47 protein-coding genes (2 of these 47 cut by a window edge) are annotated in these 57,671 nt (G+C 60.3%); 19 read left to right on the forward strand and 28 right to left on the reverse strand.

Annotation, left to right across the window (positions count from 1 at the left end):
- On the forward strand, nt 1–634 hold the 3' portion of the coding sequence (locus tag IH404_RS17625; RefSeq protein WP_005789174.1) for a YiiX/YebB-like N1pC/P60 family cysteine hydrolase. Its footprint begins 374 nt before the window's first position; 634 of the gene's 1,008 nt are visible here — the last part of the coding sequence; its start codon lies off the left edge, out of view; it ends in the stop codon at nt 632–634.
- A gap of 103 nt (nt 635–737) precedes the next feature.
- On the opposite strand, the gene cysS is transcribed toward IH404_RS17625, so the two are convergent.
- Both cysS and IH404_RS17635 read right to left on the reverse strand, forming a co-directional pair.
- Nucleotides 738–2,120, reverse strand: a complete 1,383-nt coding sequence (gene cysS, locus IH404_RS17630) for a cysteine--tRNA ligase (RefSeq protein ID WP_005789176.1) — start codon at nt 2,118–2,120, stop codon at nt 738–740.
- A gap of 19 nt (nt 2,121–2,139) precedes the next feature.
- Nucleotides 2,140–3,840: a glutamine--tRNA ligase/YqeY domain fusion protein gene (locus IH404_RS17635; RefSeq protein ID WP_005789177.1), complete on the reverse strand. Its 1,701-nt coding sequence runs from the start codon at nt 3,838–3,840 to the stop codon at nt 2,140–2,142.
- Nucleotides 3,841–4,101: 261 nt separating this feature from the next.
- On the opposite strand from IH404_RS17635, the gene IH404_RS17640 reads away from it, so the two are divergent.
- Together IH404_RS17640 and lpxH are read left to right on the forward strand one after the other, a co-directional pair.
- Nucleotides 4,102–4,605 carry a peptidylprolyl isomerase gene (locus IH404_RS17640; protein WP_005789179.1) on the forward strand — a complete coding sequence of 168 codons (504 nt, stop codon included), beginning with the start codon at nt 4,102–4,104 and terminating at the stop codon, nt 4,603–4,605.
- Nucleotides 4,602–5,351, forward strand: a complete 750-nt coding sequence (gene lpxH / locus IH404_RS17645) for a UDP-2,3-diacylglucosamine diphosphatase (RefSeq protein WP_005789181.1) — start codon at nt 4,602–4,604, stop codon at nt 5,349–5,351. The genes IH404_RS17640 and lpxH overlap by 4 nt, the downstream gene beginning before the upstream one ends.
- Before the next feature lie 133 nt (nt 5,352–5,484).
- Here lpxH and IH404_RS17650 read toward each other — a convergent pair whose 3' ends face one another.
- The 7 genes from IH404_RS17650 to IH404_RS17680 form a co-directional block, all read right to left on the reverse strand.
- Nucleotides 5,485–7,014 carry a DHA2 family efflux MFS transporter permease subunit gene (locus tag IH404_RS17650; RefSeq protein WP_194438609.1) on the reverse strand — a complete coding sequence of 510 codons (1,530 nt, stop codon included), beginning with the start codon at nt 7,012–7,014 and terminating at the stop codon, nt 5,485–5,487.
- Nucleotides 7,014–8,213 carry an HlyD family efflux transporter periplasmic adaptor subunit gene (locus IH404_RS17655; protein WP_005789185.1) on the reverse strand — a complete coding sequence of 400 codons (1,200 nt, stop codon included), beginning with the start codon at nt 8,211–8,213 and terminating at the stop codon, nt 7,014–7,016. The genes IH404_RS17650 and IH404_RS17655 overlap by 1 nt, the downstream gene beginning before the upstream one ends.
- 15 nt (nt 8,214–8,228) lie before the next feature.
- Nucleotides 8,229–9,680, reverse strand: coding sequence for an efflux transporter outer membrane subunit (locus tag IH404_RS17660; RefSeq protein ID WP_005789187.1), 1,452 nt, complete (start codon nt 9,678–9,680; stop codon nt 8,229–8,231).
- Nucleotides 9,677–10,150 (reverse strand): MarR family transcriptional regulator, encoded by a 474-nt coding sequence (locus IH404_RS17665; RefSeq protein WP_005789189.1) that lies wholly within the window; start codon nt 10,148–10,150, stop codon nt 9,677–9,679. The genes IH404_RS17660 and IH404_RS17665 overlap by 4 nt, the downstream gene beginning before the upstream one ends.
- 171 nt (nt 10,151–10,321) lie before the next feature.
- Entirely contained in the window at nt 10,322–14,008 is a 3,687-nt protein-coding gene (locus IH404_RS17670; RefSeq protein ID WP_032803608.1) for a translocation/assembly module TamB domain-containing protein, read from the reverse strand.
- A complete protein-coding gene (locus tag IH404_RS17675; RefSeq protein ID WP_005789193.1) occupies nt 14,008–15,735 on the reverse strand; it encodes an autotransporter assembly complex family protein in 1,728 nt (575 codons plus the stop codon). The genes IH404_RS17670 and IH404_RS17675 overlap by 1 nt, the downstream gene beginning before the upstream one ends.
- Nucleotides 15,736–15,799: 64 nt before the next feature.
- The gene (locus IH404_RS17680) at nt 15,800–16,450 is read right to left on the reverse strand and encodes a GNAT family N-acetyltransferase (protein WP_005789194.1); all 651 of its coding nucleotides are present in this window, start codon (nt 16,448–16,450) and stop codon (nt 15,800–15,802) included.
- Nucleotides 16,451–16,618: 168 nt separating this feature from the next.
- On the opposite strand from IH404_RS17680, the gene xthA reads away from it, so the two are divergent.
- Together xthA and IH404_RS17690 are read left to right on the forward strand one after the other, a co-directional pair.
- A complete protein-coding gene (gene xthA / locus IH404_RS17685) occupies nt 16,619–17,431 on the forward strand; it encodes an exodeoxyribonuclease III (RefSeq protein ID WP_005789196.1) in 813 nt (270 codons plus the stop codon).
- A gap of 116 nt (nt 17,432–17,547) precedes the next feature.
- On the forward strand, nt 17,548–18,879 hold the full coding sequence (locus IH404_RS17690) for a phosphate ABC transporter substrate-binding/OmpA family protein (protein ID WP_005789198.1): 1,332 nt from the start codon (nt 17,548–17,550) through the stop codon (nt 18,877–18,879).
- Between the two features lie 119 nt (nt 18,880–18,998).
- On the opposite strand, the gene IH404_RS17695 is transcribed toward IH404_RS17690, so the two are convergent.
- The gene (locus IH404_RS17695; RefSeq protein WP_005789200.1) at nt 18,999–20,228 is read right to left on the reverse strand and encodes an acyl-CoA dehydrogenase; all 1,230 of its coding nucleotides are present in this window, start codon (nt 20,226–20,228) and stop codon (nt 18,999–19,001) included.
- A gap of 150 nt (nt 20,229–20,378) precedes the next feature.
- On the opposite strand from IH404_RS17695, the gene IH404_RS17700 reads away from it, so the two are divergent.
- The 3 genes from IH404_RS17700 (at nt 20,379) to IH404_RS17710 (ending at nt 22,738) form a co-directional block, all read left to right on the forward strand.
- Complete coding sequence (locus IH404_RS17700) at nt 20,379–21,314, forward strand: LysR family transcriptional regulator (RefSeq protein ID WP_032880570.1); 936 nt, start codon at nt 20,379–20,381, stop codon at nt 21,312–21,314.
- A 115-nt stretch (nt 21,315–21,429) separates the two neighbouring features.
- The gene (locus tag IH404_RS17705) at nt 21,430–21,822 is read left to right on the forward strand and encodes a MerR family DNA-binding transcriptional regulator (protein WP_005789203.1); all 393 of its coding nucleotides are present in this window, start codon (nt 21,430–21,432) and stop codon (nt 21,820–21,822) included.
- A gap of 16 nt (nt 21,823–21,838) precedes the next feature.
- Nucleotides 21,839–22,738, forward strand: a complete 900-nt coding sequence (locus IH404_RS17710) for a hydroxymethylglutaryl-CoA lyase (protein ID WP_005789205.1) — start codon at nt 21,839–21,841, stop codon at nt 22,736–22,738.
- A gap of 549 nt (nt 22,739–23,287) precedes the next feature.
- On the opposite strand, the gene IH404_RS17715 is transcribed toward IH404_RS17710, so the two are convergent.
- Nucleotides 23,288–27,994: an NEL-type E3 ubiquitin ligase domain-containing protein gene (locus tag IH404_RS17715; RefSeq protein WP_242462614.1), complete on the reverse strand. Its 4,707-nt coding sequence runs from the start codon at nt 27,992–27,994 to the stop codon at nt 23,288–23,290.
- A 98-nt stretch (nt 27,995–28,092) separates the two neighbouring features.
- Complete coding sequence (locus IH404_RS17720) at nt 28,093–29,730, reverse strand: AMP-binding protein (RefSeq protein ID WP_194438611.1); 1,638 nt, start codon at nt 29,728–29,730, stop codon at nt 28,093–28,095.
- A gap of 151 nt (nt 29,731–29,881) precedes the next feature.
- Between IH404_RS17720 and IH404_RS17725 the strand changes: the two genes are divergently transcribed.
- The 4 genes from IH404_RS17725 to IH404_RS17740 are packed head-to-tail and all read left to right on the forward strand — an operon-like array spanning nt 29,882 to nt 35,408.
- On the forward strand, nt 29,882–31,045 hold the full coding sequence (locus IH404_RS17725) for an isovaleryl-CoA dehydrogenase (RefSeq protein WP_005789212.1): 1,164 nt from the start codon (nt 29,882–29,884) through the stop codon (nt 31,043–31,045).
- Nucleotides 31,046–31,056: 11 nt separating this feature from the next.
- Entirely contained in the window at nt 31,057–32,664 is a 1,608-nt protein-coding gene (locus tag IH404_RS17730) for a carboxyl transferase domain-containing protein (protein ID WP_194438613.1), read from the forward strand.
- Between the two features lie 15 nt (nt 32,665–32,679).
- Nucleotides 32,680–33,486 carry a gamma-carboxygeranoyl-CoA hydratase gene (locus tag IH404_RS17735; protein WP_005789216.1) on the forward strand — a complete coding sequence of 269 codons (807 nt, stop codon included), beginning with the start codon at nt 32,680–32,682 and terminating at the stop codon, nt 33,484–33,486.
- Nucleotides 33,483–35,408, forward strand: a complete 1,926-nt coding sequence (locus IH404_RS17740) for an acetyl/propionyl/methylcrotonyl-CoA carboxylase subunit alpha (protein ID WP_194438615.1) — start codon at nt 33,483–33,485, stop codon at nt 35,406–35,408. Before IH404_RS17735 ends, IH404_RS17740 begins: the two co-directional genes overlap by 4 nt.
- Here IH404_RS17740 and IH404_RS17745 read toward each other — a convergent pair.
- Nucleotides 35,405–36,040 (reverse strand): S24 family peptidase, encoded by a 636-nt coding sequence (locus IH404_RS17745; RefSeq protein ID WP_194438617.1) that lies wholly within the window; start codon nt 36,038–36,040, stop codon nt 35,405–35,407. The two genes, IH404_RS17740 and IH404_RS17745, sit on opposite strands and share 4 nt — an antisense overlap.
- Nucleotides 36,041–36,170: 130 nt before the next feature.
- Between IH404_RS17745 and IH404_RS17750 the strand changes: the two genes are divergently transcribed.
- Nucleotides 36,171–36,521, forward strand: a complete 351-nt coding sequence (locus IH404_RS17750; RefSeq protein WP_177464476.1) for a DUF3077 domain-containing protein — start codon at nt 36,171–36,173, stop codon at nt 36,519–36,521.
- 464 nt (nt 36,522–36,985) lie between these two features.
- Nucleotides 36,986–38,137, forward strand: coding sequence for a M14-type cytosolic carboxypeptidase (locus tag IH404_RS17755; protein WP_005789223.1), 1,152 nt, complete (start codon nt 36,986–36,988; stop codon nt 38,135–38,137).
- 51 nt (nt 38,138–38,188) lie between these two features.
- Here IH404_RS17755 and IH404_RS17760 read toward each other — a convergent pair whose 3' ends face one another.
- The 5 genes from IH404_RS17760 to IH404_RS17780 all read right to left on the reverse strand — a co-directional run bounded on the left by IH404_RS17760 (nt 38,189) and on the right by IH404_RS17780 (nt 43,619).
- Nucleotides 38,189–38,728 (reverse strand): cytochrome b, encoded by a 540-nt coding sequence (locus tag IH404_RS17760; protein ID WP_005789225.1) that lies wholly within the window; start codon nt 38,726–38,728, stop codon nt 38,189–38,191.
- Nucleotides 38,725–39,807 carry a catalase family peroxidase gene (locus tag IH404_RS17765; protein WP_194438619.1) on the reverse strand — a complete coding sequence of 361 codons (1,083 nt, stop codon included), beginning with the start codon at nt 39,805–39,807 and terminating at the stop codon, nt 38,725–38,727. The genes IH404_RS17760 and IH404_RS17765 overlap by 4 nt, the downstream gene beginning before the upstream one ends.
- A gap of 118 nt (nt 39,808–39,925) precedes the next feature.
- The gene (locus tag IH404_RS17770) at nt 39,926–40,690 is read right to left on the reverse strand and encodes an enoyl-CoA hydratase-related protein (RefSeq protein WP_005789228.1); all 765 of its coding nucleotides are present in this window, start codon (nt 40,688–40,690) and stop codon (nt 39,926–39,928) included.
- 42 nt (nt 40,691–40,732) lie between these two features.
- Nucleotides 40,733–42,019, reverse strand: coding sequence for a hypothetical protein (locus IH404_RS17775; protein WP_005789229.1), 1,287 nt, complete (start codon nt 42,017–42,019; stop codon nt 40,733–40,735).
- Entirely contained in the window at nt 42,012–43,619 is a 1,608-nt protein-coding gene (locus IH404_RS17780; protein ID WP_005789230.1) for an amino acid adenylation domain-containing protein, read from the reverse strand. Before IH404_RS17780 ends, IH404_RS17775 begins: the two co-directional genes overlap by 8 nt.
- Before the next feature lie 197 nt (nt 43,620–43,816).
- Between IH404_RS17780 and IH404_RS17785 the strand changes: the two genes are divergently transcribed.
- Both IH404_RS17785 and IH404_RS17790 read left to right on the forward strand, forming a co-directional pair.
- Nucleotides 43,817–44,323 (forward strand): sigma-70 family RNA polymerase sigma factor, encoded by a 507-nt coding sequence (locus tag IH404_RS17785; protein ID WP_005789231.1) that lies wholly within the window; start codon nt 43,817–43,819, stop codon nt 44,321–44,323.
- Nucleotides 44,320–45,057 (forward strand): anti-sigma factor, encoded by a 738-nt coding sequence (locus IH404_RS17790; protein WP_005789233.1) that lies wholly within the window; start codon nt 44,320–44,322, stop codon nt 45,055–45,057. The genes IH404_RS17785 and IH404_RS17790 overlap by 4 nt, the downstream gene beginning before the upstream one ends.
- On the opposite strand, the gene IH404_RS17795 is transcribed toward IH404_RS17790, so the two are convergent.
- The 7 genes from IH404_RS17795 to IH404_RS17825 all read right to left on the reverse strand — a co-directional run bounded on the left by IH404_RS17795 (nt 45,054) and on the right by IH404_RS17825 (nt 51,370).
- A complete protein-coding gene (locus IH404_RS17795; RefSeq protein ID WP_194440690.1) occupies nt 45,054–46,010 on the reverse strand; it encodes a spore coat U domain-containing protein in 957 nt (318 codons plus the stop codon). The genes IH404_RS17790 and IH404_RS17795 overlap by 4 nt on opposite strands.
- Before the next feature lie 41 nt (nt 46,011–46,051).
- On the reverse strand, nt 46,052–48,400 hold the full coding sequence (locus IH404_RS17800) for a fimbria/pilus outer membrane usher protein (RefSeq protein WP_194440691.1): 2,349 nt from the start codon (nt 48,398–48,400) through the stop codon (nt 46,052–46,054).
- A 72-nt stretch (nt 48,401–48,472) separates the two neighbouring features.
- Entirely contained in the window at nt 48,473–49,261 is a 789-nt protein-coding gene (locus tag IH404_RS17805; RefSeq protein ID WP_005789238.1) for a molecular chaperone, read from the reverse strand.
- 26 nt (nt 49,262–49,287) lie between these two features.
- The gene (locus IH404_RS17810) at nt 49,288–49,776 is read right to left on the reverse strand and encodes a spore coat U domain-containing protein (RefSeq protein ID WP_194440692.1); all 489 of its coding nucleotides are present in this window, start codon (nt 49,774–49,776) and stop codon (nt 49,288–49,290) included.
- A gap of 2 nt (nt 49,777–49,778) precedes the next feature.
- Complete coding sequence (locus IH404_RS17815; RefSeq protein WP_032803922.1) at nt 49,779–50,321, reverse strand: spore coat protein U domain-containing protein; 543 nt, start codon at nt 50,319–50,321, stop codon at nt 49,779–49,781.
- 18 nt (nt 50,322–50,339) lie between these two features.
- Nucleotides 50,340–50,885: a spore coat protein U domain-containing protein gene (locus IH404_RS17820; protein WP_005789247.1), complete on the reverse strand. Its 546-nt coding sequence runs from the start codon at nt 50,883–50,885 to the stop codon at nt 50,340–50,342.
- On the reverse strand, nt 50,879–51,370 hold the full coding sequence (locus tag IH404_RS17825; RefSeq protein WP_194440693.1) for a spore coat U domain-containing protein: 492 nt from the start codon (nt 51,368–51,370) through the stop codon (nt 50,879–50,881). The genes IH404_RS17820 and IH404_RS17825 overlap by 7 nt, the downstream gene beginning before the upstream one ends.
- A 190-nt stretch (nt 51,371–51,560) precedes the next feature.
- On the opposite strand from IH404_RS17825, the gene zapE reads away from it, so the two are divergent.
- Nucleotides 51,561–52,655 carry a cell division protein ZapE gene (gene zapE, locus IH404_RS17830; RefSeq protein WP_005789251.1) on the forward strand — a complete coding sequence of 365 codons (1,095 nt, stop codon included), beginning with the start codon at nt 51,561–51,563 and terminating at the stop codon, nt 52,653–52,655.
- Nucleotides 52,656–52,692: 37 nt separating this feature from the next.
- Nucleotides 52,693–53,985 carry a protein kinase gene (locus IH404_RS17835; RefSeq protein ID WP_194438621.1) on the forward strand — a complete coding sequence of 431 codons (1,293 nt, stop codon included), beginning with the start codon at nt 52,693–52,695 and terminating at the stop codon, nt 53,983–53,985.
- 54 nt (nt 53,986–54,039) lie between these two features.
- Here the strand turns inward: IH404_RS17835 and IH404_RS17840 are convergent, their stop codons facing one another.
- Both IH404_RS17840 and IH404_RS17845 read right to left on the reverse strand, forming a co-directional pair.
- Nucleotides 54,040–54,747 carry a YebC/PmpR family DNA-binding transcriptional regulator gene (locus IH404_RS17840; protein ID WP_005789254.1) on the reverse strand — a complete coding sequence of 236 codons (708 nt, stop codon included), beginning with the start codon at nt 54,745–54,747 and terminating at the stop codon, nt 54,040–54,042.
- A gap of 109 nt (nt 54,748–54,856) precedes the next feature.
- Nucleotides 54,857–56,182, reverse strand: coding sequence for an MFS transporter (locus tag IH404_RS17845; RefSeq protein ID WP_005789256.1), 1,326 nt, complete (start codon nt 56,180–56,182; stop codon nt 54,857–54,859).
- Nucleotides 56,183–56,440: 258 nt separating this feature from the next.
- On the opposite strand from IH404_RS17845, the gene IH404_RS17850 reads away from it, so the two are divergent.
- Nucleotides 56,441–57,331, forward strand: coding sequence for a LysR substrate-binding domain-containing protein (locus IH404_RS17850; RefSeq protein WP_005789257.1), 891 nt, complete (start codon nt 56,441–56,443; stop codon nt 57,329–57,331).
- Here IH404_RS17850 and IH404_RS17855 read toward each other — a convergent pair.
- Nucleotides 57,307–57,671 carry the 3' end of a LysR substrate-binding domain-containing protein gene (locus IH404_RS17855; RefSeq protein WP_005789259.1) on the reverse strand. It continues 490 nt past the right edge of the window, so 365 of the gene's 855 nt are visible here — the last part of the coding sequence; its start codon lies beyond the right edge, outside the window; it ends in the stop codon at nt 57,307–57,309. The genes IH404_RS17850 and IH404_RS17855 overlap by 25 nt on opposite strands.

Below are 57,671 nucleotides of genomic sequence, written 5' to 3' on the forward strand. Positions count from 1 at the left end.
TGAAAAGCCTTCAAGCCTTCAATTTTGCTCAAGGCTGGTAGCGCAAGCCTACAGCCATGCGGGCCTGAAGTTATCGGCCACTCCATTCAGCTGCACTCCAGTCGAAATTTTCAACTCTCCAACGCTCGAACTGGTTGAAAAGGCAGTTATCCGCGTCCCTGAAGAGCTGGTAGCGCTTATAAACGACGATTCAAAGAACAAAATTAAAATACATACTGACACAATCAAAAAGCTACTCGAAAGCGTTAGAAAACTATACGGAGACTCCATCCAGACTTTGCACGACCTCGAAGCCTTAGCCATTACCACTGAGGGTGCGGACGATATCATTGCCAATTTAACAATCAAATCTGGTTACTTGGAACTATGGAAAATTGATATCGAAGAAAGTCCCTGGCGGTACAGCCAAGTTGAATTTGAAAAGTGGGCGACCGATAAACAGAAGAGAGCAGAGATCGCCCAAAACGAGTTAAGCATGGCACAGCATCAGCTAAGCCGCCACTTAGAATCTCTTTATATAACGCGCGAGAACTATAAAAATTACCCAAACAAAACATTCGGACAATTAATAGTACTATACGAAACCCTAGTAATGCTCGCAGAGAAGAAGACAGAATTATTCTCTCACTATTGACCGCATGCATCACGCCTACAACAAGCCAAGTCTCCAATATTCATATTCAAAAACGCCCCAAACCAGTCGGGGCGTTTTTCATTCTGCGTGTTGCTACCAACGGTTAGTCAGCCAACCGCCACGTCGTCCCGCCCTTCCCGTCTTCCAACACCACACCCATCGCGGTCAGTTGGTCACGGATACGGTCGGATTCCGCCCAGTCCTTGTTAGCCCGAGCAGCCAGACGCGCCTGGATCAGTGCATCTACTTCTGCGGCATCCACACGCCCTTCAGCGCCCGCTTGCAGGAAGTCATCGGCTTCCATCTGCAACACACCCAGCACGCTCGCCAGTTCTTTCAGGCGCGCCGCCAGACCGGCCGCTGCGTCGAGGTCGCTCTCACGCAAGCGGTTGATCTCACGCACCATCTCGAACAGCACGGCGCAGGCTTCGGGGGTGCCGAAGTCGTCGTTCATGACTTCAGTAAAGCGTGCCACGAAGGCTTCGCCGCCGGCCGGAGCCACGCAAGGCAAGCCTTTCAACGCGTGGTAGAACCGCTCCAGGGCGCCCTTGGCGTCCTTGAGGTTGTCTTCCGAGTAGTTGATGGCGCTGCGGTAGTGGCTGGACACCAGCAGGTAGCGCACCACTTCCGGGTGGTACTTTTCCAGCACGTCGCGGATGGTGAAGAAGTTGTTCAAGGACTTGGACATCTTCTCGCCATTGATGCGGATCATGCCGCAGTGCATCCAGGCATTGGCGTAGGTCTTGCCGGTGGCGGCTTCGCTCTGGGCGATTTCGTTTTCGTGGTGCGGAAACTCCAGGTCGCTGCCGCCGCCATGAATGTCGAAGGTCTCGCCCAGGCAGCAGGTGGACATCACCGAGCATTCGATGTGCCAGCCCGGACGCCCAGGGCCCCACGGCGATTCCCAGCTTGGCTCGCCGGGCTTGGTACCTTTCCACAGGACGAAGTCGAGCGGGTCCTGCTTGGCTTCGTCGACTTCGATACGCGCGCCGATGCGCAGGTCTTCGATCTTCTTGCGCGACAGCTTGCCGTAGCCCATGAACTTGGCGACGCGGTAGTACACGTCACCATTGCCTGGAGCGTAGGCGTAACCCTTGTCGATCAGGGTCTGGATCATCGCATGCATGCCAGGGATGTGGTCCGTGGCACGCGGCTCCATGTCCGGCTTGAGGATGTTGAGGCGCGCCTCGTCCTCGTGCATGGCAGCGATCATGCGCTCGGTCAGCGCGTCGAACGACTCGCCGTTTTCGTTGGCGCGGTTGATGATCTTGTCGTCGATGTCGGTGATGTTGCGCACATAGGTCAGGTCATAGCCGCTGAAACGCAACCAGCGGGTCACCAGGTCGAAGGCAACCATGCTGCGGCCGTGGCCGATGTGGCAGTAGTCGTACACGGTCATGCCGCACACGTACATGCGCACCTTGTTGCCATCCAGCGGCTTGAAGACTTCTTTGGTCTTGCTGAGTGTGTTGTAGATCGTTAGCACGACAGTTCCTTAAACAGAATCACTGGCCCCACGAATCTCGCAAGGTCACGGTACGGTTGAATACCGGAGCACCAGGTTTGGAGTCCTTGATATCTGCGCAGAAGTAACCTTCGCGCTCGAACTGGAAACGGTCTTCCGGCTGTGCGTCGCCAAGCGATGGCTCGGCACGACAACCTGTGAGCACTTGCAGTGAGTCAGGGTTGATGTTGTCGAGGAAACTCGCGCTGTCTTCGGCCTTCTCAGGGTTCGGCGAGCGGAACAGACGATCGTACAAACGCACTTCGCACTCGATGCTGGCGGCTGCCGGCACCCAGTGGACCACGCCCTTGACCTTGCGGCCTTCAGGGTTCTTGCCCAGGGTGTCCGGATCGTACGAGCAGCGCAGTTCGACGATGTTGCCATCGGCGTCCTTGATCGCTTCGTCCGCACGGATCACGTAGCTGCCGCGCAGGCGCACTTCGCCGTTCGGCTCCAGGCGCTTGTAGCCCTTGGGCGGCTCTTCCATGAAGTCATCGCGGTCGATGTAGATTTCGCGGGCGAACGGCAATTTGCGCACGCCCAGCTCTTCTTTCTGCGGATGACGCGGCAGCTCGAGGTTCTCGACCTGGCCTTCAGGGTAGTTGGTGATCACCACCTTCAACGGCCGCAGCACGCACATGGCGCGCGGGGCGTTGGCGTCGAGGTCCTGGCGGATGCTGAATTCCAGCATCCCGAAGTCGACCACACCGTCGGAACGGTTGGTGCCGACCATGTCGCAGAAGTTGCGGATCGACGCCGGGGTGTAGCCACGTCGACGGAAGCCCGACAGCGTGGACATGCGCGGGTCATCCCAGCCATGCACGTGCTTTTCATCCACCAGTTGCTTGAGCTTGCGCTTGCTGGTGATGGTGTAGTTCAGGTTCAGGCGGCTGAACTCGTACTGACGCGGGTGCGCCGGCACCGGCAGGCTGTCCAGGAACCACTCGTACAGCGGGCGATGGCTTTCGAACTCCAGGGTGCAGATGGAGTGGGTGATGCCTTCGATGGCGTCCGACTGACCGTGGGTGAAGTCGTAGTTGGGGTAGATGCACCACTTGTCACCGGTCTGGTGGTGGTGGGCATGGCGGATGCGGTACATGATCGGGTCGCGCAGGTTCATGTTCGGCGAGGCCATGTCGATCTTGGCACGCAGCACGCGGGCGCCGTCCGGGAACTCACCGGCGCGCATACGGTTGAACCAGTCCAGGTTCTCTTCCACCGAACGGTCGCGGAACGGGCTGTTCTTGCCCGGCTCGGTCAGCGTGCCACGGTACTCCTTGGCCTGCTCCGGGGTCAGGTCGTCCACATAGGCCTTGCCGGCCTTGATCAGCTCGACAGCCCAGTCGAACAACTGGTCGAAATACTTGGAGGCGTAGCGCACTTCACCGGACCATTCGAAGCCCAGCCACTTGATGTCGCTTTCAATGGCGTCGATGTATTCCTGGTCTTCCTTGGCCGGGTTGGTGTCGTCGAAACGCAGGTGCGTGACGCCACCGAACTCCTGGGCCAGGCCGAAGTTCACACAGATCGACTTGGCGTGACCGATGTGCAGGTAGCCGTTGGGCTCTGGCGGGAAGCGGGTGACGATCTGCGTATGCTTGCCCGAATCCAGGTCCGCCTGGATGATCGGGCGCAGGAAATTGACCGGGACGGCAGGTCCGGCCTTGGCATTCGAGGTAGGGTCGACAGTGGGCTTGCTCATAGGATCCTTGAACAGACAGGTTCGTGGCCGGGTCAGGCCAGATAAAACAAAGGGCTTATCATAGCCGAAGCTGTCAACCACCTGACAGAGCGCGGTCGAAAACTGCTGCTTTAATTGCTGCTTTAATGACAGGCGCGGTAAAAAACCACCTCGAAATTCCTGCAAGGCACGCTAAACTGCGCGTCTTGGCCCAAGCTTCGCCAAACCGGTCGTGGCGCCCAGGCGCCCAAACCCACGAATTCCCTGAAAAGAGTAGTGAACATGACTCAAGTCAAACTGACCACCAACCACGGTGACATCGTCATCGAGCTGAACGCCGACAAGGCGCCGATCACCGTCGCCAACTTCATCGAATACGTGAAAGCCGGCCACTACGAAAACACCGTTTTCCACCGTGTCATCGGCAACTTCATGATCCAGGGCGGCGGTTTCGAGCCTGGCATGAAAGAGAAGAAAGACAAGCGTCCAAGCATCCAGAACGAAGCGGACAACGGCCTTTCCAACGACAAGTACACCGTCGCCATGGCCCGTACCATGGAGCCGCATTCGGCCTCCGCGCAGTTCTTCATCAACGTCGCCGACAACGCCTTCCTCAACCACAGCGGCAAGAACGTGCAGGGTTGGGGCTACGCGGTGTTCGGTAAAGTCACCGAAGGCCAGGACGTTGTCGACAAGATCAAAGGCGTGTCCACCACCTCCAAGGCCGGTCACCAGGACGTTCCAGCCGAAGACGTGATCGTCGAGAAAGCCGAGATCGTTGGGTGATATTACTGATTTCAGATTTGCATCTGGAAGAGGAGCGCCCGGACATTACCCGGGCGTTTCTGGATCTGCTCCACGGCCGCGCCCGTGGCGCCCAGGCGTTGTACATTCTGGGGGACTTCTTCGAAGCCTGGATTGGCGACGATGGCATGACTGCCTTCCAGCGTTCCATCTGTGCGGCGTTGCGTGAACTGAGCGACAGCGGCACCCCGATTTTCATCATGCATGGCAACCGCGATTTCCTGATCGGCAAGGCGTTCTGCAAAGCGGCAGGCGCTACCTTGCTCAAGGACCCGAGTGTCGTGCAATTGTATGGCGAGCCTGTGCTGCTGATGCACGGCGACAGCCTCTGCACCCGCGACCTTGGCTATATGAAGCTGCGGCGCATCCTGCGTAACCCGATTGTGTTGTTTATCCTGCGCCACCTGCCCCTGGGCACGCGCCACAAACTGGCGCGCAAACTACGCAACGAAAGCTCTGCTCAAGTGCGCATGAAGGCCAACGACATTGTCGATGTCACGCCTGAAGAAGTGCCGCGAGTAATGCAGCAGTTCGGCGTGCGCACCCTGGTCCACGGCCATACGCACCGCCCTGCGATCCATAAGTTGCAGATCGGCGACCAGGCGGCCAAGCGCATTGTGCTGGGGGACTGGGACAAGCAAGGGTGGGCGCTGCAGGTGGATGAGCAAGGCTTTCAACTGGCGGCGTTTGATTTCGTCAACCCGCAGTTGGCGTTGCCTGGCGCCTAAACCTCTGACACAACACCGATCAACCTGTGGGAGCTGGCTTGCCTGCGATAGCATCACCTCGGTGCATCTGATACACCGAGGTGTCGGCATCGCAGGCAAGCCAGCTCCCACAGGGACCGCGCTGACCTTATGATCAGTGCCCCGCAGCCGCCGGCCCTGCCTTTGCCGTGAACGGTGGCTTGGCCAGCCACACCAGCAACATCAAGCCCATGAACATCCACCCCAGCAACGTGAAGTAATCCACGGTGGACATCATGTACGCCTGGCTGGTGAGAATCTGGTCCAGCTGCGTGTACGCCTTCTGCCCTGCCCCGCCCAGCGCCTGCAACGCATCCCGGGTGGCCGAGTCGTAGGTGGTCATGTTCTCGCTCATGTAGGCATGGTGCTGATCCGCCCGGCGAATCCAGATCCAGGTGGTCAGCGAGGCCGCGAAGCTGCCGCCCAGGGTACGTAGAAAGGTCGCCAGCCCCGCGCCGTCGGCAATCTGGTGCGGCGGCAGGTCGGACATCAGGATGCTCAAGGTCGGCATGAAGAACAGCGCCACGCCGATGCCCATGAACAGCTGCACCATGGCGATATGGGTAAAGTCCACTTCGTTGGTGAAACCGGCGCGCATAAAGCAGCTCAGGCCAATCGCCAGGAACGCCAGGCCTGCCAGCAAGCGCAGGTCGAACTTGTGCGCGTACTTGCCCACGAATGGCGACATCAGCACCGGCAAAATGCCGATGGGCGCCACCGCCAGCCCGGCCCAGGTGGCGGTATAGCCCATCTGGGTTTGCAGCCACTGCGGCAGGATCAGGTTGATGCCGAAAAAGCCCGCATACCCCAGGATCAACACGATGGTGCCGATACGGAAATTACGGTATGCGAACAGCCGCAGGTTGACCACCGGGTGCTTGTCGGTCATCTCCCAAATGATGAACACCGCCAGGGCGATCACCGAAATGGCCGCACCGATGATGATGAAGTTGGATTCGAACCAGTCCAGGTCATTGCCCTTGTCGAGGATGATCTGCAAGGCACCGACCCCGACGATCAGGCTCAACAACCCGACGTAATCCATAGGCTGGTAGCTGGTGACCACCGGGCGTTTCTTCAACTGCGAGCGCACCACCATCACCGCGAAGATACCGATGGGCACGTTGATGAAAAAGATCCACGGCCAGCTGTAGCTGTCAGTGATCCAGCCGCCAAGGATAGGGCCTGCAATCGGTGCCACCACCGTGACCATCGCCAATAACGCCAGGGCCATGCCGCGCCTGGCCGGGGGATAAACCGCAATCAGCAGCGTCTGGGTCATTGGGTACAACGGCCCGGCGACCAAACCTTGCAGCACCCGAAAGCCGATCAACTCGGGCATCGAGGTGGAGATACCGCACAGGAACGAGGCCAGCACAAACAGGATGGTCGCCCACAGAAACAGCTTCACCTCGCCAAAGCGCCGGCTCAACCAGCCGGTGAGCGGCAACGCGATGGCGTTGCTTACGGCAAACGAAGTGATCACCCAGGTGCCCTGCTCCGAACTCACGCCCAGGTTGCCGGAAATGGTCGGCAAGGCCACGTTGGCGATGGTGGTGTCGAGCACCTGCATAAAGGTCGCCAGCGACAGGCCAATAGTGGCCATCAACAGGCTGGGTGGCGTGAACGAGGCGTTATTGCTCATCAGCGTTGCGCAGCCTTGGGAGCGGCGACGCTGTTGTCATGAATCAACTGATTGATCATGGCATCCGCTTCGGCCAATTGACGGTCATACACGTTGGTGGTGAACGAGGCTTTTTGCGGCGCCTGTTGCGCCAGCACCGGGCCGCTCTGGTCGTGCAGGTCTACGTTGACCACGGTACTCAACCCCACCCGCAGCGGGTGCTTGGCCAGCTCTTCGGCGTTGATATGGATGCGCACCGGTACCCGCTGCACGATCTTGATCCAGTTGCCGGTGGCGTTCTGTGCCGGTAGCAAAGCGAACGCGCTGCCGGTGCCGGCGCCGAGGCTGTCGACGGTGCCGCTGTACTTCACGTCGCTGCCGTAGATGTCCGACTCGATATCCACCGGCTGGCCGATGCGCATATCCCGCAGTTGGGTTTCCTTGAAGTTGGCGTCGATCCACAGCTGGTCCAGCGGGATCACCGCCATCAGCGCGGTGCCCGGTTGAACACGCTGGCCCAGTTGTACGGTGCGCTTGGCTACATAGCCGGTGACCGGCGCAATCAGGGTGCTGCGCGCATTGGTCAGGTAGGCCTGACGCAGTTGTGCAGCGGCGGCTTGCACGTCGGGGTGGGACGAAATCACCGTGTCATCCACCAGGGCATTGGTGGTTTTGAGTTGTTGCTCAAGGTTGGTCAAGGCGTTCCTGGCGGCGGTCAGGCTGTCGCGAGCGTGGGACAGTTCTTCCTGGGAGATCGCGCCGCCCTGGGCCAGGGTCTTACGCCGGTTGTAGTTGTCCTGAGCCGTTTGCACATCGGCCTTCTGCGCATTGACCTGGGCTTTCATGCCGTCGACATTGCTGTACAACCCGCGCACCTGGCGCACAGTGCGAGCCAGGTTGGCCTGGGCACTTTGCAGGCCAACGGCAGCATCGTTGGGGTCGAAATTGATCAGCACCTGGCCTTCATGCACCAGGTCGCCATCGTCGGCGCCGATGCTGACCACGGTGCCGGTGACCAGTGGGGTGATTTCCACCACGTTGCCGTTCACGTAGGCATCGTCGGTGCTCTCATTGAAGCGCCCGTAGAACTCATACCAGGCCCACACGCCGACCACACCGAGGATGACGATCAGCGCCAGGCCGATGAGCATGACTTTGCGTTTGCGTGGGTTGTTGTCTTTAGGTTGTTCAGTTGCGTTGTTGCTGTCGGCAGTGGCCATGACAAATACCTCAAATTATTCCGTGCGTGTGGCGGGGGTGGTCGCGGCCACGTTGCTGGCGTTGTATCCGCCACCCAGGGCCTGCATCAGTTGAATCGACAGATCGATCTGCGCCGCCTTCAGGGTCGCCAGCTGACGCTGGGCCTGCAGCAGTTGCTGCTCGATACTGAGCACATCCAGGTAGTTTCCGATGCCTGAGCTGTAGCGTTGCACCCCGGTGTCGTAGGACTGCTGGGCAATGTCGGCGGCATGTTGCTGGGCCTGGATCTGGCGGCCGGTGTCGCGCAGCTGCGAAAGGCTGTTGCCGATATCACCCAGGGCTTGCACCAGGGTTTTGTTGTACTGGGCCACGGCCAGGTCGTAGTCGGCGTCGCGGGCGTCAAGGTCGGCGCGCAGGCGGCCACCATCAAAAATCGGCAGCGAAATCGTCGGCGCAATATTGAAGAAGCGGCTGGCCGAACCGAACATCGCATCGCCCAGCAACGACTCGGCGCCTGCGCTCGCGCTCAGGTTGAGGTTGGGGTAGAAGCGGGTTTTGCTCGCATCGATGTTCTTGCTCGCCGCCTCCACTCGCCAGCGTGCGGCCACCAGGTCGGGACGACGGCCGAGCAGCTCGGCGGGCAATACCGAAGGCACGGCGATAGCGCTGGGTTTGAGCACCGTCGGGCGCGCCAACTCGTCGCCACGGTCCGGGCCTTTGCCGAGCAATACGGCGAGGGCGATCTTGGCGCTTTGCAGTTGTTTTTCCGCGTCGATCAGTTGCGACTGGGAGCTGGCTTCCAGGCTCTCGGTCTGCTGGTACTGGTATTCGCTGTCGATGCCGGAACTCAGGCGGCGCTTGCTCAGGTCGAGCATCTGGCGGGTGCGCTTGAGGTCATCGACGGCCAGGTCACGCACGATATGCGCCTGGCCCAGGTCGCTGTAGGCTTTGGCCACGTTGGCCGCCAGGGTCAGGCGCGCGGCCTGCTGGTCGACTTCGGCGGCGCGGGCCTGGCCCAACGCGGCTTCCCAGGCGGCGCGCTGGCCGCCCCACAAGTCAAAGTTGTAGTTGAAGCTGGCGCCGATGTTGCGCACCGTCGAATAGGCATCGCCCTGGCCACGTGGGTCCTGGTCCTTGGCCAAGCGCGAGCGGCTTACACCGGCGCTGGCATCCACGGTCGGCATACGCGCGGCGTTGGCGGCATAGGCCGCTGCTTCGGCCTGGTGGGCACGGGCGTCGGCGACTTGCATGTCGGGGCTGTTTTGCAGGGCTTCCTGGATCAGGCCGTCAAGCTGTGGGTCGCCCAGGCTTTTCCACCAGTCGGCGGCCGGCCAGGCGGCGCTCGACAGCGTCACGCCGCTGAGGGATTTGCCGGTTTGCAGGGTGTTGGCGTCCAGTCGCTGACCCTGGGTGTCGAGGCCGCTGTAGTTGGCGCAACCGGCCAACGTCATCGCCGCCAGCACCAGGCTGAATGCGCGTGTGTTCATGATCTACCTACCCGCTGGATCGTGATGGGGTCACCCGCAGCGATCAGTATCTTCTTCAGGATCCGCTCCAGGGTTTCCAACTCGCCCGGTTCAAGCGCGCCGGCCAGTTGGTTGAGGGCCTGGGCGCCGATGTGCGGGAGCATGTCCGCCAGGCGCTGGCCCTCGGCAGTCAGCACCAGCTGCACCTGGCGTCGGTCCAGCTCGGAGCGCTTGCGGCTGAGCAGGTCTTTTTGCTCCAGCCGGTCGAGCATCCGCGTCATCGAACCGCTATCGAGTGACAGGTTGCGGCACAGCTCGGCCGGGGTGTCTACACCGAACTGGGCCATGATGATCAACACCTTGAACTGCGCGGCGGTGATGCCGTGGGGTTCCATATGGGTGTCGATGATGCGGTCCTTGAGGATCGCGGCGCGGCCCAGCAACAGGCCGAGATGGCAGTTGTGGAAGTTGTCAGGGGTGAAGTGAGGCATCGAAAGTCACCTTATTACTGCCTAGGCAGTGAATGTGTGACGAGATATTACTGCTTAGGCAGCGAATGTCAAATGGAATAATTAGGTTGCTTGGTAGTTGACCGAAGGCTGGAGTGAAATGAAAACCAATGTGGGAGCAAGCCCCCTCCCACATTTTTTACCGCGTACCGATCAGAAATCGCGCTTGTAGAAGATATCCAGAGAACTGGCTACGCCCGTAGCGACTTCCAGGTACACCTTCTTGCTCAACAAGTAGCGCAAGGCAATGGTGTTGGCCGGTTCAAACACCCCGACCCCATAACGCAGGCTGAGTTTCTCGTTGATCTTGCCGCTGGCTACCACGGCGGTGCTGTTACCGGTGCCCTGGGTGTCGAGGTCGAAGTCCTGGATACCCAGCTTGTTGGCGATATCCGAGGTCACGCCGGCACTGCCCATCAAGCCCAGGCCGAGAGCGGCTTCGGCGAGCATGTTGTTGTCTTCGCCGGTGTTGGTGCGCGAACGGCCCAACACCAGATACGACAGCGCATCCTCTTGAGCCATGGCCGGCTCGGAGAAAATCTGCGTGGCCGGCTGCTCGGCGCTGCCGCTCAGGCGAATACCGGCAGTCACGGTGCGGGACGATTCGACCACTACGCGCACGGCTTCGATATCCAGAAACGGTTGATCCAGCGGCCCGGCAAACAACAGCCGTGCGCGGCGCACGTTGAGGCGCTGGCCGTAGGCACGGTAACGGCCGTCGTTGAGCCACAGCTCGCCACGGGTGTCCATGTTGTCGCCAATATGCACATGGCCCTGGACCTTGGCGGTGAGACCGAAGCCGGCGAAGTTGAGCTGCTCTTCACCCACCTCCACGTCGATATCCATGGCCATCGCCATCGGCGCTTTGCCCTCTTCGGTCTGGCTGCCGATGATCACCGTGTCGTCAGAGACCTTGACCGTCGAAGGCGGCAGCTCGCGCACGGTGATATCACCACGGGGAATGTGAACCTTGCCGGCAATCGCCAGTTTGTCGTCCTTGAGGCTGATCTTCAGGTCGGGCGCCACTTCCAGCTTGGCGTAGGGTTCTACGGTGACCGGCAGTTGCGAGCCCTTGAGGCTGAGGTCGACCACCAGGGCGCGGCCCCAGTCGATCTGGCCCGTGAGGCTCCCCTGCCCGGCCTTGCCGCTGCGCCAGCCACCGTTGAGCTGCACGCTTTCGCCGGCGATCTGCGCCTGCAGGTTCAAGCCCTCAAGGCTGATGGGCAACTCGGGCCCGGAGACTTCACCGTCCACCAGGTTCAGGTTGCCGTTGACCAGCGGCGCCAGCAAACCGCCGGAGATACGCCCGCTGCCGTTGAGCTTGCCGGTGAGTTTTTCCACCATCGGCACAAAGGGCCGCGCCACGGCGAGGTCCAGGCCCGTGAGGCTGAAATTGCCGGTGATCGGCTTGTTGTTCGGCAGCGGATTTATCTGCGCCTGCAACAACAACTCGCCAAGCTTGCCGCCACGGAAATTCAGCTGGGTGTCGATACGCTTGGGGTTGAGGGTGGTTTCCAGCTTCAGGGTGTCGTAGGGGAAATCCAGCCACTGGCCCTTGTCGCGCACGCGCAAGGTGCCGCCGCTGGCATCTACCGCCACTACGCCCTTGGGCCCGCTTTCCGGCAAATCGAGCTGTACGTCAGCATTGAGCTTGCCCTGCCAGGCGAAGTCTTTGGGCAAAAAGGCCGCAAGGCTGTCGATGGGGAATTGCTTGAGGTGGTAACGCAGCTTCGGTTCGGGCATCAGGCGCTGGTCTTCGCCGCACAGGCTGGCGGGCCCGGAAACCCAGCAGTGCGCACCGAAGGTCAGCTTGCCATCGGCCAGGCGCTCGATTTTCGCCGGGGCTTGCAGCCGCCAGTCCTGGCCGCCGGCTTGTACATCACCGCTGGCCAGGCGCCCGCGCCAGTTGTTTTTATCGAGGTTGCCATCCAATGCCAGGGCCAGTTTGACCAGGGGGCCGGCCAGGTCCAGTTGGACCTTTTGGTTCTTTATATCGCCCTGGGCGCTGGCGGTCAGGTTGCCGACCTGGGTTTCGCCGGCGTAGATGCCGCTGGCCTTGAGGTCGAGCTTGGCGCGTTGGGCGCTATCGAGGCTGGCGTCGAGGTTGAGGGCTTGCAGGCGATTGTCAGCAAATGCGAGTTGCTGGCCCTTGAGGTCGAGTTTGCCTTGCGGCGCCTTCAAGGTGCCGGCCACATCGACACGCCCATTGATTTGCCCGCGCAGTTGCGGCCAGAGCTGGGCCAGGCGCGTCAGCTTGATGTCGATCTGCCCGGCCAGGCGTTGTTGCAGGCTGCCACTGCCGTTGATGCGGTTGTCACCCAGGCGGATGTCCAGGTTGGCGAGGGTCCATTGTTCGCCTGCACCTTCGGCCTTGGCCGCCAGCACAGCGGTTTGCCCGCGCAGGCGGCCCTTGAGGTCAAGGTCGGCGTTGAGCTTGAGTTGTTCATTTTTGAACTCGCCTTTGCTGCGCAGCGGTCCGGCCAGGGTGCCGGGTAACTCGGCCACCCAGTACGCCGGGTTCAACGCCGACAGGTCCAGCGCGGTGTCCCAGGCAATACCGTCGGCAAATTGCAGGTTCAGGTGGCCTTCGGCCTTGCCCTGACCGGCCGTCAGTTTCAACTCGGGCAGGAAGACCTGCTTGAGGTCGCCACTGAAGGGGGTGACCACATTGAACTTACCCGCCGGGCCGTCGAGGTCGGCCTTGAGGTTGCCCAGGTAATTGCCGTCCTTATAGGAGATTTCACCATTGAAGGTACGCAATGCCACTTGTGGCTCGTCGATCACGGGATAGAGGCGATGCCAGGGGAAGTCCAGCCAGTCGATTTTGGCGTCAGCACTGAAGCCTTGTTGCCAATCCAGGTTGGCACTGAGCTTGAGGCTTTGCTGGTCACCGGCATTCAGGTCCAGGCCGGCAATCTGCGCGCCCTTGGCATCGACCTTGCCTTGCAGGAGTAAATCCACCGGGCCTTTTTCCGCTGGCAGCACGGCCTTGCCCAGCAACTGGTAGCCATCTTTCAGGTTGCCCTTGGCGCTCAAGTCCAACTGGTTGAGTTGCAAGGTGTCAGGCAGGTCGGCGCTGGGCTTGAACGCCTCGGAGGTGATGTGCAACTGCGCCGGCAGATTTTCGGCCAGGGGTTGCAGCTCGCCTTTGAGCTTGGCCGGCAGGTAGCCGCTGCTGTCGGCGTCGAGATTGAGGGTCTTGAGCAGGTCGCCGTCGAGCTTGAGCGCGACGCTCCAGGGTGCACCGCCTGGGGCGTAGGGCAGGCTCAGGTTGCCGGTGGCATTCAGCGGCCAATCGCCGGTAGGTTGCAGCAGGCCGGCAAGGTCGAGCACCAGGTCATCGCGCTGCAAATGTACCGAGTCAATCTGCATGCCAGCGGTGGTCCAGTGCGCCGCCAGTTGCAGGCCCTTGAGTTCTTCGCTGCCGTTGAACAGCAGGCTACCGATGCGAACGTCGCCCAGTTGGATGGCAACCGGCAGTTTCAGGTCGGGGAGTTGAATCGGCCCGCTGCTGCTCTCTTCGGCACTGGGGGCAAATTCCAGGCTGACCTGTTCCACGTCCAGTCGGTTGATACACAGGGTCATGCGCAACAGACAGCCGGGCGACCAGTCAAACGTCGGCGCATTCAGCTCGACGCGGCTGCCGTCCTGCCGCCACAGCAGATGATCGGCACTCCACTGCCCGCCCAGGCGGCCCTGGAAATTCTCCACGCTCAACCCTGGCACCTGGCCCAAGGCCCAGCGACTGCCCGCCTGGGTGCCAAGCACTGACCACAGCGCCAACAACAGCAACACGAGGATGGCGACCAGCACCAGCCCCGCTATCTTAAAACCACGCATCACAGCTCAGGCCCCATGGAAAAGTGCAAGCGAACGCCGCCCGGATCTTCGAGGGCATGGGCCAGGTCGAGGCGGATCGGCCCCACCGGCGAAACCCAGCGCACGCCGACGCCGACGCCGGTTTTCAGGCTCGGCAGGTCCAGGTTGTTGAACGAGTTACCCTGGTCGATGAAGGTCGCGATCCGCCATTTATCGGTGATGGAGTATTGATACTCGGCACTCAAGGCCACCATGTAGCGACCACCGATACGGTCGCCACGATCGTTCTCGGGCGACAGGGTCTGGTACTCGTAGCCGCGCACGCTCTGGTCGCCACCGGCAAAGAAGCGCAACGACGGCGGCACGGATTTGTAGCCGTTGGTGGCACTGCCGCCAAATTGTGCGCGCCCCAGAAAACGGTGGTTGTCCCACAAGGTGGTCAGGCCCTTGATCGTGGCCGTGCCGTAAAGCAGGTTGGTGTCAGACCCCAGGCCCTCTTTGGCGACCTTGGTGTCGAACATCAGGCGATAGCCATGGTGCGGGTCGATACGGTTGTCGCTGCGCAGGTAGGAATAACTGACCCCCGGCATCAACAGGTTACTCAGCCCCGAGTCATTGCCCAGGCGGTATTCCTCACGCTGGTACTTGAGGGAAATCACCCGCGTCCAGCCGCTGGGCAACTTGCTGTGCCATTCGGGACCGACGGTAAGCAGCTTGCTCAAGGTGTCGGTGTTGGCGATCTCTTCATTCTGATAGCCACCGGCAAAGCGCAATTTGTCGGTAAGCGGCGGGTCCAGCGGTATGTCATACCACAGGCCGACGTTCTGCCGCGGCGCCGACAATTCGGCTTCCCAACCGTAACTGTGGCCCTGGGGATTGACCCAATGCCGCGTCCAGTTGGCTTTGCCCCGTGGGCCGACGTCGGTGGAGTAACCCAGGCCGAGGCCCATGGTGCGGGGCTTGCGGGTTTCCAATTGCACGGCGACGGGGATTACGTCGTTGGTCGCGGCGGTGGGGCTGGCGTCTACGCGCACGCCTTCGAAGAAGCCGCTAGCTTGCAGGTTCTGGTTGAGTTCGGCGACCAGCTCGGAGTCGTACGGCGTGCCACTGTCAAAGGGCACCATGCGTTGCAACAGTTCTTCATCAAACGGCGTGTCGCCGCTGAAGCTGACCTTGCCCATGCTGTAGCGCGGGCCGCTGTCGTAAATGAGTTCGATGTCGGCCACACCCGCTTGAGGGTCAACCGCGAGCTTCTGGCTAGTGAAGCGCCCGCTGAAAAAGCCGTAGCGTGACGCCTGGTTCTGGATCAGGCGCTTGGCGTCTTCGTAATGACCGTGATTGAGCACGGCACCGGGCTTGAGGTCGTCGCTGGCGGGTACGCGAAAGGCCTTGAGGCTCGCGGCCTGGCCATCGACCCGAATAGTCACGTCGCGCAAATGTACCGGTTCGCCGGGGTCGATGGTGAGGGTCAGGCGCGGGTTCTTGCCGCCCTTCACCTCGCTGGCGATTTGTGGCTGATAGAAGCCCAGTGCCTGCGCGGCTTTGCGCGCCTGCTCCTCGGCGCCACGGCTGAACCGCAGCAAGGCTTCTTCGTCACGATCGCCGACCCCGCCGATATAGCCTTCGATGTTGGCTTTCAGCGCGTCGTTTGAGGGTTTGATCCGCACGTCCAGTTCACTTTGCGCCAATGCGCCGCAGCTTGTGAACAGCAGAATCAAGCCGCTGGTAAATCTTCCTGGATACTTCATAGGCGCGGATGCTACACGAGCTAGGGAGGGACTTTGAACTCGGATTTGTCTGAATAATTCTGTCCTAAGACGTTGCAGGATGTAACGCCTGGGGATTGGGATGGAAAAACACATGTTCCAGCACCGGCCCTACGGCGACTTCACCGATCTCCTCATAGCCTTGGCGCTTGTAGAAATCCAGGTAACGGGAGTTGCCGGTGTCGAGCACCACGCCTGAGGAATGCGGATCGTCGGCGCACCAATTGTGTACTGCTTCAAGCAGTTGCTCACCATGATGCTGGCCCTGGAACTGCGGGTGAATGCCCAGCAGCGGCAGCACATGCACAGCCTCGCTGGGGAGGCACGCCAGTACGGCCTGATGATATTCCAGGTAGCGTCGCGTACCGCGCACGCCGGTGCTCAGCCACATGCGGATCTGCCAGGCCCAGCTCTCGGTGATGCCCAGGCGTCGTTGCGGCGGCGCGATCAGGGCGATACCGATCAGCCGGTCGTTGACGAACAGGCCGATGGCGGGAAGTTTCTGAAAAAAGTGCTGCTTGACCAATTCGCGCACGGTGGCGCGCACCCGCTGCTCGTAACCCGGCCGTTCGGCTTCGAAGATATAGGCGAAGGTCGGTTCATGGCGATACGCCTGGTAAAGCAGGGATCGCGCTTCACGGGAATAACCGCTATTGAGCAGGCGGATTTCGGCAGTGGCCGTCGAAGTGTCTGGCATAACAGTCAATCTCCCTGGGCGCCACTCAAACATGGCGTTCTTATGGGTACGAACCTGCGCAGCTCCAGTCGTTCCCAGACATTAGCAGCGCATTCACCCTACCGCCACGCTGGCCCCCGTCCGACTTGTCGGCTAGCATCGCCCTTTTGCCAGACTGGACTGCCGACCATGAAAATCGTCTCCTTCAATATCAACGGGCTGCGTGCTCGCCCTCATCAGCTGGCGGCGCTGATTGAAAAGCATCAACCTGACGTGATCGGCCTGCAGGAAACCAAGGTTCACGATGATCAGTTCCCGCTGGCCGAAGTGCAGGCTTTGGGTTATCACGTGTACTACCACGGGCAGAAAGGCCATTACGGCGTGGCCCTGCTCTCGCGCCAGCCGGCCTTGAGCCTGCACAAAGGTTTTGCCAGCGATGAAGAAGACGCCCAGCGTCGTTTTATCTGGGGCACCTTCGCCGATGAAAACGGTCACCCGGTGACCATCATGAACGGCTACTTCCCCCAGGGCGAAAGCCGCGACCACCCCACCAAGTTCCCGGCCAAGCAGCGCTTCTATGAAGACTTGCAGCACCTGCTGGAAAGCCAGTTCAGCAATGACCAGGCGCTGGTGGTGATGGGCGACGTGAACATTTCCCCGCAAGACTGCGACATCGGTATCGGCGCCGATAACGCCAAGCGCTGGTTGAAAACCGGCAAGTGCAGCTTCCTGCCGGAAGAGCGCGAGTGGATGGAGCGCCTGAAGAACTGGGGCCTGGTGGACAGCTTCCGCCACCTCAACCCGGACGTGAACGACCGTTTCAGCTGGTTCGACTATCGCAGCCGTGGGTTTGAGGATGAGCCCAAGCGCGGGCTGCGCATTGACGTGATCATGGCGTCCACCGGGCTGGTGCCACGGGTCAAGGATGCCGGGGTGGATTACGATTTGCGTGGCTTGGAGAAGCCGTCGGACCATGCACCGATCTGGTTGGAACTGAGCTGATAGCAAGCCTGGTGAAGATCTAAATGTGGGAGGGGCGGTGCGACGCATCAGTCACATTGCTGCAACCCAACTGACTTAATCTCGCGGCACTTCCTTTGGCTTGAGAAGGTGCCGGCATGATGCTGCGCGTTCTGTTCCTGTGTATTGCGATCACCCTCCCTGCCGTGGCAGCCCCTCTTCCCATTCCCGGCCAAGGTCCTGCCCTGCGCATCCAGGGCTCCAACACCATCGGCGCGGCACTCGGCCCGGCGTTGGTCATGGGTTTGATGGAGCATCAAGGCTTACGGGATGTACGCAGCGAACCGGGCGCCGGGGCAAACGAACAGAGCGTGGTCGGCACGACGCGCCAAGGCAAGACGGTGACCATCGAAGTCGCGGCCCACGGTTCCAGCACCGGCTTTGCCGCGCTGAAAAATACCCGCGCTGACCTCGCCGCCGCGTCCCGCCCGATCAAGGACGGCGAACTGGTGGACCTTGAACCTCTGGGTGACCTGAAAAGCCCCGATGCCGAACAGGTCATCGCCATTGATGGCCTGGCGATCATTGTTAACCCACGCAACCCACTCAATACTCTTGACACCGAGCAGTTGGCCCAGATCTTCAACGGCGAAGTCAGCACCTGGGAGGCATTGGGCGGGAGTGGCGGTGCCATTCATTTATATGCCCGTGATGATCAGTCCGGCACCTACGACACCTTCAGGGAACTGGTGTTGAGCCGACGTCAGCAGCCGCTCGCGCCGTCAGCCAAACGTTTCGAATCCAGCGAACAGCTGTCCGATGCCGTCAGCCAGGATCCCCAGGGTATCGGCTTTATCGGCCTGCCCTATGTGCGTCAGGCCAAAGCAGTGGCGATTGCCGATGGTGACTCGCAACCGATGTTGCCGCTGACCAGCCTCATCGCCACCGAAGATTACCCGCTGTCGCGACGGCTGTTCTTTTATCTGCCGCCCTCCTCCCGCAATCCGTGGGCCAAGGCGTTGGTGGACTTTACCCAATCCAGTAAAGGCCAGGCGATTGTGGCGGCCAATGGTTTTATCGCCCAGCAGGTGCAGGCGATCGGCGTGACACCTCGCCCGTCAATGCCTGACGACTACCAGGCCATCGCCCGCGACGCTCAGCGCCTGACGGTGAATTTTCGCTTCGAAGAGGGTAGCGCCAGCCTCGACAACAAGGCACGCCAGGATTTGCAGCGGGTGGTGGCTTATATCAAAAGCCACGGCAAGCTGAACAAGCAGGTCACGCTGGTGGGCTTTGGCGATACCAAGAACGATCCGCAACGTGCGGCGTTGCTGTCGAAGTTACGGGCGATGGCGGTGCGCCGCGAGCTGGCCAAGAGCGGCGTGGTGCTCAAGGATATTCGCGGGTTTGGCGCGCAGATGCCGGTGGCGGCGAATACCGCAGACGAAGGTAGGATCAAGAATCGGCGGGTGGAGGTTTGGGTGTACTGAAGCTTGAGTTGGTGTTGTTCAATCTGGCCTCTATCGGGAGCAAGCCCCCTCCCACATTTGGATTTGTGAATACAGTCAAATGTGGGAGGGGGCTTGCTCCCGATAGAGGCGACGCGGTGCTACTGCCCGCCGCGCATCATCTCCCGCGGCACATACTTGCCAATCTCGAACTTGCCGATCGCCGCGCGGTGCACTTCGTCCGGGCCATCCGCCAGGCGCAGGGTACGTTGCATGGCGTACATATAAGCCAGCGGAAAATCATTGGAAACCCCGGCGCCGCCATGGATCTGGATCGCACGGTCGATCACCTTCAAGGCCACATTCGGCGCCACCACCTTGATCTGGGCGATTTCGCTTTTCGCCACTTTATTGCCCACGGTGTCCATCATATACGCCGCTTTCAGGGTCAGCAGGCGCGCCATGTCGATTTCCATGCGTGAGTCGGCAATCTTGTCGATATTGCCGCCCAAACGGGCCAGCGGCTTGCCGAACGCGGTGCGGCTGACCGAGCGTTTGCACATCAATTCCAGGGCACGCTCAGCCATGCCGATGGAGCGCATGCAGTGGTGGATACGGCCCGGGCCAAGGCGCCCCTGGGCGATTTCGAAGCCACGACCTTCCCCCAGCAAGACGTTCTCATACGGCACGCGCACGTTGTCGAACAGCACCTCGGCGTGGCCATGGGGGGCATCGTCGTAGCCGAACACCGGCAACGGGCGCACGATTTTCACGCCGGGGGTGTCTACCGGCACCAGAATCATCGAGTGCTGCTGATGGCGCGGCGCATCCGGGTTGCTCAAGCCCATGAAGATCAGGATTTTGCAACGCGGATCACAGGCGCCGGAGGTCCACCATTTCTTGCCGTTGATCACCCACTCATCGCCCTGGCGTTCGGCGCGGGCGGCCATGTTGGTGGCATCCGAGGAGGCAACATCGGGCTCGGTCATGGCGAAGGCCGAGCGGATTTCGCCACGCAACAGCGGTTCGAGCCAGCGTTGTTTCTGCTCTTCGTTGGCGTAGCGCACCAGCACTTCCATATTGCCGGTGTCGGGAGCGGAGCAGTTGAACGGCTCCGGGCCCAATAACGAACGCCCCATGATTTCAGCGAGCGGCGCGTATTCAAGGTTGGTCAACCCAGCGCCCAGCTCGGATTCCGGCAGGAACAGGTTCCACAAACCCTCGGCTTTAGCCTTGGCCTTGAGTTCTTCCATGATGGCCGTGGGCTGCCAGCGATCACCTTCGCTGACCTGGCGTTCGAACACCGGCTCGGCCGGATAGACGTATGCGTCCATGAACGCAGTGACGCGCTCACGCAGTTCCTGAACCTTGGGCGAATAGGCGAAATCCATGAGCAGCTCCCTTCTTTGAGAGGTTGTTTAGGTCATGTATTCGATGCTAGAACAGCGCTGATAATTTACCTAGCCTATTCTCGGCGTGTATTAACATTCATCACCGATATATGATCGGCGCATGGACACTCACAATAAGAGCGCAACGAAATGAATTTGAGCAAGGTCGACCTCAACCTCTTCATCGTCTTTGATGCGATCTATACCGAAGCCAACCTGACCCGCGCCGGGCAGATCGTCGGCATCACCCAGCCAGCGGTGTCCAACGCCCTGGCACGTCTGCGCGAAACCTTCAACGACCCGCTGTTTGTACGCACCGCCCAAGGTATGGTGCCCACACCGATGGCGCAGAACATCATCGGCCCGGTGCGCAATGCGCTGTCGTTGCTGCGGGTGTCGGTGCAGGAAAGCCGGATTTTCAATCCCCAGCAGGCCGCCAAGACGTACCGCATCAGCATGACCGACCTCACTGAAGCGGTGATTCTGCCGCTATTGTTCCAGCGCCTGCGCCGCCTGGCGCCGACCGTGGTGATCGAGAGTTTCCTGTCCAAGCGCCGTGAGACCACCAAGGAACTGGCCGCCGGGCGCCTGGATTTTGCCGTGGATGCGCCGCTCAACACCGACCCGCAGGTGCGCCATGTCAAATTGATGGAAGACCGCTACGTGTGCGCCATGCGCAAGGGTCACCCCATGGCAGGCAAGGACAAATTCAGCCTGGATGACTACCTGTCATTGACCCACATCCATATCTCCAGCCGTCGCAATGGCTTGGGCCATGTGGACCTGGCGCTGGGCAAAATGGGCATCCAACGCAAGATCGCCCTGCGCTCGCAGCACTACCTGATGGCTTCGCAAGTGTTGCAGCAGACCGACATGGTCATGACCGTGCCCGAACGCTTCGCTCGTCGCCATGAACTGCACTGGTTCAACCTGCCGGTCAACGACGTACCCCCGGTGGAAACCCACCTGTACTGGCATGAAAGCACCGACCAGGACCCGGCAAACCGCTGGATGCGTGAGCAGATGATCGAGTTGTGCCAGCAAGTCACCGCCCACGAAAAGAAGCTCGACAAACAGCAATCCTAAGGTTCAAGAATACCCATTGTGCGAGGGGGCTTGCCCCCGATGGCACGCGCAGAGCCCCTTGACGTTCACGTCAACCTGCAATTAGCTTAGCGCCAAGCCTTTCTTGAGCACCGCCATGAGCACCACCTACAGCATCTCCGACCTCGCCCGCGAGCTCGACATCACCACCCGCGCCATTCGCTTCTATGAAGAACAAGGCCTGCTGGCCCCGGAACGTCGGGGCCAGGAGCGTATCTACTCGGCGCGGGACAAAGTCAGCCTCAAGCTGATCCTGCGGGGCAAGCGCATCGGCTTTTCCCTGGCCGAATGCCGCGAACTGATCGAACTCTACGACCCCAGCGGCGGTAACCAGATCCAGCTCAACAGCATGTTGGCGAAGATCGCCGAACGCCGCGAACAGTTGGAACAGCAACTGCTGGATATCGAACAAATGAAGCTGGAACTGGACACCGCTGAAGAGCGCTGCACCCAGGCCCTTGCGCACACCATGAGCCAGGCCGGCCATTAACCAGAAGGTAACTGCCATGTCCCTCCCCTCTTACGTGCGCCTGGTGGAAGTCGGCCCACGCGACGGTTTGCAGAACGAAGCCCAGCCCATCAGCGTGGCGGACAAAGTCCAGCTGGTAGACGCGTTGAGCGAAGCTGGCTTGAGCTATATCGAAGTCGGCAGTTTTGTCTCGCCCAAATGGGTGCCGCAGATGGCCGGTTCGGCTGAGGTATTCGCGCAGATCCAGCGCAAGCCCGGCGTGACCTACGGTGCACTGGCGCCGAACCTGCGCGGGTTTGAGGATGCGCTGGCGGCCGGGGTCAAGGAAGTTGCGGTGTTTGCCGCGGCGTCCGAAGCTTTTTCCCAGCGCAATATCAACTGCTCCATCAGCGAAAGCCTGGAGCGATTCGCGCCGATCATGGCCGCGGCCAAACAGCACGGCATCAGCGTGCGCGGGTATGTGTCGTGCGTGTTGGGCTGCCCTTACGAAGGCGATATCGCCCCGGAGCAAGTGGCCGCGGTCGCCCGTGAGCTGTACGCCATGGGCTGCTATGAAGTGTCCCTGGGTGACACCATCGGCACAGGCACGGCGGGCGCTACCCGGCGCCTGTTCGAGGTGGTCGGGGCGCAAGTGCCAAGGGACAAGCTGGCCGGGCATTTCCATGACACCTACGGCCAGGCCATCGCCAATATCTATGCCAGCCTGCTGGAAGGTATAAATGTATTCGACAGCTCTATCGCGGGCCTCGGCGGCTGCCCTTACGCCAAGGGCGCCAGCGGTAACGTGGCCACCGAAGACGTGTTGTACCTGCTCAACGGTTTGGGGATCGAAACGGGGATCGACCTGGAACGCTTGATTGGCGCAGGCCGGCAGATCAGCCACGTCCTTGGTCGACCTAGCGGGTCGCGGGTTGCGAAGGTGCGTAACGCCAGTTGAGTAGCACAGCTGTGACAATGTGTTACCGCACACCGGCACAACGGGTAACGCGGGAACAGAATTCGTCATGGCTGGGCAAAACTATTTGCCCGATAAAAACTAACTACATGATTTTAAACGAATTTAAAAAGTTGGCACGGCTCCTGCTATCTCTTATGGCATAACAAGAATAAAAAGCGCCAAACCTAATAAAAACAAGACGAAACGACTCTGACATAACAAAAACAACACGGCAGAGACGCAGCTAACAGATTTTTTTGGAGAAGATGTGCTTCGCAGGGTACGGCATGCCGCAACCCGCAACCGGATAGAGAAAAATAAAACTACCTCAGGTAGCTACCACTGGTTGGATCGTTTACGAAGAAGCAGGTCAGCGCTCAAAAAAATACGTTTGCTCTTGACCCTGGATGGGGGTCGCCAAAAACAGCAGTACGGGTCACGGCTACCAAAAACAACAACAGGCCGCCCCTCAATAATAAGAAAAGAGCACGCAACGACAAATTAAAGGGGACCTTCGGGTCCCCTTTGTGCTGTTCGCACTTTTTTGACTTAAACGGATGCCACCTTCTTCGCTGAGAAATTGTTAAGCACAGTGACCGTCAGGGTCTGCATCGCCGTTGTCTCTTTGGATTGTCGCAGCGCACCCAGTTGTTTCATTTGCTGATGATAAAAAGCATCGGTCATGGAACCGTCGGTCAGAATTTGATCCCGGGTCTTACCCAGCAGGCGAGCAACTCTGTTAACCGCTTCGTCGTACGCCTGCTGCCACGCCTGTTTTGCATCTTGCTCTACAGGGTCACCCTGTGTTTTTTGCAGGTCAGCCACCTCTTCCAACGCCTCTTGCGTTTCAGCTATCAACTCAAAATCGGTGCCCGTCAGGACGTTGAACTCCTGTGAGTATTGGGTACGAAGCTGGTTCCTCCAAAATTCCATATCTACAAAAAAACGACTCTTTTCGCTGATATTTTTTTCATCCTCAAGCACTTGTAAATAAGCAGCATCAAGCGTTTCCGAGCCCACACCAGCAGTTTGGCGATAGAGCATTTCAAAGGTTTTGATCGGCAAATTCAGCCGCTGTGCCAAGCCGGTCCGATACGCAAGAACGACTTCGGTCTCTTCCGCGAAAGCTGCCCCTCGCGCCTCGACATCACGCTCAGCGATGATATCCACCAGCTTCAGGCGAAAAAGCCGCCCAGCCGTGTTAATAAAGGTCGCTTCCACCTCATGCTCCCCAACCTGCTCAAGCGATTGTTCCACTAACAGGTCAATTTCCAGGTTCATAAACTCAAGTACGCTGCCGTCACCACAAGTAGCGCGACCATCGGCTGACTTAAACAATACTTCACGAGTCGTTTGATTCTCATAGACCGCTTTAATCATGTCCCAGACGCGCTCCGCCAACTGCGGCCGAGTAACCCCGGAGGTGTACTCTGCGCAACGTGTCGTGTCCGCCAGCACGGCGAAAAATGCCGCAGCCTGTGGACTGGAGCTGAGCTGGTCCCACATATCGCCGCGACTGGTTAGCATTTCTACGGGGGAATCGTGTAGCCACAACCTGCGCCCATCGGCGAGTGTGACGTGATCATCGGTAAAGCGTTCTTCCGATACAGGATTATCATGCACACTGATTCGATCTGGATGATCGACGGCGTACTGAGGCAATTCAGTCATCGCGTTTGTATGCAGATCGATCCAGGCCAAGTTATTCAGATGTTCGGCGCCTCTGGGGAACGTTGTCGTTCCGGTATTCGCCAGATCCAGCCGGTTCAAATCATGCATGTTGCTCAGATCGGCGACCCATCCCAACTGATGGTTATGGGAGAGGTTCAGTCTGGTCAAACGTTGCATACCTTCGAGACGTGCCTGGCTTTGCCCCGTCAGCCGTATGTCATTGCCGCTCAAGTTGAGCGTGGTCAAACCCGCGCCACCATTTGCAAACTCCGGCAGTCGTGTGAAGTTGCTGTAGCTGATATCCAACCAACGTAAACCGCCAAATGCGTTCAAGAAAGGCAACGACGCATCCGAAAGATACATTCTCGATAGATCCAGACAGTCCACATGGTCCATGTTCGCCGTAATCGGCGGTAACTCGCCGATTTGCTCATCGGCCAAGCGCAAGATGTACTTCATACCTTCTTGCTCGGGGGCCATGGCGGGTTGCGTCGATCTGCGCTGCCAAGCGTCTTTGATGGCTTCAACCACTCGGCCCCGGGACCTGCGTTGGTGCCACTCACCGCTGTCGTGCCAAGCGTTCAAGTCTGTCTTGAGTTGCTCGAACTCCTCATTGAGCACTTTCATTTTTGCCAAGAACTCAATATCGCCGACGTCCTTTAGATCCAACATCTGCTCCACCTGCGCGATGGACTTTGAGGGATAGAGCTCTAATGCAGCCCTTTCACATGCATAAGGCCGACGACTCGCTGCGCCTACCGGACTCAACGGGTAACCCACGCGCCCACCGGCAAGGCGCATTGGCGGTCTATAGCGGGGCTTGACAGGCTGCATCTGCAGCAACCCGCACAGTTCATCGCGAGGCATCAGCGGCATTTGTTCCAGCACCTGCTTCAAGCTCGCGCCACGGTCATGGGCAGTCAGTTTCATCGCCGCCCACTCCTCGGGAGAAAGCGCTGACAGGACAGCCCCATAGATGTCCGCCTGAGAATTCAATATTGCAAACTTGTCGTCTTGGACTTCATAAAGGTTCTTGGAGCCAAACTTGATAAAACGACGCTTGACGACCGCATTCTCCGGTCCCACTGAATCCAACAGACGCTCCCCGACAGGCAGCCGCTCGACGATATTGATGCGCAGGTCGGCGGGCCAACCAGGCAGCTTACTCAGGCTGTGCAGCACCATGCGTTGTGTGTCGTCATTGCCCAGGGTCTTGCGGTACAGCCCTTCGTAAGCCCGCGCCAATCGCACTTGCCGTTGATAATGGCGAGCCTCTTCCGCCAGTCGCAACGGCACGCGATTGTGTTCGATGAGACTTTTCATTTCTACGGAGTTGGCACCGTTCAACAGTTCTTCAATAACGGCCTGGGGAAGCGAAGGAAACACACGCTTGATCAACCTTGCGGCCTCGCTGCCTGCGTTCTCAGCAGCGGCATAGCGCTGAGCGAAAAGCTCAGACTGATACGCCGCCCTCTGTGAGGTGCTGACAGTGTTGGGCTCCTGCGCCACTGCACTATCCATTTCCAATCGCTTCAAGGTATCGGCCAGGAGGGCAGGCAGTGGTGATTGATCTGCATGTATTTTGCGCAGAGTGTCCATATTGGTTTCAGACATTTGCACAATGCGTTCAAGCTTGAGTGGTTCATTAGCAAAACGCTCTGCCGTCGGGCCAAGCCGCTGCATCAACTGCGAATCGGTCAATGTCAGTGGGTTTTCATGCTCGTGAGCCCAAGCCCCTGCGCGCGTACGGCTTACCTTCGGTGTGTAAGCTGCCGCGTTGTCCGGGTGCAGGATTTTATAGTGATTGCTGGTCCCCACCCGCTCCACCAGGTAATACGTGTTGTTTTCCCTCAGGTATAACCCCCCTTCAAATTCATATAATCCATGCTCATTGACCGAAAGCCCATCGGGCAGTGTGACCTGTCGCTGGTAGGGTTTCAGCGCAGGAGAATACAGACGGATATTGCCGTCAGGGCAACGCACGTGGGCCAGGCTCTCGACAAATGCTGTATTGACAAGCGGTAACAACTTGGCACCCACGACCGTCGTCGCCGCATTAAAGGCGATGTTTGAAACGTGGGCCCATGCGGCTTTCTTATCTCCCTCTTCCCACGCCTCCATACCCGAGCCGATCTCTTGCAACATTTGCACCGCGCCAACTAACAACATGACGGGCGCCAGCTCTGGAAAGACAAGGACAGCTACGTTCAAGACATTCAAAGCCGTGCTGCCTAACTTAACCAGCCAGGCGTTACGCGCACGTGTGTCTGCCGCGTCGGTGGAAACGGCTATCGCCCGGGTGTTATCCAGCATGAGATCGACGTTCTGCCGAGCATAGTCTTGCCACAACAACGAAAGGCGAAGTCCATAGCCAGTGGTGAATGTTCTTATGTCGTTCTTGTCGGCATCAAAATCCTCAAGTTCAGCAAATTGGTCAGTAGGATCCAAGCTTCGCTTGAGCTTTGTATAAAATTGCGATTGTCGCTCGTGAGGGATGAACTGACTGAAAAAGACTCGGTAATCCGCCACGCATAATCGCCCCACCAAATCGACTCCAAAGGTACTTAAGTCGGGATACTCCTTCAGCATACAAACAGGATCTCCCGGAATGAATACTAAACAGGGCTCAGGCTTGTGCACAAACACACCGCGCACTGGATAAGTGTTCAAATTTCCGATAACAATAATTTTCGCCAGCGGCTGACCCAGCACTTTCAAACACGAAAAACTTACGGGCTTACCCCGCCACTTCAGTTCCTTCTGATGCCACATCAACTGTCGTACCAACTGGTAGGCGTCTTGCTCGATATCCCCGCACTCAACCGCCATCTCGGCGGCGAACGCCAACTGCTGCATGGCCGCACCAATCATTAGGTGACGAACGGCTCTTGCCGGATTGCCCATAGCCAAGTTGGGTGTATCGGCGGGACTGACGAATGACTCGACATGCCTCAAGTACTGCGAACCTAAATCCAACGTTCTGCACAGACTTGCAAACACGTGGGGTTTTATCGAAACTTTTCGAGTGAGGACATCGGCCTGATTAAATGTGTGAGACCGCTCGTGAAAATCATACCGGGTGATGAGACGGGCGTCCTCGTCGGCCACTTCAAGCGTATCTTCTACTGCAAAATTATTTAACGCGGCCTCGATCAAGCTGACACCTTCATAACGGTAGTAACAGCTGGCCTCCGGGCCAAAGACTTTTGAGCGATCCGCGGGCACCAGTACTTCACGTGCGAAAAACAGCCGTCTTACATCGTAATCCCCACCAAACTCCTCTTTCATTGCAGCCACTAGAAGCGGCTCGGAAAACGCCACAGCGCCTTGCATTTCATTAAACCTTGCATCCAGCTTGTTCAATGCTCTAAAGCAGCGTTCGTACGCCGTGCTCACGACCAGTTTTCTTTCCGGCGATACGTTTTTGTACCACTGCGGTACTACTAATTGTGTTTCAGAAAACTTCTTTTTGTGCTTCAGAGCAGCGCCGCCATACCAAGGCGGCAACCGATCCTGTATGACACCCGCATGTACACTCTGCACCACAACTGATTGACTGCTGTCACGTTGATCGAGATTACTCATTTACCGAATTCCATTTGATAGAACAAACAATCAATATCCGATCGTTTCTCCATCAAACAGTGGTATCCACATACCCCACGCTGCGATTCCACCCGCCCTCAGTCGCGAGTAGACGCCAACTCCTCGATACTGATCTCACGCATCCGAAACTTCTGGATCTTTCCCGTCACCGTCATCGGAAACTCGTCCACGAACTTGAAGTGCCTGGGTGTCTTGAAATATGCGATACGGTCCTTGCACCAGGTTTGCAGCTCCAGTGCGTTGGCGACCTGCCCCGGATGGAATTTGATCCAGGCGACGATTTCTTCCCCGTAACGCTCATCCGGAATACCGATGATCTGCACATCGGCCACTGCCGGGTGGGTGAAGAAAAACTCTTCCAGCTCACGCGGGTACACGTTCTCGCCCCCGCGAATAATCATGTCTTTGTTACGCCCGGCAATGCAGACGTAGCCGTGCTCGTCCATGGTTGCCAGGTCGCCGGTGTGCATCCAGCCAGCCTCATCGATTGCCTCCCGGGTGCCGTCGGGGTTGTTCCAGTAACCGAGCATCACGCTGTAGCCCCGCGTACACAGTTCACCGATCACGCCGCGAGCCACGGTGTTGCCGGCGTCATCGACAATCCTGGTCTCCAGTTGCGGTTGGGTGCGGCCCACCGTGGTGACGCGTCGTTCTATATCGTCATCCGCCCCGGTTTGCAGCGACACGGGGCTGGTTTCGGTCATGCCGTAGGCAATTTGCACTTCGCGCATGTGCAGTTCGTTGATGACCCGGCGCATGACTTCGATCGGGCATGTCGCTCCGGCCATGATGCCGGTGCGCAGGCTGGCCAAGTCGAGCCCGGCCCGGCCTGGGTGATCAAGCATGGCGATAAACATGGTCGGCACGCCGTACAGGCCGGTGGCTCGTTCTTCGGCGACGGCAGTCAGTGTCAGCAGCGGGTCGAAACCGTCATTGGGATAGATCATGGTGGTGCCGTGGGTGATGCAACCGAGGTTGCCCATCACCATGCCGAAGCAGTGATACAGCGGCACCGGGATGACCAGGCGGTCCTGCGCGGTCAAGCCCAGGCTTTCGCCGACCATGTAACCGTTATTGAGGATATTGTGGTGACTGAGGGTAGCGCCCTTGGGGAAACCGGTGGTGCCTGAGGTGTATTGGATATTCACGGGTTGGTCGAAGTGCAGGCTGGTCTGCCGGCTTTGCAGTTGCTCGGGGCTAACTCCGGCGCCCAGGGCCGACAGTTGCGACCAAGACATGAATTCAGGCGGCGGGCTGGGATCGAGACTGATGAGGCCGCGCAGCTCAGGCTTCAATGCCTGAAGCATGGCGTGGTAATCGGAGCTCTTGAACGAACCGGCGCACACCAGCCATTGGCAGCCGGATTGCTTGAGCACGTAATCCAGCTCACTGCTGCGATAAGCCGGGTTGATATTGACGAGGATCACCCCGAGCTTAGCGCTTGCCACTTGGCAGATCAGCCATTCGGCGCAATTGGGTGCCCAGATACCCAGGCGGTCACCGATCTGCATACCCAAGGCGAGGAACGCCCGTGCATGCAGATCAACCGCCTCGGCCAGTTGCCGCCAGGTGTAGCGCCGCTGCTGATGGCGAACCACCAAGGCTTCGCCATCGGGATACTGCGCGACGGTTTGATCGAATGCCTGGCCAATGGTCATGGCCAGCAAGCACTTGTCCTGAGAGCCACGGCTGTAGCTCTGATTCGGTTGATCCATAACGACCCCTTGTTGTCTTTTTTGTAGGTTGACGTAAACGTAAACTACGATTGACAGCGCCGCAACGCAAGCTTACGTTAACGTAAAGGTGAGCGCCCTCCTCCTGCGCCCGACCCACACAACAACAAAGCTCACATTAAGGTGCCTGTCCATGAGTTACCCGTCCCTGAACTTCGCCCTCGGCGAAACCATCGACATGCTGCGCGACCAGGTGCAGTCCTTTGTGGCCAAGGAAGTCGCACCGCGTGCGGCGCAGATCGACATCGACAACCTGTTCCCCGCCGACCTGTGGCGCAAGTTCGGCGACATGGGCCTGCTGGGCATCACCGTGCCGGAAGAATATGGCGGTGCCGGCCTGGGTTACCTGGCCCATGTAGTGAGCATGGAAGAAATCAGCCGCGGCTCGGCCTCGGTGGCGCTGTCGTACGGTGCGCACTCCAACCTGTGCGTCAACCAGATCAATCGCAACGGCAACCACGAACAGAAACTCAAGTACCTGCCCAAGCTGATCAGCGGCGAGCACATCGGCGCCCTGGCCATGAGCGAGCCGAATGCCGGCTCCGATGTGGTCTCGATGAAACTGCGCGCCGACAAACGCGGCGACCACTACGTACTCAACGGCAGCAAGACCTGGATCACCAACGGCCCCGACGCCAATACCTATGTGATCTACGCCAAGACCGACCTGGAAAAAGGCCCCCACGGCATCACGGCCTTCATCGTCGAGCGCGACTGGAAAGGCTTCAGTCGCAGCAACAAGTTCGACAAGCTGGGCATGCGCGGCTCCAATACCTGCGAGCTGTTTTTTGATGACGTGCAGGTACCGGAAGAAAACATCCTCGGCGTGCTCAATGGCGGCGTGAAAGTACTGATGAGCGGCCTGGATTACGAGCGCGTGGTGCTCTCCGGCGGCCCTACCGGGATCATGCAGGCGTGCATGGATTTGATCGTGCCCTACATCCACGACCGCAAGCAGTTCGGCCAGAGCATCGGCGAATTCCAGCTGATCCAGGGCAAGGTTGCCGACATGTACACCCAGCTCAACGCCAGCCGCGCCTACCTCTACGCCGTGGCCCAAGCCTGCGAGCGCGGCGAGACTACGCGCAAGGACGCCGCCGGTGTAATCCTGTACAGCGCCGAGCGCGCCACGCAGATGGCCCTGGATGCGATCCAGATCCTGGGCGGCAACGGCTATATCAACGAATTCCCTGCCGGACGCCTGTTGCGTGACGCCAAGCTGTATGAAATCGGCGCCGGCACCAGTGAGATTCGGCGGATGTTGATCGGTCGCGAACTGTTCAACGAAACCCGCTGAAGGAGCGCGTCATGGCCACCCTGCATACCCAACTCAACCCGCGCTCGGCGGAATTTGCCGCCAATAGCGCGGCGATGCTTGCACAGGTCGACGCCCTGCATACCCTGCTTGCCCACGTGCAACAGGGTGGCGGTGCCAAGGCCCAGGAACGCCACACCTCGCGCGGCAAGCTGCTGCCCCGGGAGCGCATCAATCGCTTGCTCGACCCGGGTTCGCCGTTTCTTGAACTCAGCCAACTGGCGGCTCATCAGGTGTATGGCGAAGACGTACCGGCGGCTGGCGTGATTGCCGGAATCGGCCGCGTGGAAGGCGTGGAGTGCATGATCGTCGCCAACGATGCCACGGTCAAAGGCGGTTCCTACTACCCACTGACAGTGAAAAAGCACCTGCGCGCCCAGACCATCGCCGAGCAGAATCGTCTGCCGTGCATCTACCTGGTGGATTCCGGCGGCGCCAACCTGCCGCGCCAGGACGAGGTATTCCCCGACCGCGAACACTTCGGGCGGATCTTCTTCAACCAGGCCAACATGAGCGCCCAGGGCATCCCGCAGATCGCCGTGGTGATGGGTTCATGTACCGCCGGCGGCGCCTATGTGCCGGCGATGGCCGATGAAGCAATCATGGTGCGCCAGCAAGCCACCATTTTCCTTGCGGGCCCGCCGCTGGTGAAGGCGGCCACCGGTGAGGTGGTCAGCGCCGAAGACCTCGGCGGCGCCGATGTGCACTGCAAGATCTCCGGCGTGGCCGACCACTACGCCGACAGCGATGAACACGCCCTGGCGCTGGCCCGGCGCACCGTGGCCAACCTCAATTGGCGTAAACAAGGTGAGTTGCTGCAGCGCCCGCCCGTGGCACCGCTGTACAGCAGCGAAGAGCTGTACGGCGTGATTCCGGCGGATGCCAAGCAGCCGTTCGATGTGCGCGAAGTCATCGCGCGGTTGGTGGACGCTTCGGTGTTCGACGAGTTCAAGGCGTTGTTCGGGACAACGTTGGTCTGCGGCTTTGCGCACTTGCATGGCTACCCGATTGCGATCCTGGCCAACAACGGCATCCTGTTCGCCGAGGCCGCGCAGAAAGGCGCGCACTTTATCGAACTGGCTTGCCAGCGTGGGATCCCCCTGCTGTTCCTGCAAAACATCACCGGCTTTATGGTCGGCCAGAAATACGAAGCCGGCGGCATCGCCAAGCATGGTGCCAAGCTGGTCACGGCGGTGGCGTGCGCCAGGGTGCCGAAGTTCACCGTGATCATCGGTGGCAGTTTTGGCGCCGGTAACTATGGGATGTGCGGCCGCGCCTATGACCCGCGCTTCTTGTGGATGTGGCCCAACGCACGCATTGGCGTGATGGGCGCCGAACAGGCCGCCGGGGTGCTGGTGCAAGTCAAGCGTGAGCAGGCTGAGCGCGCAGGCAGCGGTTTCAGTGCGCAGGAGGAAGCCGCCATCAAGCAGCCGATCCTCGACCAGTATGAAACCCAGGGCCACCCCTATTACTCCAGCGCGCGCTTGTGGGATGACGGTGTCATCGACCCGCTGCAGACCCGCGACGTACTGGCCCTGGCCTTGTCCGCCGCACTGAACGCCCGCATCGAGCCGAGCCGCTTCGGCGTGTTCCGCATGTAAATGGAGCTGCACCCCATGAACGATTTCAACACCCTCGAACTGATCACCGACAGCCGTGGCTTTGCCACGCTGTGGCTCAGTCGTGAAGCCAAGAACAACGCGTTCAATGCCGAAATGATCCGCGAACTGATCATCGCCCTGGACCGGGTGCAAGCCGACCCGTCCCTGCGATTTCTGATACTGCGCGGGCGCGGCAAGCATTTCAGTGCCGGCGCCGACCTGGCCTGGATGCAGCAGTCGGCCGAGCTGGACTACCACACCAACCTGGACGACGCCCGCGAACTGGCGGAGCTGATGTACAACCTGTCCAAGCTGAAAATCCCCACGCTGGCCGTGGTGCAAGGTGCGGCCTATGGTGGCGCGCTGGGGTTGATCAGTTGCTGCGACATGGCCATCGGCGCCGATGACGCGCAATTCTGCCTGTCGGAAGTGCGCATCGGCCTGGCGCCCGCAGTGATCAGCCCATTTGTGGTGCAGGCCATCGGCCAACGCACGGCCCGCCGCTATGCTCTGACGGCTGAGCGATTTGGCGGCCAGCGTGCGCAGGAGATCGGCTTGCTGGCAGAGAGTTATCCGGCCGAGAGCCTGGATCACCAGGTGGACCAGTGGGTGGCCAACCTGCTGCAAAACAGTCCGGCGGCGATGCGCGCCAGTAAGGATTTACTGCGTGAAGTGGGCAACGGTGCCCTCACCCCGGCGCTGCGACGTTATTGCGAAAACGCCATTGCGCGCATTCGCGTAAGCGCCGAGGGCCAGGAAGGGTTGCGGGCCTTCCTGCAAAAACGTGCGCCGAGCTGGCAAGCCCAGGAGCCGCGCTCATGAGCACGCTGACCACCGTACTGGTAGCCAACCGTGGCGAGATTGCCTGCCGTGTCATGCGCACTGCCAAGGCCATGGGGCTGACGACCGTGGCCGTGCACAGCACCATCGACCGTGATGCGCGCCATAGCCGCGAGGCGGATATTCGTGTCGACCTGGGAGGCAGCAAAGCCACCGACAGTTACCTGCAAATCGACAAACTGATTGCCGCCGCCCACGCCAGTGGCGCCCAGGCGATTCACCCCGGCTACGGCTTCCTCTCGGAAAACGCTGGCTTTGCCCGGGCCATCGAGGCGGCAGGCTTGATCTTCCTCGGCCCGCCCGCTGCCGCCATCGACGCCATGGGCAGCAAATCGGCGGCCAAGGCATTGATGGAAACCGCCGGTGTGCCCCTGGTGCCGGGCTATCACGGCGAGGCCCAGGACCTGGAGACCTTCCGCGCCGCCTGTGAGCGTATTGGCTACCCGGTATTGCTCAAGGCTACGGCCGGTGGCGGCGGCAAGGGCATGAAGGTGGTCGAGGATGTCAGCCAATTGGCCGATGCCCTGGCCTCCGCCCAGCGCGAGGCGCTGTCGTCCTTCGGCAATGGGCAGATGCTGGTGGAGAAGTACCTGCTCAAGCCGCGCCATGTCGAGATTCAGGTGTTTGCCGACCAGCATGGCCATTGCCTGTACCTCAATGAGCGCGACTGCTCGATCCAGCGGCGCCATCAAAAGGTGGTCGAGGAAGCGCCGGCGCCGGGGCTCAGTGTTGAGCAACGCAAGGCCATGGGCGAAGCGGCCGTGCGTGCGGCCCAGGCCATCGGCTATGTCGGTGCCGGTACGGTGGAGTTTCTGCTGGATTCCCGTGGCGAGTTTTTCTTTATGGAGATGAACACGCGACTGCAGGTGGAGCATCCGGTCACCGAGGCGATTACCGGTCTGGACCTGGTGGCGTGGCAGATTCGGGTCGCCCAGGGCGAGGCGCTGCCGATCACACAGGAGCAGGTACCCTTGATCGGTCATGCAATTGAAGTGCGGCTGTATGCCGAAGATCCGGCCAATGATTTCCTGCCGGCCACCGGGCACCTGACGCTGTACCGCGAGTCCAGCCCAGGCCCGGGCCGTCGGGTAGACAGTGGTGTCGAGCAAGGGGACAGCGTGTCGCCCTTCTACGACCCGATGCTCGGCAAACTGATTGCCTGGGGCGAAGACCGCGAACAGGCACGCCTGCGACTTTTAAGTATGCTCGATGAGTTCGCGGTGGGTGGGCTCAAGACCAACCTGGGTTTTCTGCGGCGCATCATCGGCCATCCCGCGTTCGCGGCGGCCGAATTGGACACCGGGTTTATCCCGCGTTATCAGGATGAACTGTTACCGGCGCCCGGTGCGTTGAGCGATGCATTCTGGCAGGCAGCAGGTTCGGCATTTATGCAGAGCCTGCCGGTAGGTGATGGGCCTTGGGCCAATAACCAGGGCTTTCGTGCGGGCCTGCCCGCCGAAGTGTCGCTGCATCTGACCTGCAACGGGCAGGATAGGCTGGTGACATTGGCCGGGCACACGTCGCAGTTGTGCGGCGAGCAACTGCTGATCGAACACCAGGGTGTACGCCATGCCCATCTGGCGGTCCGCAACGAAGGCAGCCTGTACCTGCGCTGGAATGGCGAGATGCATGCTGTCACGCTGTTCGACCCGATTGCGGCGGTCGAGGCCGGCCAATCTCATCAGGGCGGTCTCAGCGCACCGATGAACGGCAGCATCGTTCGTGTGCTGGTAGAGGTAGGCCAAACCGTTGAGGCTGGCACACCGCTGGTGGTACTCGAAGCCATGAAGATGGAACACAGCATCCGTGCGCCCCATGCCGGGGTGGTCAAGGCGCTGTTCTGCCAGGAAGGTGAAATGGTTGCCGAAGGCAGCGCGCTGGTGGAGCTTGAAACCACCGCCTAGAACTTCGCGGTGGCTTGCACCACGACGCCAAGGATGCGGCAGTCGTCGGTGAGCAGCGCCTTGGGGTACGTCGGATTGAGCGGCACCAGATAGCGCTGGCCGCTCTCTTCCTGCAGTTGGCGAAAAGTGGCCTGGGAACTGCCAGACCATTGGGCGACCACCAGTTTGCCGGGTACAGGATCGATGGCCGGATCCACCAGGATCATCGCCCCGGCACCAATGCTCATGCCCGTGGGCGCGATCATGGCGTCGCCCGTTACAGGCAGCCAGAACGCCTCGCCACGCGCGTGGTAATCGGTCAATTCGTAGCGGCCAGGCCCATAGGGTGCACGCTCTTCGCGCAGCTCGCACGCCTGCTGCCAGTCGCTGACCGGATAGCGAAAATACGGGTTGTATTGCTGTTGCAACGCACGCTCTTGCGCGGCCCGTTCGCGAATCTCCAGCGCCACCTCCAGGTAGCCCAGCCCGAGCTCGGCCAGCACCCGGTTCATGTCCGCAAGGCTCGGCACCCGGCGCTTGTTGAGCCAATGGCCGACGCCGCCCTGGGACATGCCCAGGCGCTCTGCCAGTTGCTCCTGCGTGACCTTGCGGTCTTTCATGTTGGCTTTGACCAACGCTATCCAGTTATCCATGGCGCCTGACAATACGGTGCGTATTTTTCGGGGCAATAAACAGTTTGTAGTAATCCATAAAACGACATAAATACGATACGTACTATCATCAAGCCTAAGGATTTCGACACCCACCGGAGTACTGCCGCTTATGACGAATAGCCCGCTTTCACTGCCCGAAATACCGGAACAGGTTGAATTACAGAACATGTGCCACAGCGGCGCGGCCCAGCGCGCGCTGGACTATTACTTGAAAGAAGATATGTCGGCACCAGCCGTGGAAGGCGCCCTGTTCGCGATCAAGCCGGGTGTCAGCCAGGAGGAGGCCCTGGTTCACGCGTCTGACCTGCTGCGCAGTGCTGCGGCAACCGCCTACGAATCAGCGTGCAGCCATCAAGGCAATCAGCGCGACCTGGCGTTTTCCGTGGTGTATTTGATCGATATGGCGAAGGCGATGGTAGAGCGCTCGTTGCAAGCGCCGGGGGCCCAGGCAAATGCGTAACAGACTCGAAAGAAAAATATTTCTATCCAAGGGATAAAAACATTTGACTTGCAAATGATAATGATTATTATTGGACCCAGCTGATCGCGAGATCAGTCGATAGACCAAGGGCCCTTAGGTCGGACTCTTGGAATATCTCCTCATCAGGCTAATCACGGTTTTTGACCCGGCTCTTTGGCCGGGTCTTTTTTTTGCCAGTTTCCCTGGCATGGCTTCAGGCTAATGAAGACTGTGTGTTGCTCGATGGCGCGCATGGTAGCAAAAGACCATCGCCGAAAGAAAGCCACACGACAGCTCTAGTACGGATCTTTGCGAAATAGCGCTTGAGAATCAATCTCATAGCCCCTAAGCTGCCGCAGCGTCAGGGATGACGCCCCCTCCCCGTGCAACAATTTTGCATCCAGGTTTTACCTGACCTCTGTGTAATATAGCCGCCACATCACTCATATTCAGGCAACCAGACTATGACCGTGGCCTTGACCTCCATCAAGATCAGCACCGACTTCGACAGCGGCAATATCCAGGTCCTGGATGCCAGCGATGCCTATCAGTTGTTACTGGCAATCAAACCCGACACCCGCAGCAAACATTTTCAATGGTTCCACTTCAAGGCCGAAGGCATGCATGTGGGGCACACCCACACTTTTCGATTGAGCAACGCCGGTGGCTCATCCTATAAACACGCCTGGAGCGGCTACAACGCCGTGGCATCCTATGACCATATCAACTGGTTCCGGGTGCCAACGCGCTTTGATGGCGAGATCCTGCATATCACGCTCCAGACCCGCGAAAAGCACGTATGGTTCGCCTACTTCGAACCCTACAGCCGTGAACGTCACGACTGGCTGATCGAACAAGCCCTGAAGTACGCCGGCGTCAAGCTGCTGGCCACCGGCAAGAGCGTCGAAGGCCGCGATATACAACTGTTGCGCCGTGGCAAAGGGGCTGAAGGTCGCCGTAAGGTGTGGATCATTGCCCAACAGCACCCCGGCGAACACATGGCCGAATGGTTTATGGAGGGCGTGATTGAACGCCTGCAAAAGGACGGTGACGCGGAGTTGAAAAAACTCTTGAAAGTGGCCGACCTGTACTTGGTGCCCAACATGAACCCCGACGGCGCTTTTCACGGTCACCTGCGTACCAACGCCATGGGCCAGGATCTCAACCGCGCCTGGCAGAGCGCCAATCAGGAAACCAGCCCGGAAGTACTATTTGTGCAGCAGCAAATGGAAAAGTACGGCGTGGACCTGTTCCTCGATATCCATGGCGACGAAGAAATCCCCTACATATTCACCGCCGGCTGCGAAGGCAATCCAGGCTACACCCCACGCATCGAAGCCCTGGAAAAACACTTTCGCAACCACCTGAGCCATCTGACCCGGGACTTCCAAACCACCTACGGCTACACCCGCGACCTGCCGGGCGAAGCCAACATGACCCTGGCCTGCAACGCAGTTGGTGAGAAGTACGACTGCCTGTCCCTGACCCTGGAGATGCCCTTCAAGGACAACGACGATGCGCCCAACCCGCGTACCGGCTGGTCGGGCGATCGATCGAAACAGCTGGGCAAGGACGTATTGAGCAGCGTCGCCGATATCGTCGGGCTTTTGCGTTAACCCTTGTGGCAAGCTTTTTGTGGCGAGCGAGCTTGCTCGCCACAGAAGCGATCAATCCCGGGTGCCGGTCATGCTCTGCAATACCCCATCGCGGCGGATCAACCCGTGGAACAGCGCCGCCGCCAAGTGCACCAGCACTGTCAGGAACAACAGGTAGGCAAGGTAGCCGTGAGCCTTGCGCAACAGCGCAAACAACGGCGCATTCGCCCCTACCAGCGCTGGCAGTTGCACAGAACTGCTGAGCATCACCGGGTCACCGGCGGCCGAAATCATCGCCCAGCCCAGCAGCGGCAACACCAGCATCAACGCATACAGCAGCACATGGGAAGCCTTGGCCGCCAGCACTTGCCACATCGGCAAATCGGCTGGCAACGGCGGTTGCCGGGTGGTAAAGCGCACGACCAAACGCACGAGCACCAGGGCCAGGATCGCAATACCCAGCGGTTTGTGCAGGTGGATCAGCCATTCATGGCGTTCCGACACCGACGCCGCCAATCCCGCACCAATAAACAGCATGGCAATGATCATCAGCGCCATCAGCCAGTGCAACAGACGCGCCAGCGGTGCAAAAAAACGCGGTTGAGCATTCATGGCTTCGACTCCTGAGGGGGGCTGTGCAACGGGCTGACTTCACCCGCACGGCGCAGATACGAACTGGCATACGCGGCGGAGCGTGCGGCCAGCAGCGGGTCGTTGGAGGCCTCGATACCGCTGGGCAAAATCAGCGGGTCAAAGTTGATATCACGGCAATCACCGTCTGCCTGCGGCTGGCTGCTTTGCAGTACCAGAGTGCCGGCGTTGAGCTGCGTATGCGGGCCGGTCCAGGTCTTGCTCGCGTCATCCAAGGGGTCGCCGGGGTTGGCCAGGGTCATGTTCAACTGCCAACGCAAAGGCCCGGCGGCCAGGCGCTGCACCAAATCCTGTTCCAGGAAGTCACTGCCCGACGGCGCAGCATCACCCGCCGCGTCCTGGCTTTGCGGCACCACGCTCCACCGCACGGCCTGACGCTTGCCACCTTCGCCCACCAGGTAAAACGCATTGATGCCGTTGTAGGTTTGCGTCGCATAACTGGCCGATGGCTTGGCAGTCTTGACCCAGGCCAGGAACGGCGCCGTCTCCGGGTGTGTGGCAAAAAACGCCGGCATGTTCGCAGGGTTCGGCTTGCCAGTGGCCGGGTCTGGCGCACCCGCCTTGAGCAGCTGGTAGAACGCCTCGGGCGTGCCCACCGGAAACACCGGCATACTGTTCATTCCCGTTCGCCACTGCTGGCCGTTTGCCTGGCTGAATTGCACGGCAAAACTGCGAATCGGCACACTGCTGTCCGGTGCATAGGGATTGCCGCTGGGCAAGGCAAACCGGCCAATCACCGGGGTCTTGGCCGCGCTGAACACCTGGGCGCTGGAGTAGGCACGCGCCTCTGTGCTCGCCTCGAAGTAACCCGCCACACATACACCTTTGGCATGATTGCGGCGAAAGCCCGGGTGTACGCCGTTATTGGTTTCCAAGGCATTGACCAAGGTCTTTGGCCGCAGACGTTGTGGGTCGAGGGTGCCGTTGACGTAGGCAAATGCAACCACCAACACTGCCACCACGCCCCCTATACACGCCAGCCTGACGAGCAGACTTGTAGTACCAAGAGGCGGACGCGGCGGTAAAGAGTGATCAACCATAGAAGCTCCAGGGCCCGAGGCCGCAGGGGGAAAGTGTTATGAGACGAATCCCACGTAGGCTTATTCCCCCTTCACTGTAGTTTCTTTGTAGTCAACACGTGGCCAGATCGAGTGCCGGCTAGGGCTGATTAAACAAGGCCTGCCGCTTGTGAAGAAATGCCTGCATTCCTTCTTGCTGATCAGGCGTGGCGAACAGGCCATGAAACAACCTACGCTCCTGACGCACACCTTCGTGCAACCCGAGCTCCAGAGAATGCTCCACCGCCTGCCGCGCTGCACGGGTGGCCGTTCGCGAGAAGGAGGCAATTTGTGCAGCCACCGCCATCACCTCGTCCAGCAAGTTCGCAGCCGGATAAACCCGCGACACCAACCCCGCCTGCTCTGCTTCCGTGGCGGTCATTGACCGGCCAGTCAACACCAGGTCCATGGTCTTGGCCTTGCCGATCAGCCCGGTCAACCGCTGGGTCGCGCCCATGCCCGGGATGACGCCTAGCTTAATTTCCGGCTGTGCAAAGGTGGCGGTGTCAGCAGCGAAAATCATGTCGCACATCATCGCCAGCTCACAGCCTCCGCCATACGCATAGCCCGCCACTGCGGCAATCGTCGGGGTGCGCAAACGGGTGAAGCCCTCCCAACCGACGAAGTAGTCTTCGTTGAGTACGTCCAGATAGGACTTGCCGCTCATCTCTTTGATATCGGCCCCTGCCGCGAAGAACTCTGCGGTGCCGGTAATGACAAAACACCCAATCCGAGGGTCTCGATCCATTGCTTCCAGATGACTGATCAACTCAGTCATCAGCGCCGAACTCAGCGCATTCTTGACTTCAGGACGGTTGAGCTTGACCAGGACCACTCGATCATGACGTTCCACAAACACGTTCATAGGCATCTCCACTGATTGATGTCGTTCACACTTGGGTCTGTCTCAGGAATCCCAGATCGCGCCATGGGCGGGTATTCCCCGAGCTTCCAACTCTTGCACCAGACGCTGGGTCACCGTTTGGTTGGCAATACAGATCACGGCTTCTGCACCAAAGGCTTGCACTGCGCCATAAGCCAACTGAACCAGATCTGGCTTGCCGCGCTCATCGGTGTCCCAGATCAATGCGCAAGGCTGGGCGCGCAGAATTTCCTCCACCAGTTCATCGCCATAGGTCTTCCTCGGGCTACGGGCACACCAGATCAACTGAATCGGTACCTGAGCCGCCAGCAGATGCGGCATGACAGGCCCGATGCCGCTGCCAGTGGCGATGTACACCACCGACTTGAACAGGGTTTCTACATTGGCAACACCCGCTGTGGTGATGCCCTTAACCCACACATAGCGCGGCAAGTCCTCGATAAATCGCCCGGTCCAATCCCCTGCGCGGGAAATTATCAGGCGGAAACCCGCCTCGTGTGGCGTGGGAATATTGGCAAAGGAATGCCACTCCAGCAGTGGGTTGCGGCTGATCGCGGTGGATGAACCGGCGAACGGTGTGGTGTGGCTCAAACGCGTAATCACCGCATGCCCGGAAGGCCGTGCGTGTACAACAGCCACCTTGCGCAGCCGCAGCCAGGGCAGCAGGACGCTCAGGGTCAGCACTGCCAGCATCCAAAACGTAACGCTGTGCAGCAGGCTCGACGTGGTCAGTAACGTTTGCCACCAGAACAACAGCAACGCACTCCAACCGCCAAACCGATGAACGCGTTCAAACCCATTGTGGAACCGGCCTCGAATACGTGGTTGAGCCATGACCACCATGAGCAGCAATAAGCTGAGCAGCATAACGCTGACCCCTAACTCGGCCACCGAAACACTGTCAGGTTGTTGCAGGTAACGCGTAACCTGCACGCCAACCAGGGCGGCAAACCACCCAGTGGCCGCAAAGGCTGCGCCACTGTGCAGCCCACCGAAGTGGTACACCTTGGCCGCGCTACGCCGCACCTGTAAGGGCCATGTAGGTGGTACTCGCGTTGCCAGCCAGAACAGCCCATTGATCACGTATTGCTGGCGAACGAGAATGGCAACCGACAGGTTGATCAGTACCATGTCCGACAGCGTCTGAACCGTGATGGCGTGCAGGTCCACAGCCAACAGCAAAAACACCAGGTTGCCCATCAGCGCGGTGGCTGCCAGGCGGTTGTAACAGGAAAACATCGGCAGTGACGTCCAGCGACGCCAAAGCGCAGGCTTGGGCGGTACAACGGTACGGATCAGCGTATCAATCATGGCCGGGCTCCCCGGTCGCGAGCGCCTGCACCGCCAACTGGTTCTCCCGGGCCGTTTGCAGTAACAATGCCTTATCGATCTTGCCCCTCGCGGTCAGTGGAAAATGCTCCACTGCGTAGATGGACTGAGGCACGCAGTAATAGGCCAAACGCTGTTGGCACGCGGTTTGGCAAGCTTCGATGTCAGTGCTGGCAGGCGAAACAAAGGCCACCAACGTGCGGCTGTCCAGCTTCAAAGTGACGGCGCGCATGCATCCAGCGCCGGCCTCCAGAGCCGCCGACACCGCATCCAGTTCCACGCGAAAGCCACGGACTTTCACTTGGTCATCCACGCGCCCTAAGTGTTCGAGCTGGCCGTCTCCCACCCAGCGCCCCAAATCTCGTGTGCGGAACATCATGGCGTCGCCACCGAGAAAGGGATCCGGACGGTATCGCTGCTGGGTCAATGCCGTATTGTTCAGATAGCCTGCTGTCACACCCGCACCACCGGCCCACATCTCTCCCGTTTCACCCAAGGCACAGGCACGCCCCTGCTCATCGAGCACATAGACAGTGTTATTGGGGGTTGGCCGGCCAATAGTCAGTAGCGTGCCTGGTACATGCCGATGCAGCGTGTTGACGATGGTCGTCTCGGTAGGACCGCAGCCGTTGTAGAACGTACAGTGCTCGGCCCACCGATCCGCCAGGGCCTGGGAGCAGGCTTCTCCAGCCACTGCAACGACGTTGAGGTGGGGACACTGTCGAGGCTCAAGGGTGGCCAGTATCGAAGGCGTTGCGATCAACACATTGCACTGGGCGGCCGTCTGCGCGATGTCTTTGCCGCGAATCAGCAAGGTCGCACCATGAGCCAGGCAACCGAGTATTTCCCAAGCCGCCATGTCAAAGCCGATATTGAGAATCTGCCCTACGGTACGACCCGGTGCCATACCCATCCGCCCAGGTTCAGTGAGCAGAATGTTGCATACGTTACGGTGGCTGACACACACGCCGTTAGGGCGCCCTGTGGTTCCAGACGTAAACAGTACAAAGCACAGATCATCCGGGCCAGCACCGACACGTACGCAATCATTGTCTTCAGCCAGCCATGGCGTTTGAGCAATGAACGTATCCAAATTGAGGCAGCGATGGGACGCGTCTGCCGGAATGCGCTCCACCAGGCTCGATAAGGTCAGAATCACCGGGCTGGTCAATGATTCGAGGACCATGCCCAATTGCAGGGTGGGTACGATTCTGGCGTCCTGAGGGACATACGCGGCGCCAATCTTCAACACCGCCAGGAGCCCGACCAGCATGGGAATCGAGCGCTCGACGAACAATCCCACCGTGTCCCCACGCTTAACACCCAGCCCAAGCAGATGCTCAGCCAATCGATTGGCTTGTCGGTTGAGTTGTTCATAGCTGATACGTTGGCCCGCGCATACCGCAGCGGTCGCTTGGGGTGCCAGCCTCGCTTGCGCTTCGAAGGCGTGGTGCACGTTGGCGTAGGTGGCTCGGGTTGAGAGGCCACAACCCCATTGCTCAAATAAAACCCGCTGCGCGGCAGGCAAATGAGCCAGCGAGATGCAGGAAAAAAACTGTTTATCACTCGGCAAACACGTCATAAGCACCCTCTCACTATTCAACTGCCGGCTGAATGCCGACAGATACAAGGGTGGATAGAGGGCTGCGCACGAGATTACAGACTCTCAAGGTATACAGACGCTTCCCACGTATTAGCCGGGAAGTTTCTTTGCGCAAAGCGTGGAATAACCTACAGGGACCAACGTCTACTTCAACACAAGTGAGTAGACTCATCCCCATGCATGAACTCGACGAACAGTTACGCGAACTCATCCCCAGGTTGCGGCGTTTTGCTGTGTCGCTGACGCGCAACAGCAGCAGCGCCGATGACCTGGTGCAGGCGACCCTGGAGCGGGCGATCATCGCCTGGGCCGATAAGCGTATCGAAGGCGACCTGCGCGCCTGGCTGTTCGCGATCCTTTATCGACAGTTCCTCGACGCCCACCGCCGCAGCCGACGCTATGCACGTATGCTCGAATTCTTCACCGGGCGCGATGATGCGCAACCTTCGGTGGAGCGCACAGTGATGGCCCAATCCACCCTGCAAGCCTTCGACCAACTCAGCACCGAACAACGCGCCCTTTTGCTGTGGGTGTCCGTGGAGGGTTTGAGCTACAAGGAAGTCGCCGAGATCCTTCAGGTACCCATCGGCACCGTGATGTCGCGCCTGTCCCGTGCGCGCCAAGCGTTGCGTCAGCTCAGCGATGGCGAAATTGCCGGCCCTGCCCTGCGGAGACTCAAATGATCAACCTGCCCCCCAGCGAACGCGATTTGCATGCCTACATCGATCACCAACTGCCGGACAGTGACCGCCGCGTGCTTGAAACCTGGCTGGCCAACCACCCCGAAGCGGCCGCCCAGGTACACGCCTGGCAACAGGACGCGCAATTATTGCGGGCATCCTTGAGCGGCACCCTGCAGCAGCCGAGTAATCCGGCACTGGACCCGGCGTTGATCCGTCAGCGTATCAAGCGTCAGTCCCGCCGCCACCTCGCCAGCGCGGCGGTGTTGCTGATTGCCGTGAGCCTTGGCGGGCTTGGCGGCTGGCACGCCCGCGAAGCCACCCAACCACAGCCGCTGCCGATGACCGATGCCATGCAGGCTTACCGTCTGTTTGCCCAGGACGGCGTCATGCCCGCCGACTACAACGACGACGGCAGCGGCACTATGCAAGCCTGGCTCGACCGCTTTTTCAATCAAGCCCATCGCCTGCCCGACCTGAGCCAGGCAGGCTTCAAGCCGGTCAGCGGGCGCCTGCTCACTACCGATCAGGGTGCAGCCGCCATGGTGCTGTACCAAGACCCCCAAGGCCGACGCATCAGCTTTTATATCCGCCCGCCGGGACCGAACAACGGCTTCCTGCCCCGTGGCAGCCGCAGCGCCGACGGTTTGCAGGCCGAGTACTGGTCGGGCGGCGGCTACAACTACGCAATGGTCAGCCCGGCAGACCAGCCCGCCCCGGCGCTGATGAAGTTCTAGAAACCCACGTCCAGCACCACGTTGTCCAGGTAGGTGCCGCCGGGGGGTGTGGGCTGGTCGGTGTAGATGCGTGCGTTGTAGTTAAATACCTGGCTGCCGATGCCCAACCCATTGCCAGGGTTGACCTCTGCTGTGGAACTGGCCCGCCGCGCCGCGCCGACGCTGCCCCAGCGCGTGGTGCCGGCGCTTTTGAAGAGGTCATAGGCCAGGTAGTTGCTGCCGGAAACCATGCGTCGGCGCCCGCCGACACTGATCGGGTTCTGGCCATCGCTCAAGCCCACGGTGTAGGCACTGCCCTTGGTGCAGGCGATATTGATGGTCTGGCCGGTCACTGCGGTAAACCCACTGACCACCGGCGCGCTGCCAAAGCTGATATTCGGCGCGGTGATCTGGCAGTCATTGGTCACGGTCATGCTGACGGTCAGGCTTGCCGTGCCGCTGCCCGTGTCACGCCCCAGGCAAATGCCGCCAATGCCGATCCCCGAGCAATAATTCCACACCCAGGCGATGTTCAATGTCTCGGTGTACAGCCCCGCTGCGATATTGCTGCCGGTAATGCTGCTCAGGTACAACGGCACGGTTTTCGCCCCGGGCCCGGCGATCAGGCCAATGCTCTGGGCAATGCCGCCCGCGCCCCCAAAATCGAATTGGGTGCCGCGGGTGATGGGATAACTGGTGCTGTTGTTGCCATAAATCGTGTAGCCAATCACATCACCGGTCGGCCCGACCATGCCAGCGGTGGACGAGGTGATCGTAGCGTAGAAGTGGTCGGTGGACACCAGCAGCGAAATCAACGCCTGGGTGCAACTCAATCCGGAGTTGGTGGTAGAGCTGGTTTGCGCGGCAGTGCGGACCGTCATCGAGCTGATCGAACCGAAACTGGCCGGCACCGTGGAAACCACCGAACACACCGCCATAACCTGCCCGGAAAACAACAGCCCTGCCGCATACATCCATGCCTTGCCCCTCACCCGCAGTCTCCTTGCTCAACCACTCACTGGCACACCAACGGCCCGATCAGGGGCACGTCCTGTTGTTGCTCATCGATGTCGAATGTCGCCTGGCAGGTGCGCCCCTCACTGAGGGTGACCTGCAAGGTATTGTGGGCGCTGAGGTTTTCCAGATAGACCAGCCCATCCCACCCCACCACCGCCTGGGTGTTGCTTTGCTCGTGCACCACCAGGCTGCCCAGCGGTAGCTCCTGATGCTGGCGATCCACCAGGGTGATACTGGCGGCGAGCACCCGGCGCAGCGGGAACTCCAACAGATAGCCGCTGCCCCGGCGTACCGACACGCGCTGCTCCACATTGGGGCTCTGCACGTTCGCCGGCAGGTTCAACGGGTCAATTTCATATTTGCCGCGGTAATACGCGCTGCTCCATGGCACCAGCAAATGACCGTTGCGGTCGGTCTGGCCCACCAGCTGGTTTTCGTAGCGCACTGGAATCCCGGCAAACCCCTGGGTACTCACCACCACAAACGCGTCATTGATACGGTTGGCAGCAAAGGTTTCGCCGCCCATCCACACCAGCGAGCCGCTGGCATCCGCCCAGCGCGTTTGGGCGTCGCTGCTGCCGTACACGCCGGCCTGCAACTGCACTGACTGCAAGCGCCAGGTCAGGTCGGCCTGCCGATAGCTTGGCGCATCGCCCTGGGCATAGCCGAGGTTGTAGCCCACGCCGCCTTCGCTGGGCACCGCGCGGCTGTAGTTGATGCGCTGGCGACTGGCGCCGTCCTTGCTGCGCTCGGTGCTCAAGGCCAGACTGCCGTTGAGGTCGAACGGGATCACCAGTTGCGCCTGCATGGCCCAGTTGCTGTCGCCGATTTCGCGGTTGGCCGACAGGTAGAAGCTGGTGTTGCGCCACAGCGGTTTGCTCCAGCTGAGGTTGAGCAGGCGCGTGCGCGAATCGTCTGCCGCCTGCACGTCGAAATACCCCAGGCCCAGGCTGCCGAAACGTTGAAAGTTGAGGCTCAGCGTCACCTGCTCGCTACGCTTGCTGAGGCTGGCATAAGGGGTGTCGACCAGGGTCAGGTCAGCGTAGTCATCACGCCGTTCAACGCGTTGGTACATCAGGCTGTAGCGCGTGCTGTTGTACTGGTAGCCAAGGCTGAGTTGCTGGCCGCTGCGGCTGTCGAACTGGCTCTGGCTGAGGGCGGTATTGAGCACGCCGAAGTTGCCCAGGCGCAGGTTGGCGCCAAGCCCGCCAAGGGTCAGGTCGCTGGATGCTTCGGCATGGCTTTCCAGGGTGAGGCTGTCGGAATAGCCATAGCGAAAGGTGCCACTGGTTACGCCCGGCCCGTAACCGAAATCGCGCAGGGTGTAGTCACGGCGCAAGGTACCGGCAGCCACGGAAAAATCCGTCAGGCCTTGTTGCAGCAAGGTGCTGGTGACGTAGAACGGCACCGTGGTCGACACCTGGCGCCCGAGGGCGTCGGTGGTCACCACGACAGCCTCCCCGGCGCCGTTGATAAATGGCACGTTGGTCAGGGTATAAGGCCCGGGTTGCAGCTGCGCGGTGTCGGATTTATAGCCGTTGATAAACAGGTCCACCGACGAGGGCACCGCCGCCTCACCGGCGAACTGCGGCAAAGGGTAAGTGACCAGGTCCGGGCGCACGGCAAAGTCCCGGGACACTTGCACCCCGCCCAGACGCACCGAGCTGCTCCAGGGCAGCGAGCCGCTGATCACGTCGCCCGCCTCGTAGGTGAGCAGGCGCTCATCATCGGAAAATCGCCAGGTGGTGTCGTAGCGCCGGTAACCGTTGCCGAGGGTACTGTCGGTGATGCCATCAGCCAGGGTCTGGCGCACCTGCCCGGTGTTGGACAAGGTGCCCCAGGTGTCGAACAGCCGCACTTCGTTCCAGGCGGCGAGGTAGCTGCCGCCGTCATCGGTGTCGTTGAAATACACGTCATAGTTGAGCAAGGCGCCGAAGCTGCTCATGACCTGGGTGCGCGGATAGGTATTGCGATTGCCGATAAACTGCGCCTGCAACCAGGATGGCGGTACATCCAGCAACAGGCGCTGGCCGTTGCTGTCGTAGTCGCTGTGCAGCCCAGGCACCTGGTCCAGGGCCACGCTGCCGACAGGCTCGCCGGGCAGTTTCATGCCCACGTCCTGCAGCGCGCTGGCGGGCACAAACAGCTGGCCGGCGCGCTGGTCGACCGCAATGATGCGGCCGGTGTCCATCTGGTTGACCACCAGTTCCAGAAACAGCTGTGCATCGGCAACTGCCTCCATGCTGCCCGGCGGCGGCGGCAAGTCGCCTGCCATCGCAGCGCCCCACAGCCCGCTTGCCACTGCCACCGACGGCCATAAACCCCGAGCCCAACCACGACTCACCATGGCGTTGTGTCCTTCAATGGACATCTCCATCCTGTTAAAACCCGGGCGTATGCCCGTAGCGCTACCTGACGGTTATCGCTTGGGCGCCAGGCTTTCCACTTGCGGCGCGCCGTTGACCCTGACCTGCAACGGCTGGTCGGCCGATACGGCATCCGGCACCGGCCAGCGCATACTCGCGCCCGGCAGCACGTAGCCGAGCAAACCTTCTACCAGCGGCCGGGTCTGCCCGCCTTGTTTGAACGACGCATCGGTGAGCCGCGCATGCACGGCGCCCTGGTTGCGCACCTCGATGTAATTGCGCCCGCCCACATTGACCTTTTGCCAGCTCAAGTCCGGCTTGCCGGCACCCTTGGGGTCGCGTTGACGCGTGGCGTCGTCCTTGCTCCACAACCCGGCGCCGTAGGCAAACAAGGGCACCGAATAGCGCATCTGGAAGCGAATCGCCGCCGCCGTGTTCTTGCCTTCCGGCGGCGCCGGCACCTGCAGCGCCGAGGGGATTTCATCGATGATGATGCGATAGGCCAGCTCCTGCCCCGGCGGTACTTCGCGGGTTCTGGTCAGGCGCACCAGTTGCTTCTGGCCGGGCTCGATTTTGGCCACCGGCGGGCTGCCGATCACGTCGCGCTGGTTCTGGTACTGCTCGTCGAAGCCATTCTGGCTCCAGGCAAATACGCGGATCTGCAGGTTGGCCGTCTCCGTGCCACGGTTCTCCAACCACAGCGCGCTGGCCTGTTGGTCGGCCTCCAGCACCGGGTCGATGGGCCAGATCAGCACCGAACTGGCCGCCTGCACCAGCCCTGCGCCACACAAAAGCCCCAAGGCAATACCCGCGGCCCACCACCGCCGGGAAGTTGAATGCATAAATCCACTCCTCAATACCGTTAGCCCTACCACGACAGCTGCACCTGCAGCGTGTCGCTGTACGTCCCCCCAGGCTGATTGCCCGGTAATACCACCCGCCCGTAAATCGGCAGGCTGATGTTGTTGGCATCGCTGTAAGTCACGCTGACGCTCTGGCTGACGCCCAGGCTCTGGCTGAACGCCGCGTCGCGAAACAGTTGATAGGCCACCCGCGCGCTGCCGCTGTTGAGCTGCAAGTTACGCCCGGCGCTGTTGTGAAGGCCGCCATCCACACTCATGCTCAGCGCCACCCCCGGTGTGCACTGCAAGGTCACACCGCCGGTAAGGGCTGCCGTGACCGTACCGGTGGCCAGTGCCGAGTAGCTGCCATAGGCCAACGCGCCGTAGTTGGAACCACCGCCCACGATCAGGCAACCGGGAGCAATGGTCGCGCTGACCTGGAAGCTCTGGCTGGTCACTGCCGACAACGGCAACGGCAGCGCCAATCCACAAGCCAACCCCAGCCTGAGCCACAGGGTCAGAACGTCAGCTCCACGGCCACGGTATCGGTGTAAGTACCTGCCGGCAGGCCCGCCTTGCCCACCGCGCGACCGTAGAGGTTGACGGTCTGCGCCACACCGGTACTGGTGGCGAGCGTCACCACGCCATCGATCGCCAACAGCGCTGAATGCCCGCTGTCGGTGTAGAAATCGTAGGGCACGAAGTTACCCGCCCCATCGGCCAGCGCACGGGTGCCACCCGGCGAGGCACCATCATGGGCGCCGGCACGCACCTTCACCGCAGGCGTGGCGCCGGCTGAACACAGAATCGACAGCGCCCCGCCGGTGCCGGTGCCGCCCAGCAGTTGGGCGTCGGCATTGGTAAACAGGCTGTTGGTGGTGCCGAAGTTCAAGCTACCGAAATTCAGCCCGGTAGCCGCCCCGGAGCCGTTGACCTGGCAACTGGCGATCAAGGTCAGGCTCGAACTGATCTGCCCGGTGACCGTGGTCGCCGCATTCAGGCTGGAGGCCAGCACCAGGCCCAGGGCACACACGCCCATTCGCGATACGAGTACATGCATGATATCCATCCTCATGGTTTACCAATCCAGAGTCACCGTCAGGGTGTCTGTGTAGATGCCGGCCGGTAGGGCCCTGGTATTCGCCACCACGGAGCCGAATACCGGGATGGGTACCTGTGCGCCCTGGGTCACGACGAAATTGCGTTGCTGGCCGATGCGGTAGGCACTCTGGCCCAACGCATCGGCCGATAGCCGATAGGGAATGGTCTGACGCCCGTTGCTCAAGCGGCGCGTGGTACCGTCGCCATGGGCGCCACCGTCGATGGTCACGGTAAAACTGCTGACCAACGACGGGTTGCAGGACACCGACAGCGGCGCTTTATCGCCATCGGAAATGGTCGCGCCCAAGGTGTCGTTCCAGGTCGGCCCCTGGCTGCCGAAATCCAACAGCGCAGTGCCACCGTCCGGAGTCACCGGCGCACGTTCCACGCCTTTGCTGACTTCGCAACTGGCGGTAATCACCAACCGTGCGTGAATCTGCCCGTTGGCCACAGCCGCCTGCGCGTCCTCGGCCAGCAACAGCAGGCCGCCCAAGGCCGCGATGGCCAGATAGCGGCTTACCATGTGACCGTGACCTTGAGCAGGTCGGAATAACGCCCCACCGCAGGGATGTCTTTGAGCGGTTCAATGCGGCCATACAACGGCAAATCAACCGAGCCGGTGTCCGGTACGCGGCCGCTGACCGGCACGTCCACCGGCAAGGGGATCAACCGGGCTGCGTCGGCATAAATGCGATAAGGAATGGGCTTGCTTAAGGGCATCGCATTACTGAGGTAACGCACTTCGCCCACGCCACCGTGCAGGCCGCCGTCAACGCGCATTTGGTAAGGCGTGTCGGGGTTGCACTCCAGGCGCGGCTGGCGCTGGCTGATCAGGGCCGCACTCAGGGGGCCGGCCGGGTCATCCAGACGCGGGCCGCTGCCGAAATCCAATACGCCAAGTTGCTCGATGCCCGCAGTGCGAGTGGTGCCCACCAACTGGCAACCCCGCTGCACGTCGATACGCACCTCCACCTGGAGTTGCGCAGCAGAAGCCGTGTTGCAGAGCATCGCGCCCATGACAGCCAATACCGCCGGTCCCTTCACTGCCCCAATTCCTTATACAGGGGTAACAACCTTGTATGAGGTTAGCCAGTTAACGCGAAAGTGCCAGTTTGCAAGGCTCGGCGCCCTTCACTGTTGGTCAAATGGCATCAAGCGTCCTACAGTAAGCGACCACCGCAATACAGAGTGATTATTCTTGGCCGTGCTTGCCCTGTTCCAGCGCCTGCTGGGTAAAAAAACCGACGCCTGGTGTGCCTCGCCCATTCCTGCCTATTTTCAGAAAAAGGCCGAACAACAGGGCTACACCCTCAGTGACGGCCAAATCCGGGCGATTACCGCCCTGAATCGGCAGGCCCAGCACCTGCTTAATGGCCAGGCCACGCGCAGCCTGTACCTGCACGGCCCGGTAGGTCGCGGCAAGAGCTGGCTGCTGGAAGGGTTTTTCCAGGCGCTGCCCATCGCCGAGAAGCAACGCGTGCATTTCCACGACTTCTTTGCCCGGCTGCACCAGGGCATGTTTGTGCACCGCGAGCATGAGGATGCCTTGGGCGTCACTCTGGATCAGTTGCTCGCTGATTGCCGTGTGCTGTGTTTTGACGAGTTCCATGTGCACGATATCGGCGATGCAATGCTCATCAGCCGCTTGTTCAAGGCCCTGTTCCAACGCGGCGTGCTGGTATTGGTAACGTCCAACTACCCGCCCGAAGGGTTGCTGCCCAACCCGCTGTACCACGAACGATTCAAACCGGTGATCGACCTGATCGCCGCACGCATGGACGTGCTGCAAGTCAGCGCGCCCCAGGACTTTCGCAGCCTGCCCCAGGCCCACGCCCAACAACGTTTCACCCGCGGCCACTATGTGTGGCCGGGTACACCGGCGCAGCGGGAAAGCCTGGGTGTGCCTGCCACCAATGGCCCGGCGCAAACCCTGACGGTTGGCAATCGGCAGTTGCTGTGCCGAGACCACCAGGCGCGGACCATCCTGTTCACCTTCAACGACCTGTGTGAACAGCTCACCGCCGTGATGGATTACCTGCTGCTGTGCCAGGACTTCGACCACTGGATCATCGACGGTCTGCCGCAGTTGGCCGAATGCCCTATCGCCGTGCAACAGCGTTTTATCAACCTGGTGGACGTGCTCTACGATCAGGACAAACACCTGACCCTCATGGGTCACCAGCCGCTGGATAAAGCCCTGGAAGGCCAGGCCATCGACCTCGCCCGCACCGCCAGTCGCCTGCGCCAATTGCACATGCTCTGCCCGCAAACCGCGCCCGAGCCGCTATCATGAGCGCCTTTTACGCCCCCTTCCGAGTGCCGCGCTGCTCATGAATACCCTCGCCCAACTCAAGGCCGGCCAATTAGCCGGCGCCAAGCGCCTGGACCTGGCCTGCGGGCTGACGGAGTTCCCCCGGGAAATCTTCGACCTGGCCGACTCCCTGGAAATCCTCAATCTCACCGGCAATGCCTTGAATAGCCTGCCCGAGGACCTGCACCGCCTGACGCACCTGCGTGTGCTGTTTTGTTCGGACAACGCGTTTACCGAGCTGCCGGCGTGCCTGGGCCAGTGCGCGAACTTGAGCATGATCGGCTTCAAGGCCAACCAGATCGGCCATGTGCCCGCCGCCGCCCTGCCGCCGCAGTTGCGCTGGCTGATCCTCACCGACAACTGCATCAGCCAATTGCCCGATGAACTGGGTCAGCGCCCGCTGCTGCAAAAGTTGATGCTGGCCGGTAACCAACTGACGCAATTGCCGCAAAGCCTGGCCCACTGTCAAAACCTGGAGTTGATCCGCATCGCCTCCAACCGCTTGACCCACCTGCCGCAGTGGCTGCTGACGCTGCCGAGCCTGACCTGGCTGGCCTACGCCGGCAACCCGGTGGAAATGGCCGTGACAGTGACGGGCGAAGATGGGACGCCGAACATTCCCTGGTCTGAACTGGAACTGGGAGAAGTATTGGGCGAAGGCGCCTCCGGGATCATTCACAAAGCAATCTGGAAACCCCAGGCGCTGCCGGTCGCGGTCAAGCTGTACAAAGGCACCATCACCAGCGACGGGTCACCGCTGAATGAAATGCAAGCCTGCATTGCCGCCGGGCTGCATCCCAACCTGATCAAGGTGCAAGGCCGTGTCATCGGGCACCCGCAAGATCAGGCAGCATTGGTCATGAGCCTGATCGACCCGAGCTACCGCAACCTCGCGGCGCTGCCTAGCCTGGCGTCCTGCACCCGGGACATCTACGAAGCCGATACCCGTTTCAGCCTCGACGTGGCGCTGCGCATGGCACGAGGCATCGCTTCGGTGGCGGCGCACTTGCACCGTCAGGGGATTACCCATGGTGACCTGTATGGCCACAACATCCTGTGGAATGTGACGGGTGATTGTTTGCTCGGAGACTTCGGCGCGGCGTCATTCCATGCCACGGCCGACACCTTGGAAACCAGGGCGTTGCAGCGTATTGAAGTGCGCGCATTCGGGGTGTTGCTGGGGGAATTGTTGGATCGGGGTGAAGGGGCAGCAAGTGAGGATCTGGTTGAACTGCAAAAAAGCTGCTGCCAGCCCGATGTGCTGGCGCGGCCAAGCTTTGAAGAAATTGACGGCGTACTGAGCGCTATCTAACGCCGCTGGAACAATGTGGGAGGGGGCAAGCCCCCACCCGCTATGCAGTGATGGCTAGCCAGCCAGGCCGACAAACATATCCTGCACATCATCATGGTTATCCAGGCCTTCCAGGAACGCCTCGACTTCAGCCATCTGCTCATCGGTCAAACCACTGACCGGGTTCTTCGACAGGTAACCCAGCTTGGCCGACAGCACGGTGAACCCCTGCTCCGGCAAGGCTTTCTGCACGGCATCCAGGTCGGTGGTTTCGGTGATGAACAGGGTGGTGCCCTCTTCTTCACCGTCTTCAAAATCCTGGGCGCCAGCTTCGATGGCGGCCATTTCCGGATCAGCATCCGGGGTGTCCGGCGATGCTTCGATCAGGCCGACGTGGTTGAAATCCCACGCCACCGAACCGGAAGCGCCCAATTGGCCCTTGCGGAACGCCACGCGGATTTCCGCCACGGTGCGGTTGATGTTGTCGGTTACGCATTCGACGATCAGGGGCACCTGGTGCGGGGCAAACCCTTCGTAGGTCACGCGGTGGTATTGCACGGTTTCACCGAGCAGACCGGCGCCCTTCTTGATCGCACGATCCAGGGTTTCCTTGGGCATCGAGGCTTTCTTGGCCTGCTCGACCACCAGGCGCAGGTGCGCGTTGGTCGCGGTATCGGCGCCGTTGCGGGCGGCGATGGTGATCTCTTTCACCAGCTTGCCGAAAATCTTGCCCTTGGCATTGGCTGCCGCTTCTTTATGTTTGACTTTCCACTGTGCGCCCATGACTCACTCTCTACTTTCCATGGCGCCGAAACGTCTACTGGCCGGCGCTTTGGGGGCAGAGTTTATAGCGCAAGAACACGCTAATCCACCAAAAAACCGGCCAGGTGCCTCAGGTGCGCAGGGGTTTGATGGTGGCACTGCGATCCGGGATGAAGTCCCCCACCTGCGCCAGAACAGCGGGCCTGGCGTTCCAGTAGGGCATCAATACCAGTGAAGAAAACAGCGCCGCGCCGGCAAACACGATAAACACCGTGACGGTATCGAAGTAGCCCGGCAGCAAGCCGCCCAGGATCGCGCCCACCGAACCGCAACCATTCACAAACCCTGCCGCCGTGGCGCCGGCTTTGGCAGTGCCGAAGTCAATGGCAGCGGTGCTGCTGATCATCGAGTCGGGGCCGTACAGGGTCAGGCCCATGACAAACAGCAAGGCCATCACCAGCACCACACTGCCGGTGTGCAGCGCACCCATGAACAACGCCAGGGCCACGGTCAACGCCAGCAGGCTCAGCACACAGGCCGGCATACGCCGGGCGCCGAACAGTTTGTCGGAAGCCAGGCCGATCAGTACCGGCCCGAGCAAACCGGCCAGCTCGAACGCGGTGGGCACGATGGCCGCGCCGACCTTGCCCACCGACGGCATCTGTTCGTAGACGATCACCGGGCCCCACAGCAAAATCGCGTAACGCGCCGGCTTGAGCAGGAAATACGCCAGCCCCAGCGTCAACACCGTGCGGTTGCGCAAGATAGCGCGCAACGGTTCAAGCACACTGATGCGCTGTTCGGCGGCCCTGTCCTCGGCACTCATGAGCGGCTCGGGCTCCACCGCTGGCAAACCCACATCCTGGGGGGTATTGCGCTGGAACATAAAGAACAGCACGGCCACCACCGCCACCACCGCAGCGCTGGAGATAAACGCCGCGTGCCAACTACCGATCAGGGTGTAGGCCCACCAGCCGGCGAACGGTGAAGCGACCAAGCCGCCAAAGGCATAGCACGAACTCCACAGCCCCAACACCCGCCCACGCTGCCGGGCCGGGAAGAAACTACCGAGGTTCTTGCACAACCCCGACCAGCCGGTGGACTGCGCCAACCCCTGGATCAACATGCAGGTGACAAAGATCGGCAAGGTCGCAAACGTGCCCATCACCAGCGCGGCGGCGGCGGAAACCAGCAAGCCGCCAAGCACCACCACCCGTGGCCCGAAGCGGTCGGCGAGCATGCCCCAGGTGAACTGGCCCACGGCGTACGCGGCGAGATACAAGCCATCGAGGTTGGCCATCATCATTTTATCGAGGGGGAAGCTTGGGTCGTCGCCGATCCCCAGTTTTGCCACCGAGAAGGCTTTGCGGGTGAAATAGAACGCGGCGTACGCCAGCCAGGTGATGGCGAAAATCTGCACGCGCCAACGCTTGATGCTACCCATAGGGATATTCATGGTGGTTCTGACCTCAGGTGTGAGTGTGCCGGCAGAATCGAAAGAAAACGCCTGTTTTTTTTATGGTTGAGCACTGCAATGCCGGGCCTTGGAGGGCGCGGTATTGGTCAGATGAACGCGGTGTGCCTGCGCCCATGGCCGTCGAGGTTGTAGGACTCAACCTACGGCGGCTGAGGTGCATCAAAGCAATGGCTGACTAATAGGTAAAATCGATTTATCGTATTTCAAATATAAGCTCAGCTTGTAAGAGGACGTGCCATGTCGGTTTCCCATGCCCAACTCAAAGCCTTCCATGCGGTGGCCGTGCACGGCAGTTTTACCGGCGCCGCCGAGCGCCTGTTCCTGACCCAGCCCGCGATTTCCGACCAGGTGCGCAAACTCGAAGAGCGCTTCGGCGTGTTGCTGTTTCACCGCAACAAACGTTCGGTACGCCTGACCGACCTGGGCGAACGCCTGCTGGGCATTACTCAACGCCTGTTTGTGATCGAGGCGCAAGCCGAAGAATTGCTGCAGGACTCCCGCGCCCTGCTCACTGGCACCCTCACCCTGGCGGTGGATGCACCCGTACATGTACTGCCACAGATTGCGCACTTCTGCCGGCTGTACCCGGGAATCAGCGTGAAGATCGAAACCGGCAATACCGATGAGTCGTTGTTGCGCCTGTACAACTACCAGGCCGACCTGGCGCTGTTGGGTCGCGATGTCGACGATGCGCGCCTGCTGTCGCTGCCATTGCCCGACGACCAGCTCCTGGCGTTTGTCGCCCGCAACCATCCCTGGGCCGGGCGCGAGTCCATCTGCCTGGCCGACCTGGATGACACGCCCTTGGTGCTGCGGGAAATCGGCTCAGTGACCCGTCAGACCCTGGAGCAGGAAATGCGCCAGGCCGGCCTGCGCATTCGCCCGGCGATTCAGGTTGAAGGCCGCGAAGCCGCGCGTGAAGCAGTGGTGGTGGGCATTGGCGTGGGCGTGGTGTCGGCGGCAGAGTTCGGCGCCGACGCTCGGGTGTACGCCATGCCGATCCGCGACTGCACTCAGCGCATGAAGGAAACCCTCGTCTGCCTGAAAGAACAGAGCTCACGTCGCGTGGTGGCGAGCTTTTTGGAGATCGTGCGTGACAGCCTTCACGCCAACTCGAAAAAAGCCTGAATCAAGCGCAGCGAACGGCGCCGCTCCATGCAGCCGAGCGTATGCCGGTTGAGCAGGCCATCGCCCAGGATCGGCACAGCGTGTACCCGCGGGTCCGGGCTGACCTCCATCGACGACACCACCCCTACCCCCAGTTCGGCCGCGACGGCTTCGGTCACGGCTTCACGGCTATCCAGTTCCAGCAGCACCTTGGGCTGCACATTCGCCGCCATGCACGCGTCGTCGAACGTGCGCCGGGTAATGGAACTGGGTTCACGCAGCACCATGATCACCTCATGCAACTGCGCCAGTTCAATCCCGTCGGGCTGCTTTGCCCACGGATGCGCTGCCGGCACCAGGG

The organism is Pseudomonas sp. OST1909, from assembly GCF_015277575.1.
Lineage (GTDB): Bacteria > Pseudomonadota > Gammaproteobacteria > Pseudomonadales > Pseudomonadaceae > Aquipseudomonas > Aquipseudomonas synxantha_A.

Excerpts from the sequence above, each read along its gene's own strand:
- IH404_RS17635 (WP_005789177.1), bottom strand. The coding sequence starts at position 3,840 with ATGAGCAAGCCCACTGTCGACCCTACCTCGAATGCCAAGGCCGGACCT.
- IH404_RS17640 (WP_005789179.1), top strand. The coding sequence starts at position 4,102 with ATGACTCAAGTCAAACTGACCACCAACCACGGTGACATCGTCATCGAG.
- IH404_RS17650 (WP_194438609.1), bottom strand. The coding sequence starts at position 7,014 with ATGAGCAATAACGCCTCGTTCACGCCACCCAGCCTGTTGATGGCCACT.
- IH404_RS17655 (WP_005789185.1), bottom strand. The coding sequence starts at position 8,213 with ATGGCCACTGCCGACAGCAACAACGCAACTGAACAACCTAAAGACAAC.
- IH404_RS17660 (WP_005789187.1), bottom strand. The coding sequence starts at position 9,680 with ATGAACACACGCGCATTCAGCCTGGTGCTGGCGGCGATGACGTTGGCC.
- IH404_RS17665 (WP_005789189.1), bottom strand. The coding sequence starts at position 10,150 with ATGCCTCACTTCACCCCTGACAACTTCCACAACTGCCATCTCGGCCTG.
- IH404_RS17670 (WP_032803608.1), bottom strand. The coding sequence starts at position 14,008 with ATGCGTGGTTTTAAGATAGCGGGGCTGGTGCTGGTCGCCATCCTCGTG.
- IH404_RS17675 (WP_005789193.1), bottom strand. The coding sequence starts at position 15,735 with ATGAAGTATCCAGGAAGATTTACCAGCGGCTTGATTCTGCTGTTCACA.
- IH404_RS17680 (WP_005789194.1), bottom strand. The coding sequence starts at position 16,450 with ATGCCAGACACTTCGACGGCCACTGCCGAAATCCGCCTGCTCAATAGC.
- xthA (WP_005789196.1), top strand. The coding sequence starts at position 16,619 with ATGAAAATCGTCTCCTTCAATATCAACGGGCTGCGTGCTCGCCCTCAT.
- IH404_RS17690 (WP_005789198.1), top strand. The coding sequence starts at position 17,548 with ATGATGCTGCGCGTTCTGTTCCTGTGTATTGCGATCACCCTCCCTGCC.
- IH404_RS17695 (WP_005789200.1), bottom strand. The coding sequence starts at position 20,228 with ATGGATTTCGCCTATTCGCCCAAGGTTCAGGAACTGCGTGAGCGCGTC.
- IH404_RS17700 (WP_032880570.1), top strand. The coding sequence starts at position 20,379 with ATGAATTTGAGCAAGGTCGACCTCAACCTCTTCATCGTCTTTGATGCG.
- IH404_RS17705 (WP_005789203.1), top strand. The coding sequence starts at position 21,430 with ATGAGCACCACCTACAGCATCTCCGACCTCGCCCGCGAGCTCGACATC.
- IH404_RS17710 (WP_005789205.1), top strand. The coding sequence starts at position 21,839 with ATGTCCCTCCCCTCTTACGTGCGCCTGGTGGAAGTCGGCCCACGCGAC.
- IH404_RS17715 (WP_242462614.1), bottom strand. The coding sequence starts at position 27,994 with ATGAGTAATCTCGATCAACGTGACAGCAGTCAATCAGTTGTGGTGCAG.
- IH404_RS17720 (WP_194438611.1), bottom strand. The coding sequence starts at position 29,730 with ATGGATCAACCGAATCAGAGCTACAGCCGTGGCTCTCAGGACAAGTGC.
- IH404_RS17725 (WP_005789212.1), top strand. The coding sequence starts at position 29,882 with ATGAGTTACCCGTCCCTGAACTTCGCCCTCGGCGAAACCATCGACATG.
- IH404_RS17730 (WP_194438613.1), top strand. The coding sequence starts at position 31,057 with ATGGCCACCCTGCATACCCAACTCAACCCGCGCTCGGCGGAATTTGCC.
- IH404_RS17735 (WP_005789216.1), top strand. The coding sequence starts at position 32,680 with ATGAACGATTTCAACACCCTCGAACTGATCACCGACAGCCGTGGCTTT.
- IH404_RS17740 (WP_194438615.1), top strand. The coding sequence starts at position 33,483 with ATGAGCACGCTGACCACCGTACTGGTAGCCAACCGTGGCGAGATTGCC.
- IH404_RS17745 (WP_194438617.1), bottom strand. The coding sequence starts at position 36,040 with ATGGATAACTGGATAGCGTTGGTCAAAGCCAACATGAAAGACCGCAAG.
- IH404_RS17750 (WP_177464476.1), top strand. The coding sequence starts at position 36,171 with ATGACGAATAGCCCGCTTTCACTGCCCGAAATACCGGAACAGGTTGAA.
- IH404_RS17755 (WP_005789223.1), top strand. The coding sequence starts at position 36,986 with ATGACCGTGGCCTTGACCTCCATCAAGATCAGCACCGACTTCGACAGC.
- IH404_RS17760 (WP_005789225.1), bottom strand. The coding sequence starts at position 38,728 with ATGAATGCTCAACCGCGTTTTTTTGCACCGCTGGCGCGTCTGTTGCAC.
- IH404_RS17765 (WP_194438619.1), bottom strand. The coding sequence starts at position 39,807 with ATGGTTGATCACTCTTTACCGCCGCGTCCGCCTCTTGGTACTACAAGT.
- IH404_RS17770 (WP_005789228.1), bottom strand. The coding sequence starts at position 40,690 with ATGAACGTGTTTGTGGAACGTCATGATCGAGTGGTCCTGGTCAAGCTC.
- IH404_RS17775 (WP_005789229.1), bottom strand. The coding sequence starts at position 42,019 with ATGATTGATACGCTGATCCGTACCGTTGTACCGCCCAAGCCTGCGCTT.
- IH404_RS17780 (WP_005789230.1), bottom strand. The coding sequence starts at position 43,619 with ATGACGTGTTTGCCGAGTGATAAACAGTTTTTTTCCTGCATCTCGCTG.
- IH404_RS17785 (WP_005789231.1), top strand. The coding sequence starts at position 43,817 with ATGCATGAACTCGACGAACAGTTACGCGAACTCATCCCCAGGTTGCGG.
- IH404_RS17790 (WP_005789233.1), top strand. The coding sequence starts at position 44,320 with ATGATCAACCTGCCCCCCAGCGAACGCGATTTGCATGCCTACATCGAT.
- IH404_RS17795 (WP_194440690.1), bottom strand. The coding sequence starts at position 46,010 with ATGTATGCGGCAGGGCTGTTGTTTTCCGGGCAGGTTATGGCGGTGTGT.
- IH404_RS17800 (WP_194440691.1), bottom strand. The coding sequence starts at position 48,400 with ATGGTGAGTCGTGGTTGGGCTCGGGGTTTATGGCCGTCGGTGGCAGTG.
- IH404_RS17805 (WP_005789238.1), bottom strand. The coding sequence starts at position 49,261 with ATGCATTCAACTTCCCGGCGGTGGTGGGCCGCGGGTATTGCCTTGGGG.
- IH404_RS17815 (WP_032803922.1), bottom strand. The coding sequence starts at position 50,321 with ATGCATGTACTCGTATCGCGAATGGGCGTGTGTGCCCTGGGCCTGGTG.
- IH404_RS17820 (WP_005789247.1), bottom strand. The coding sequence starts at position 50,885 with ATGGTAAGCCGCTATCTGGCCATCGCGGCCTTGGGCGGCCTGCTGTTG.
- IH404_RS17825 (WP_194440693.1), bottom strand. The coding sequence starts at position 51,370 with ATGCTCTGCAACACGGCTTCTGCTGCGCAACTCCAGGTGGAGGTGCGT.
- IH404_RS17835 (WP_194438621.1), top strand. The coding sequence starts at position 52,693 with ATGAATACCCTCGCCCAACTCAAGGCCGGCCAATTAGCCGGCGCCAAG.
- IH404_RS17840 (WP_005789254.1), bottom strand. The coding sequence starts at position 54,747 with ATGGGCGCACAGTGGAAAGTCAAACATAAAGAAGCGGCAGCCAATGCC.
- IH404_RS17845 (WP_005789256.1), bottom strand. The coding sequence starts at position 56,182 with ATGAATATCCCTATGGGTAGCATCAAGCGTTGGCGCGTGCAGATTTTC.
- IH404_RS17850 (WP_005789257.1), top strand. The coding sequence starts at position 56,441 with ATGTCGGTTTCCCATGCCCAACTCAAAGCCTTCCATGCGGTGGCCGTG.